This is a genomic window from Pseudolactococcus piscium, assembly GCF_002441695.1.
GTDB lineage: Bacteria > Bacillota > Bacilli > Lactobacillales > Streptococcaceae > Pseudolactococcus > Pseudolactococcus piscium.
The window spans coordinates 1-57671 of record NZ_JXJW01000020.1 but is presented as its reverse complement, the minus strand read 5'-3'; the positions used below and the strand labels follow the sequence as shown (position 1 = coordinate 57671).

General features: G+C 38.0%; 57 protein-coding genes, 1 pseudogene, 1 riboswitch and 1 other annotated feature (1 of these 60 running past the window's edge). Of the genes and pseudogenes, 44 read left to right on the top strand and 14 right to left on the bottom strand.

The features are described from left to right. From RU86_RS09890 to RU86_RS09880, 3 genes are all read left to right on the top strand, one after another. On the top strand, nt 1-389 hold the 3' portion of the coding sequence (locus RU86_RS09890) for a hypothetical protein (RefSeq protein ID WP_179296271.1). It extends 58 nt beyond the left edge of the window; only the last 389 of its 447 coding nucleotides appear in the window; its start codon lies beyond the left edge, outside the window; it ends in the stop codon at nt 387-389. A gap of 236 nt (nt 390-625) precedes the next feature. Beyond that, nucleotides 626-1657, top strand: coding sequence for a hypothetical protein (locus RU86_RS09885; RefSeq protein ID WP_245810515.1), 1032 nt, complete (start codon nt 626-628; stop codon nt 1655-1657). After that, nucleotides 1647-1832 carry a hypothetical protein gene (locus tag RU86_RS09880; RefSeq protein ID WP_096815155.1) on the top strand — a complete coding sequence of 62 codons (186 nt, stop codon included), beginning with the start codon at nt 1647-1649 and terminating at the stop codon, nt 1830-1832. Before RU86_RS09885 ends, RU86_RS09880 begins: the two co-directional genes overlap by 11 nt. A gap of 465 nt (nt 1833-2297) precedes the next feature. On the opposite strand, the gene RU86_RS09875 is transcribed toward RU86_RS09880, so the two are convergent. Further along, a complete protein-coding gene (locus RU86_RS09875) occupies nt 2298-2690 on the bottom strand; it encodes a nuclear transport factor 2 family protein (RefSeq protein ID WP_096815154.1) in 393 nt (130 codons plus the stop codon). A 243-nt stretch (nt 2691-2933) separates the two neighbouring features. Here RU86_RS09875 and RU86_RS09870 point away from each other — a divergent pair, with 243 nt between their 5' ends. From RU86_RS09870 to RU86_RS09835, 8 genes and pseudogenes are all read left to right on the top strand, one after another. Then, nucleotides 2934-3338 carry an organic hydroperoxide resistance protein gene (locus tag RU86_RS09870; protein ID WP_096815153.1) on the top strand — a complete coding sequence of 135 codons (405 nt, stop codon included), beginning with the start codon at nt 2934-2936 and terminating at the stop codon, nt 3336-3338. A gap of 34 nt (nt 3339-3372) precedes the next feature. After that, nucleotides 3373-3846, top strand: a complete 474-nt coding sequence (locus RU86_RS09865) for a glutathione peroxidase (protein WP_079506101.1) — start codon at nt 3373-3375, stop codon at nt 3844-3846. A 376-nt stretch (nt 3847-4222) separates the two neighbouring features. Next, nucleotides 4223-4933 carry an acetolactate decarboxylase gene (gene budA, locus RU86_RS09860; RefSeq protein ID WP_096815152.1) on the top strand — a complete coding sequence of 237 codons (711 nt, stop codon included), beginning with the start codon at nt 4223-4225 and terminating at the stop codon, nt 4931-4933. Beyond that, entirely contained in the window at nt 4926-6134 is a 1209-nt protein-coding gene (locus RU86_RS09855) for a bifunctional folylpolyglutamate synthase/dihydrofolate synthase (protein WP_096815151.1), read from the top strand. Before budA ends, RU86_RS09855 begins: the two co-directional genes overlap by 8 nt. A gap of 81 nt (nt 6135-6215) precedes the next feature. Then, a pseudogene (locus RU86_RS09850) lies at nt 6216-6944 on the top strand (ATP-binding cassette domain-containing protein). Beyond that, complete coding sequence (locus tag RU86_RS09845) at nt 6937-8460, top strand: ABC transporter permease/substrate-binding protein (protein WP_096815150.1); 1524 nt, start codon at nt 6937-6939, stop codon at nt 8458-8460. Before RU86_RS09850 ends, RU86_RS09845 begins: the two are co-directional and overlap by 8 nt. 144 nt (nt 8461-8604) lie before the next feature. Continuing rightward, nucleotides 8605-10119: a metal ABC transporter solute-binding protein, Zn/Mn family gene (locus RU86_RS09840; protein WP_096815149.1), complete on the top strand. Its 1515-nt coding sequence runs from the start codon at nt 8605-8607 to the stop codon at nt 10117-10119. A 122-nt stretch (nt 10120-10241) separates the two neighbouring features. Next, nucleotides 10242-10850: a class I SAM-dependent methyltransferase gene (locus tag RU86_RS09835; RefSeq protein ID WP_096815148.1), complete on the top strand. Its 609-nt coding sequence runs from the start codon at nt 10242-10244 to the stop codon at nt 10848-10850. Between the two features lie 49 nt (nt 10851-10899). Here RU86_RS09835 and RU86_RS09830 read toward each other — a convergent pair whose 3' ends face one another. Then, nucleotides 10900-11910: a lactonase family protein gene (locus RU86_RS09830; protein ID WP_096815157.1), complete on the bottom strand. Its 1011-nt coding sequence runs from the start codon at nt 11908-11910 to the stop codon at nt 10900-10902. A gap of 273 nt (nt 11911-12183) precedes the next feature. Here RU86_RS09830 and RU86_RS09825 point away from each other — a divergent pair, with 273 nt between their 5' ends. The 5 genes from RU86_RS09825 to RU86_RS09805 all read left to right on the top strand — a co-directional run bounded on the left by RU86_RS09825 (nt 12184) and on the right by RU86_RS09805 (nt 19250). Then, nucleotides 12184-13344 carry an AI-2E family transporter gene (locus RU86_RS09825; RefSeq protein ID WP_096815147.1) on the top strand — a complete coding sequence of 387 codons (1161 nt, stop codon included), beginning with the start codon at nt 12184-12186 and terminating at the stop codon, nt 13342-13344. A gap of 146 nt (nt 13345-13490) precedes the next feature. Next, nucleotides 13491-14948: an AcpB/EbpR/MafR family transcriptional regulator gene (locus tag RU86_RS09820; protein ID WP_096815146.1), complete on the top strand. Its 1458-nt coding sequence runs from the start codon at nt 13491-13493 to the stop codon at nt 14946-14948. A gap of 232 nt (nt 14949-15180) precedes the next feature. Beyond that, complete coding sequence (gene glpK, locus RU86_RS09815) at nt 15181-16677, top strand: glycerol kinase GlpK (protein WP_096815145.1); 1497 nt, start codon at nt 15181-15183, stop codon at nt 16675-16677. Between the two features lie 15 nt (nt 16678-16692). After that, a complete protein-coding gene (gene glpO, locus RU86_RS09810; RefSeq protein ID WP_096815144.1) occupies nt 16693-18531 on the top strand; it encodes a type 1 glycerol-3-phosphate oxidase in 1839 nt (612 codons plus the stop codon). After that, a complete protein-coding gene (locus RU86_RS09805; protein ID WP_096815143.1) occupies nt 18531-19250 on the top strand; it encodes an MIP/aquaporin family protein in 720 nt (239 codons plus the stop codon). The genes glpO and RU86_RS09805 overlap by 1 nt, the downstream gene beginning before the upstream one ends. A gap of 57 nt (nt 19251-19307) precedes the next feature. On the opposite strand, the gene RU86_RS09800 is transcribed toward RU86_RS09805, so the two are convergent. From RU86_RS09800 to RU86_RS09785, 4 genes are all read right to left on the bottom strand, one after another. Then, on the bottom strand, nt 19308-20942 hold the full coding sequence (locus RU86_RS09800; RefSeq protein ID WP_143468112.1) for a sensor histidine kinase: 1635 nt from the start codon (nt 20940-20942) through the stop codon (nt 19308-19310). After that, the gene (locus tag RU86_RS09795; protein WP_179296270.1) at nt 20875-21570 is read right to left on the bottom strand and encodes a response regulator transcription factor; all 696 of its coding nucleotides are present in this window, start codon (nt 21568-21570) and stop codon (nt 20875-20877) included. The genes RU86_RS09800 and RU86_RS09795 overlap by 68 nt, the downstream gene beginning before the upstream one ends. 176 nt (nt 21571-21746) lie before the next feature. Further along, nucleotides 21747-22451 carry a response regulator gene (locus tag RU86_RS09790; RefSeq protein ID WP_096815140.1) on the bottom strand — a complete coding sequence of 235 codons (705 nt, stop codon included), beginning with the start codon at nt 22449-22451 and terminating at the stop codon, nt 21747-21749. Next, the gene (locus RU86_RS09785; protein WP_096815139.1) at nt 22451-23980 is read right to left on the bottom strand and encodes a Spo0B domain-containing protein; all 1530 of its coding nucleotides are present in this window, start codon (nt 23978-23980) and stop codon (nt 22451-22453) included. The genes RU86_RS09790 and RU86_RS09785 overlap by 1 nt, the downstream gene beginning before the upstream one ends. A gap of 213 nt (nt 23981-24193) precedes the next feature. Between RU86_RS09785 and RU86_RS09780 the strand changes: the two genes are divergently transcribed. The 6 genes from RU86_RS09780 to pheA all read left to right on the top strand — a co-directional run bounded on the left by RU86_RS09780 (nt 24194) and on the right by pheA (nt 30150). Further along, on the top strand, nt 24194-25483 hold the full coding sequence (locus RU86_RS09780) for a 2-hydroxycarboxylate transporter family protein (RefSeq protein ID WP_096815156.1): 1290 nt from the start codon (nt 24194-24196) through the stop codon (nt 25481-25483). A gap of 14 nt (nt 25484-25497) precedes the next feature. Next, the gene (locus RU86_RS09775) at nt 25498-26661 is read left to right on the top strand and encodes an NAD(P)-dependent malic enzyme (protein WP_047915515.1); all 1164 of its coding nucleotides are present in this window, start codon (nt 25498-25500) and stop codon (nt 26659-26661) included. Between the two features lie 191 nt (nt 26662-26852). After that, nucleotides 26853-27182, top strand: a complete 330-nt coding sequence (locus RU86_RS09770; RefSeq protein WP_096815138.1) for a putative DNA-binding protein — start codon at nt 26853-26855, stop codon at nt 27180-27182. Between the two features lie 67 nt (nt 27183-27249). Further along, nucleotides 27250-28773: a signal recognition particle protein gene (ffh, locus tag RU86_RS09765; protein ID WP_096815137.1), complete on the top strand. Its 1524-nt coding sequence runs from the start codon at nt 27250-27252 to the stop codon at nt 28771-28773. 70 nt (nt 28774-28843) lie between these two features. Beyond that, nucleotides 28844-29326, top strand: a complete 483-nt coding sequence (locus tag RU86_RS09760; RefSeq protein WP_096815136.1) for a shikimate kinase — start codon at nt 28844-28846, stop codon at nt 29324-29326. Continuing rightward, nucleotides 29323-30150 carry a prephenate dehydratase gene (pheA, locus tag RU86_RS09755; RefSeq protein WP_096815135.1) on the top strand — a complete coding sequence of 276 codons (828 nt, stop codon included), beginning with the start codon at nt 29323-29325 and terminating at the stop codon, nt 30148-30150. Before RU86_RS09760 ends, pheA begins: the two co-directional genes overlap by 4 nt. Nucleotides 30151-30177: 27 nt before the next feature. On the opposite strand, the gene RU86_RS09750 is transcribed toward pheA, so the two are convergent. After that, on the bottom strand, nt 30178-31383 hold the full coding sequence (locus tag RU86_RS09750; protein ID WP_096815134.1) for an ABC transporter: 1206 nt from the start codon (nt 31381-31383) through the stop codon (nt 30178-30180). 198 nt (nt 31384-31581) lie between these two features. Between RU86_RS09750 and RU86_RS09745 the strand changes: the two genes are divergently transcribed. The 22 genes from RU86_RS09745 to xerS all read left to right on the top strand — a co-directional run bounded on the left by RU86_RS09745 (nt 31582) and on the right by xerS (nt 51629). Next, nucleotides 31582-32334, top strand: coding sequence for an ABC transporter ATP-binding protein (locus tag RU86_RS09745; protein WP_096815133.1), 753 nt, complete (start codon nt 31582-31584; stop codon nt 32332-32334). After that, a complete protein-coding gene (locus tag RU86_RS09740) occupies nt 32334-34298 on the top strand; it encodes an ABC transporter permease (protein ID WP_179296268.1) in 1965 nt (654 codons plus the stop codon). The genes RU86_RS09745 and RU86_RS09740 overlap by 1 nt, the downstream gene beginning before the upstream one ends. A 108-nt stretch (nt 34299-34406) precedes the next feature. Beyond that, nucleotides 34407-35063, top strand: a complete 657-nt coding sequence (locus RU86_RS09735) for a response regulator transcription factor (protein WP_096815131.1) — start codon at nt 34407-34409, stop codon at nt 35061-35063. Next, a complete protein-coding gene (locus RU86_RS09730) occupies nt 35060-36028 on the top strand; it encodes a sensor histidine kinase (RefSeq protein WP_096815130.1) in 969 nt (322 codons plus the stop codon). Before RU86_RS09735 ends, RU86_RS09730 begins: the two co-directional genes overlap by 4 nt. A gap of 179 nt (nt 36029-36207) precedes the next feature. Beyond that, nucleotides 36208-36729 (top strand): RNA polymerase sigma factor, encoded by a 522-nt coding sequence (locus RU86_RS09725; RefSeq protein ID WP_096815129.1) that lies wholly within the window; start codon nt 36208-36210, stop codon nt 36727-36729. Further along, on the top strand, nt 36722-37786 hold the full coding sequence (locus RU86_RS09720) for a hypothetical protein (RefSeq protein ID WP_096815128.1): 1065 nt from the start codon (nt 36722-36724) through the stop codon (nt 37784-37786). Before RU86_RS09725 ends, RU86_RS09720 begins: the two co-directional genes overlap by 8 nt. 168 nt (nt 37787-37954) lie before the next feature. Beyond that, on the top strand, nt 37955-39301 hold the full coding sequence (gene trmFO / locus RU86_RS09715; protein ID WP_096815127.1) for a methylenetetrahydrofolate--tRNA-(uracil(54)-C(5))-methyltransferase (FADH(2)-oxidizing) TrmFO: 1347 nt from the start codon (nt 37955-37957) through the stop codon (nt 39299-39301). Between the two features lie 85 nt (nt 39302-39386). After that, a complete protein-coding gene (locus tag RU86_RS09710) occupies nt 39387-40634 on the top strand; it encodes a diaminopimelate decarboxylase (RefSeq protein WP_096815126.1) in 1248 nt (415 codons plus the stop codon). Between the two features lie 69 nt (nt 40635-40703). After that, complete coding sequence (locus RU86_RS09705; protein ID WP_096815125.1) at nt 40704-40940, top strand: YneF family protein; 237 nt, start codon at nt 40704-40706, stop codon at nt 40938-40940. Nucleotides 40941-41120: 180 nt separating this feature from the next. Further along, a complete protein-coding gene (gene racE, locus RU86_RS09700) occupies nt 41121-41915 on the top strand; it encodes a glutamate racemase (RefSeq protein WP_096815124.1) in 795 nt (264 codons plus the stop codon). Next, nucleotides 41912-42838: a nucleoside-triphosphate diphosphatase gene (locus tag RU86_RS09695; protein ID WP_096815123.1), complete on the top strand. Its 927-nt coding sequence runs from the start codon at nt 41912-41914 to the stop codon at nt 42836-42838. Before racE ends, RU86_RS09695 begins: the two co-directional genes overlap by 4 nt. Nucleotides 42839-42845: 7 nt before the next feature. Then, nucleotides 42846-43364: a metallophosphoesterase gene (locus tag RU86_RS09690; RefSeq protein WP_096815122.1), complete on the top strand. Its 519-nt coding sequence runs from the start codon at nt 42846-42848 to the stop codon at nt 43362-43364. Further along, complete coding sequence (gene cbpB, locus RU86_RS09685) at nt 43361-43828, top strand: cyclic-di-AMP-binding protein CbpB (protein ID WP_096815121.1); 468 nt, start codon at nt 43361-43363, stop codon at nt 43826-43828. Before RU86_RS09690 ends, cbpB begins: the two co-directional genes overlap by 4 nt. Then, a complete protein-coding gene (gene xerD, locus RU86_RS09680) occupies nt 43809-44531 on the top strand; it encodes a site-specific tyrosine recombinase XerD (RefSeq protein ID WP_179296267.1) in 723 nt (240 codons plus the stop codon). The genes cbpB and xerD overlap by 20 nt, the downstream gene beginning before the upstream one ends. Before the next feature lie 15 nt (nt 44532-44546). Continuing rightward, on the top strand, nt 44547-45293 hold the full coding sequence (locus RU86_RS09675) for a segregation/condensation protein A (RefSeq protein ID WP_096815119.1): 747 nt from the start codon (nt 44547-44549) through the stop codon (nt 45291-45293). After that, a complete protein-coding gene (scpB, locus tag RU86_RS09670) occupies nt 45286-45858 on the top strand; it encodes an SMC-Scp complex subunit ScpB (RefSeq protein WP_096815118.1) in 573 nt (190 codons plus the stop codon). Before RU86_RS09675 ends, scpB begins: the two co-directional genes overlap by 8 nt. Continuing rightward, entirely contained in the window at nt 45848-46564 is a 717-nt protein-coding gene (locus RU86_RS09665; protein WP_047915535.1) for a pseudouridine synthase, read from the top strand. The genes scpB and RU86_RS09665 overlap by 11 nt, the downstream gene beginning before the upstream one ends. A gap of 100 nt (nt 46565-46664) precedes the next feature. Continuing rightward, nucleotides 46665-46793: riboswitch (FMN riboswitch) on the top strand. 214 nt (nt 46794-47007) lie between these two features. After that, the gene (locus RU86_RS09660) at nt 47008-47589 is read left to right on the top strand and encodes an ECF transporter S component (protein WP_096815117.1); all 582 of its coding nucleotides are present in this window, start codon (nt 47008-47010) and stop codon (nt 47587-47589) included. Nucleotides 47590-47642: 53 nt separating this feature from the next. Next, nucleotides 47643-47777 (top strand) — a sequence feature (ribosomal protein L10 leader region). Nucleotides 47778-47803: 26 nt separating this feature from the next. Further along, nucleotides 47804-48304 carry a 50S ribosomal protein L10 gene (gene rplJ, locus RU86_RS09655; protein WP_047915537.1) on the top strand — a complete coding sequence of 167 codons (501 nt, stop codon included), beginning with the start codon at nt 47804-47806 and terminating at the stop codon, nt 48302-48304. A gap of 86 nt (nt 48305-48390) precedes the next feature. Further along, complete coding sequence (gene rplL / locus RU86_RS09650; RefSeq protein WP_047915538.1) at nt 48391-48753, top strand: 50S ribosomal protein L7/L12; 363 nt, start codon at nt 48391-48393, stop codon at nt 48751-48753. A 149-nt stretch (nt 48754-48902) separates the two neighbouring features. Beyond that, nucleotides 48903-50270, top strand: a complete 1368-nt coding sequence (gene brnQ / locus RU86_RS09645; protein WP_096815116.1) for a branched-chain amino acid transport system II carrier protein — start codon at nt 48903-48905, stop codon at nt 50268-50270. 288 nt (nt 50271-50558) lie between these two features. After that, entirely contained in the window at nt 50559-51629 is a 1071-nt protein-coding gene (gene xerS / locus RU86_RS09640) for a tyrosine recombinase XerS (RefSeq protein ID WP_096815115.1), read from the top strand. 68 nt (nt 51630-51697) lie between these two features. Here xerS and RU86_RS09635 read toward each other — a convergent pair whose 3' ends face one another. The 7 genes from RU86_RS09635 to RU86_RS09610 form a co-directional block, all read right to left on the bottom strand. Further along, complete coding sequence (locus tag RU86_RS09635) at nt 51698-54046, bottom strand: HAD-IC family P-type ATPase (RefSeq protein WP_096815114.1); 2349 nt, start codon at nt 54044-54046, stop codon at nt 51698-51700. A 143-nt stretch (nt 54047-54189) separates the two neighbouring features. Beyond that, on the bottom strand, nt 54190-54474 hold the full coding sequence (locus RU86_RS09630; RefSeq protein ID WP_143468111.1) for a hypothetical protein: 285 nt from the start codon (nt 54472-54474) through the stop codon (nt 54190-54192). Nucleotides 54475-54747: 273 nt separating this feature from the next. Further along, nucleotides 54748-54897, bottom strand: a complete 150-nt coding sequence (locus RU86_RS12120) for a hypothetical protein (protein WP_179296266.1) — start codon at nt 54895-54897, stop codon at nt 54748-54750. A gap of 3 nt (nt 54898-54900) precedes the next feature. Further along, the gene (locus tag RU86_RS09625) at nt 54901-55098 is read right to left on the bottom strand and encodes a hypothetical protein (protein ID WP_096815112.1); all 198 of its coding nucleotides are present in this window, start codon (nt 55096-55098) and stop codon (nt 54901-54903) included. Nucleotides 55099-55545: 447 nt separating this feature from the next. After that, on the bottom strand, nt 55546-56010 hold the full coding sequence (locus RU86_RS09620; protein ID WP_096815111.1) for a hypothetical protein: 465 nt from the start codon (nt 56008-56010) through the stop codon (nt 55546-55548). A gap of 2 nt (nt 56011-56012) precedes the next feature. After that, on the bottom strand, nt 56013-57176 hold the full coding sequence (locus RU86_RS09615) for a hypothetical protein (protein ID WP_096815110.1): 1164 nt from the start codon (nt 57174-57176) through the stop codon (nt 56013-56015). Then, nucleotides 57170-57671, bottom strand: a 502-nt coding sequence (locus RU86_RS09610; protein ID WP_218839041.1) for a hypothetical protein, incomplete at its 5' end; no start/stop codon positions are given. The genes RU86_RS09610 and RU86_RS09615, both read right to left, overlap by 7 nt.

Here is a 57671-nt window from a genome sequence, read left to right as displayed (position 1 = left end):
ATATGGTCGATAATGATACTACTCATAATTATATTCGTCCCTTTGTTCAACATAATTTGAGTAATGGGTTAAGGATTAGATATTCTGAAATTCAGTATGAAGGAATCGGACTAACGTTAATTGATCTGGAAAACAGTACTTATAAGATTACAGAAGGATTTAATTTGAATAAGTTTTTGACTGGAATAGATAAGCTTCAAAAAGTTCAACTTTACAGAGTCCCAGTCTTGACACCAACGGTATTGTCACAACACGAAAGAGCAATAGGAATACCTGTTGAAGGTGTGGGAGCAGATTTATTGCTAAGACAACAGCGAATTGTAGATTTTATCAAATCAATGAACAAAAAGCAGCGAGATGAATTTATGAGAAAATATCACTACGATTGACATCTCAAAATCAGCCTTACTATATTATGCTCTTAACCATTCTCTTATACAAAAAGTAACGAGAGATTGTAAGATAAAAATAGAAATAAAATTACCTTAAGGTGATCGTAATAATACTGAAATTTGATGATTCCTGGTAGAAATTATAGTGACCGCGTAGTTCATAATAAATTTCTATTAATAAAGGATATCCAGTGGTATAATAGGGTTAGTAAGAAATAAGAAAAGGTAATCTTATGAAAAATCACTCAAATAATAAATCTGTGCAAAAAGAAATAGGTATTAGTAATCAAGATGGTTCTGTTTTATCAAAAAGGACTTTCAATAGATATGAGGAGAAAAAACAAATAAGACTGATTAGGGATCTAACTTTTCAAATTGCAAATCTACCTCAGTTAATTGAACAATTATCTAAAGGGAAAGAAATAGCTTTAAATGTATCTAAAGAATTTGCCACTAAAATAGCGAACGGAGAATTAGAATTCATTCGAAAGGGGAATACAGGCGAGGCAGTTGGCATCTTACGGGATGCAACTTCGAAGAAAATGTTTGCTCAACTACCGATTAAAGAATTGCCTCTTGAGCTTGGTTCATCAATAGCAACAGCAGGATTAAGTATGCAATTACAAGAAATTTCTCATAAACTTGAGGAGTTAGGAGATAAGATTAATCGAGTTAATCGAAATTTTGATTTGAATCGATATGCTGAAGTTCAATCTGCTCAAGATAAGTATAAACTGGCATTACTAAGTAAAGACCTAGAAGTAAAAAAAACACTTTTGATAGAATCATTATCACAGGGGACATATGCTTATAATCTTCTTTTAAACCAACTTTATGAGACAAAAATGAATTTAAGGAATTCAAATAATAATGAAAATGTTTTATCTAACTTATTTAAGTCAAAAGCTGATGAGCAGGCAAAACTGGCTGAAACAGCATTGGATAATTTGGAGTATTTGAAAGACGCATTCAGTTTTCAGATTGCAACGTTAGCCGAACTTAGGGAGTACGATGCATTAAATTATGCTTTGCAAAAGTTTAACGAAGTTGTTTCAGAAGATTTTTCAGGTGACGATGCATTATTTCTGGATGGTCATTTGCCACCTAAATATAAAAATCCTTTTAAATATCTATCTGGAAATGTAATCGATGCTACTACATCAATTATAGAATTTATTGATGACAATGAAGATTTGTTGGAGTTACATTTTTTACCAAGCGAACTAAAAATTCAAAAAAAGGAGCAAAAAGAAAATGTCGAATAACATCTGTAAAATAAAACAATGCGAGAGAGAAATCCAAGCTGGAGAAGAGTACTGTCATCATCATAAAAAGAAACACAGCGAGAAAAATGGTAATATTATTAAAGGTATTCTCGGACTTATAGGAATAGTTGTCATGGGCATAATTACCAGAGAGAAAATTGATAACAATAAGTAATAACCAATGAAATAATTAATAACTCTATCCAGAAGTTGATGCGCACGCCAAAATATAAACTTTTGAAATCAAGTATTGTGATGTGACCCCCAAAATATAAACTTTTGAAATCAAGCATTTACTGCTTGATTTTTTGTTAGTTTGATAACGACATGCTATCTTAAAATGGTATTTATCAGCTATTAATTGATAGCTACCAAAGCATTTTTCATAATATAATACGGTATTTAGTTTTATATTAAATGAATATTTTATCATTATAAAAGACTGGAGAGGATATATTGTGGGTGCATATCAAGTGGTTAAGTGTCTTTATACTAGGAAATGTTAAGAGTTTTATTATATCATCCCCAACATACTAATAGATATGAAAAGCGAACTTCTTAAAAAAATAAAAAAGTGTACATTTTTATTGACAATCTACCGCATGAGGCGCACTTAGCTAAAAATAAATAGTAGATCGAACTACTTAAAAGGCCGATAGGTATCTTTCTTTGCTTCATATTCTCTCATATAGACAATTTTGTTGTGTTTTACCCTAAGCACTGTTGTACCAGAAAAAGAGCGATGTTCCCTTTTATATCGGTAAGTAAAATCCCACTCAAAAATAGACGTCATTGAGTGTGCATCAAAATAATGCTGATTGATACACCAATCAAATACCTGATTATTTTTGTTTTGGTGCCAATGCGAAAACCATTGTTTAGCTTCATTTTTTCCATAATAACTGGCGCCAAAGCATTCAATGATTGTCACTTTCTCATCTAAACTGAATAGAAAAGCATCAATATCCTGACTTACCCAACTATTCGTATATACTTGAAATAATGCCAAATGATTTTCCACTTGTTGTATCATTTATTTGTCCTCTTTTTATATATGTTAATAGGTTAAGTGTACCACGACTAATAAGAGAATGCAGTAAATCAGACATACACCCTATTAACGCTATAAAATATAAAAGGCAATGTTTACCTAGTCAGCAAAATTTCTGGACATCCGTGACATAAACGTCCAAAATTGCGAGTCATATTAGTTGTATTTACCTTCTGAAGTGAGTATGATTTAGTTGTACAAAACAAAATATAAGGAGATATAACCATGCAAAAAATATATACAACAAAAATGATCAACACAGGTGGTCGCTCAGGAGAAGTGCATAGCCCAGATAATAGCTTTGAACTTAAAATTGCTGCACCAGGCTCACATGTTGCAGACACAACGAATCCTGAACAACTCTTTGCAGCAGGCTACAGTGCTTGTTTCAACAGTGCGCTTGATCTGGTAAAAGAAGGCAAAGGCGTTAAAGCTGCTTCAACGATTAGTGCGCAAGTTTCTCTTTACGCAGAAACACCGACAAGCTATGTAATCGGTGTTGTACTAGAGGGGCATATTGAAGGCCTATCGCTTGAGGAAACACAAGAACTCCTTGATATTGCGCATACCGTTTGCCCATATTCTAAGGCAACTGCTGGCAATATAGATGTTGTCATTAAGGCTGTCTAAGCTAAAAAGATCAGGTATCACGAAGGAGGCACGGATGAGCTTTTATGACTTTACTGCTGTAAAAATGAGTGGTCAAGAAGTTGATATGCAGGACTACAAAGGCAAGGTTGTCATTGTCGTCAATACTGCCAGTAAATGTGGATTGACCCCTCAGTTTGCAGGACTGGAAGCACTATATACAACCTACAAAGAGCAAGGCCTTGAAATATTAGGTTTTCCAACCAATCAATTTGGCCATGGTGATGCTGAGGAAAATGAGTCGATTGAATCATTTTGCCAGTTAAACTATGGGGTTACCTTTACCATGTTTCAAAAGATTAAAGTAAATGGTGGTGATACCCATCCTCTCTTTAAGTTTCTTAAGCATGAAGCCAAAGGGACGATGGGCAGTGGTATCAAATGGAATTTCACCAAATTCTTGATTGACCGCGATGGCCAGGTAATCGATCGGTTTGCACCTACGACTGATCCAAAAGAGATGACTGAAGCCATTAAAAACCTGCTATAACAGGTTACGATGCTATCTTGAATCAAACATAAGATAAAAAGATCGATGATTAAGTTTATCGATCTTTTTTTATACCTACATAAATAGATTATCACGATTCATGACCATCTTTAAGCGATGTCACCAGAAAAACTGAATGTCGGGTTAAATGCCCAAAATAGGAAACTTCCGCTATGAATTTTGTGGCTGAATGTGTTAGAATATGATTAAAAGTTATGAAAAGTCATATGCTTTTCACACCTTTTTCATGAATAGATGACTAAAGGATAGGCTGGCTTAATAATCTAAGAGTTAGGACATGGGTCAACTTGATTTATCTTTTGCCTTGAGGTCATATCCTAGCCAACTAAAATACGAAAATAAGGAAGTTTAAAAAATGTCTGAACCAATAAAATTATTTCAATATAATACCCTATCAGCACTCATGAGCGGTCTTTTTGAAGGCAGTATGACGATTGGTGAGTTACTCGAACAAGGTGACTTAGGGATTGGGACACTAGATGCGATCGATGGGGAATTGATTGTGCTTGATGGCAAAGCCTATCAGGCGCGTGGTGATAAGACGATTACAGAAGTAGGACTTGATGTTAAAGTACCTTATGCAGCTGTTGTTTTTCATCAGGCTGAAGTCATCTTTAAACAACGCTTTAAAGCGTCTAAAGATGAACTGCATACACGGATAGAAACTTATTATGATGGTGCCAACCTTTTTCGGTCGATCAAGATTCATGGTACCTTTGCTAAAATGCATGTCCGAATGATTCCTAAAGCCAAAGCAGGGGCAAGATTTGCTGATATCGCCAATAACCAACCTGAATATACAGAAGAAAATGTCACAGGTACCATCGTAGGTATCTGGACACCTGAGATGTTTCATGGTGTGAGTGTCGCGGGTTACCATCTGCATTTTATTACAGATGATCATACCTTTGGTGGGCACGTTCTTGACTATGTGATTACAGAAGGTGTGGTTGAAGTGGGTGCTGTTGATCAACTAGACCAACGCTTCCCCGTACAAGACCGGAAATACCTATTTGCTAAATTAAACCTAGATGAATTAAAAGAGGATATTAAGAAAAGTGAATAATGCAAGTATAGATTGGATTCATTCGCGCCTAAAATTTGGCATTAAACCTGGTTTATCACGCATCATATACCTGCTTGATCAACTAGATAATCCTCAGAATAAGCTAAAGACAGTGCATATTGCTGGAACAAATGGCAAGGGCTCTACGGTCACTTTTTTAGCTAATATCTTACAACAATATGGTCTTAAAGTCGGAACCTTCACCTCACCGTATATCGAGATCTTCAATGAACGGATTGCCATCAATGGACGTTTTATTTCAGATCAAGAACTAGATGATGTTGTCGCACGTATCAAACCCATCGTCCTGAAAATGGATGAGGATGCGGCACTCGTTAATATCACTGAGTTTGAGATTTTGACCGCAATCGGTTTCTACTATTTTCATATACAGGCTGTTGACATCGCCCTGATAGAGGTTGGCTTAGGCGGCTTATACGACTCAACCAATGTCATCACGCCGTTAGTATCAGCTATTACAACGATTGGCTTAGATCATCAAGAGATTTTAGGGGATACAGTGGCTAAGATTGCCAAAGAAAAAGCAGGGATTATCAAACCTGCTGTTCCAGTTGTTGTAGGTGCTAGCGTTGGGATTCCTGAGACTGCTTTTGAGGTTATCTCTGCCGTTGCAAAAAGTCAGGATGCACCACTTTATCGGCCTGATTTAGACACTCAGTTTGATCTGACACTGCATGGTAAGTATCAACAAGAAAATGCGGCACTAGCAGTTAAACTGTTTGATGTACTCGCTTCGAAAATCGGGCTAACACCAAGTGCTGATAAGATCGCCACAGGTTTAAAACAAGCCTTCTGGCCAGCAAGAATGGAAGATCTAGGTGGCTTTATTTTAGATGGCGCCCATAACATCCCTGCCATTAAGCGCTTAGTAGCTGAATTTTCTGGCAAGCAAAACGTCAATATTTTATTCTCGGCCCTGCAACGCAAGGATTTTCATGAGATGATTGGCCTATTAAAAACGATCCCAAATGTAAGCATCACCTTGACCACTTTTGACTATCCCAATACCATCGTAGCTAGTGATGTTGCCGATATTTCAGATGTTGCCTGGTTGGACATTTGGCAAGACTTTGTTGATGGCCCTCATCAATCAGGAGACTTGTATCTGATTACGGGCTCTCTATATTTTATGAGTCAGGTCAGAAGTTATTTAAATGACAATAAAAAAATAACTAAATAAGCAGGCTGTTGCTATGCTGTATGATTTAGTGGGCACAAGTTTTTGTGCTATTTTTTTTTAGAAAATGAAAGGTAGAGCATCATGATTAGATTCAAGGCAGTTAAAAAACGCTATCAGGAAAAATTGATTTTAAAACGGATTGACCTAGATATCCTATCTGGAGAGTTTTTAGTGCTAGTCGGGCCTAGTGGGTCAGGTAAAACAACCATACTGAAAATGATTAATCGCTTGATTGAGCCGTCTGATGGGGAAATTTTCATTAATAATCAGCCCATCAAGTTGATTGATAAGCGATCGCTAAGATTAGATATGGGATATGTCCTACAGCAGATTGCCTTATTTCCCAACATGACGGTTTCTGAAAATATCGAATTGATTCCAGAAATGAAAAAGATGCCCAAAGCAGATCGACTAGTCTTGGTAACTGAATTGCTAGATAAGGTTGGGCTAGCGGCTTCTGAATATGCGACGAGATACCCTAGAGAGCTATCAGGTGGGGAGCAGTAGCGTGTTGGTATTCTACGTGCCATTATCGGTAAACCTAAAGTGTTATTGATGGATGAGCCATTTAGCGCACTTGATCCTATCTCACGAAAGCAACTCCAAGAATTGATTCTGAGCTTACAGCGTGAGTTTGAGATGACGACTGTTTTTGTGACACATGATACGGATGAAGCCATCGCCTTAGCTGATCGGATTGCCGTCTTACATGACGGGGAACTTGTCCAATTAGCTAGTCCAGATGAGATCATGAAAAATCCGGCTAGTCCATTTGTTGCAACACTTTTTGGAGGAACAAAACATGACTAAATTAGTCGATACCTTTGTCGATCGCTTCCAGGAATGGGTCGTCGCACTCGGTCAACATATCCAACTATCACTTGTAACCCTCTTAGTCGCGATTATTATCTCCATACCGGCAGCTATTTTATTGAGTCAGCATAAAAAAGGGGCAGCGCTCATGCTCCAACTGACTGGTATTTTACAAACGATTCCTTCTTTAGCACTCCTAGGTCTGTTTATTCCTTTTATGGGGATTGGTACCCTACCAGCCTTGAGCGCATTAGTTATCTATGCGATTTTTCCTATCTTTCAAAGTACCTTAACTGGTTTATCAGGTATCGACCCTAGTCTTATTGAAGCAGGTGAAGCCTTTGGGATGACCAAGTTAGAGCGCCTAAAAAAGTTTGAAATTGCCTTAGCCATGCCGGTTATTATGTCGGGTATTCGAACCTCTGCTGTTATCACCATAGGGACAGCAACTCTGGCAGCCTTGATTGGTGCAGGAGGATTAGGCTCATTTATTTTATTAGGGATTGACCGAAATAATAGTAGTTTGATTTTGATCGGTGCCATATCCTCAGCGATTTTGGCTATCTTTTTCAATCTGTTATTAAAATTTTTCGAAAAGGCTAAGCTTAAGACGATTGGCATATCTTTTATTGTATTAGTTATCGCAGTAGTTGGGTCTTTTACACCAGCAATTATGGCACAACATACTGAGCAAAAAACGATCGTCATTGCTGGAAAAATGGGACCAGAACCTGAAATCCTAATCAACATGTATAAGCTATTGATCGAGTCTGATTCAAAGCTAACTGTGACGGTCAAACCAAATTTCGGTAAAACAAGCTTTTTATACGATGCCTTGAAGTCAGGTGATATCGACATCTATCCGGAATTCACTGGGACAATCACATCTAGTCTACTCAAGCCAACCCTTTCAGGATTATCAAATGATGCGGTGCAAGTCTATCAGGCAGCACGTGACGGGATTTTAAAACAAGATAAGCTAGTTTTATTACCACCGATGGCCTATCAAAATACCTATGCAGTTGCTGTACCAAAACAACTTGCAAGCACTTATCATCTCACGACCATATCTGATTTAAAGCAAGTCCAGGATAAAATTAAGGCAGGCTTTACAATCGAGTTTAATGACCGAGAAGATGGCAATAAGGGGCTAAAATCAGTTTACGGGTTAAACTTAGCTACCGCGACGATGGAACCAGCACTGCGCTATCAAGCCATTAAATCAGGTAGCGTACAAGTGGTAGATGCCTATGCGACTGATCCAGAAATAACCAAGTATGATTTAGTTGTCCTCAAAGATGACAAGCATCTCTTCCCACCTTACCAAGGTGCACCACTTATGAAGGCAGCATTGCTAAAAAAACATCCAGAGATAAAGCAAATATTAACACAGTTAAGCGGGAAAATATCTGAGGAAGAGATGAGTAAGATGAACTATGAAGTGGGGATCGAAGGCAAATCAGCAGCAAGTGTGGCAAAAGCCTATCTAGAAAAACATCAGCTGATCAAATAACCAAACATGACTTACCAATACGACGACTTACTGTTTAAAAACTTAGGCCTAAAAAAATAAATGAAAAAAAATAATGTTTACTGGTTTACATTATTTTTTTTTGTGATATAATTAACTGGTAAACTAAATAAAGGAAGCGGAAAAATGAAGAAAAAAATACTTTTAGGCTTATTGGCGACGACAGCTATTATGGCACTAGGTGCATGTGGAACGAGTGGTCAAACGGCTAAAAAAGATGGTAAATTACAGATCGTCACCACTTTTTATCCGATGAAAGAATTTACAGACCAAATCGTTGGTGACCAAGCAAACGTATCAGTATTGGTCAAACCTGGTATTGAGCCACATGATTTTGAACCGTCAGCTAAAGATGTGGCTGCCATTCAAGATTCGGATGCTTTCGTTTATAATAACGAAAACATGGAGACCTGGGTTAAGAAGACGACTAAAGATATGAAAAAAGTCGATGTGATTAAGGCATCTGAAGGGATCTTACTGCTACCAGGTGTGAGTGAAGAAGAATCTGGGCATGATCATAGCGATGGCCACACGCACGTACTCGACCCGCATGTCTGGTTAGCACCTAGTCTTGCCATTAAGGAAGTGGAAACGATTCGGGATCAGCTGATTAAAAAGTTCCCAAATAAGAAAACGATTTTCACTAAAAATGCGGCAGCTTATTTGACCAAACTAAAAGGATTAGATCAGGCTTATAAAGATGGGCTAGCAAACGCTAAACAAAAGAATTTTGTGACACAACACGCTGCATTTGCCTACTTATCACTTGAATATGGGTTAAATCAAATTTCTGTTTCCGGTATTAATCCTGAAACGGAACCCTCTGCTAGTCGACTTAAGGATTTGAAAGCTTATGTAGAAAAAAATGATATTCAATATATCTACTTTGAAGGTAACGCCTCTGACAAAGTCGCAAAAACATTAGCAGATGAGGCTGGCGTTAAAACTTTAGCCCTTAATCCTTTAGAATCCTTGACCCAGGATCAAGAAAAAGCTGGCGAAGATTATATTTCTGTCATGACTGAAAACTTGAAAAATTTGCAGAAAACAACAAATGCTGAGTCCAAGGTAACGGCAATAGAACCTGAAAAACCTGCTGAAAAAACAACTGCCCAAGGTTATTTTAAAGATAACCAGGTTAAGGATCGTAAGCTGTCCGACTGGACAGGTAATTGGCAGTCAGTCTATCCTTTACTTCAAAAAGGTGAGCTAGATCAAGTCATGCGCTATAAATCTCTGATGAACAAAGATATGACCGAAGCAGCCTATAAAGCCTACTATATGACAGGTTACAAGTCAGATGTTGAGAAAATTGACATCAAAAATGACAAAGTGAGGTTTACGATCAACGGGAAAGTAAATCAAGCAACGTACAAGTATGCTGGCAAGGAAACACTGACCTATAAAAAAGGGAATAGAGGCGTTCGCTATCTATTTGAAGCTGTTGGAGAAACAAATGGCGCCTACAAATATATTCAATTTAGTGACCATGGTATTTCCCCTGCAAAAGCGGACCATTTTCACATCTACTATGGTAATGATAGCCAAAAAATGCTAACAGAAGAGCTTACAAACTGGCCAACTTATTATCCATCAGATATGAGCGCGACAGCTATTGCACAAGAGATGATTGCCCATTAAAATATAAGCAATCTATTAAACGGAGATGAGGCCAACGGTACTAGCTGTTGGCTTTTTTTGTGCTTAGATTTGAGACGTGCTATAATAAACTAAGTAAAATAGACAAGCGGGAGTGTCACCATATGAAAAACTATGAAAAATTGTCAGAAAGCTATTATGATAAGCATGCCAAAAAATTTGATCACTCATTTGATGGGTTTTTATCAGGTTTTTTTAAACGGTATATTGTCAAACAGCTCGAGATAAAGGATGATATGACAGTTTTAGATGTTGGTGCAGCAACAGGCAAGTTGTTAAAGATGTTATCAACCGATCATAAGTTCGAAGGAACTGGCCTCGATATCTCGTCTGAGATGACACGACTAGCCAGGCAAACCTATCCAGAGTTTCAGTTTGTCACTGGTTCTGCCATGGTCCTCCCTTTTTCAGATGCATCATTTGATGTCGTCATCTGTTCAGCCTCTTTTCATCACTTTCCAGATCCCGTCTTATTTTTGCAAGCAGTACAAGGCATCTTAAAACCAGGTGGTAAGCTTGTCATTGCTGAAATACGTATCCCTGTCTTTCACGGTCTCTATAATTGGTACATAGATATCTTTTCAAAAGAAGGTGATGTCAAAGTCTATGCCGTTGATGAGTTATCTGACTTGCTCGAAACGGCAGGGTTTGTCCTTATCAAAGGCCGTAAACGACTACAAATTCAATACTTTGAAGCACATAAGAAGCAATAGAGACAAGTAAAAATCCTGACATATCATCATGATACGTCAGGACTTTTATTTATTTTACAACGACACAAACAGCCTCTGGTACAGTAAAGTCATGTTGCACTTCACTCAAGTGTCCCGTTTCTTGATCACGTAAGAAAGTGGTCACATTATCAGAATCTTGATGTGGCACAACAAGAATTTTTTCGTTAGTCGATAAAATGAAATCACGAGGAATTTTACCATTTGTTGTGATTAATTGGATGCGTCCGAGTGTCCCATCAGCAAGTACCTCATAGACAGCGATAGAATCATGTCCACGATTTGAAGCGTAAAGGAATTTGCCATCAGAGGAGATGCGAATGGCCGCAGTGCCGTTAAATGTATCCCAATTTTCAGGTAGGGTAGAGATGACTTGAAGTAAACTGAATCGACCAACACCATCATAAATGAGGACTTCAATCGTACTGTTTAATTCACAGATGAGATAAGCGATTTTTTGAGAAGGATGGAAGACGATATGTCTAGGTCCTGCGCCTGGTGTTGCTTGATAAGTTGCAAGTTTGCTTAATTTACCACTAACAGACACATCATAAGTCACGACCTCGTCAGTGCCTAAATCACACGTAACTAGAAAGTGATCAGGTGTTAAGTCTGAGTAATGAACGTGTGGGCTTGCTTGATTCTCATGTGGACCAGAGCCAACATGGACGTCTGTATCTGTAAGTGTGAGAGACCCATCACTAGCACGTTGATAAACACTGACTTCACCTTTATGGTAGTTAGCGCCATAAACGAGTTGACGTGCTTCATCAACTGCGACATAACAAAGTGGCGCACCAGGTGCAACAACATGATTTAATAAGTCACCATCTGCAGTAAAAGCAGCAATACCACCTTCACCATTTTCAGATCCGACACTGTAAATATGTCCAGACTTGTCAAATGCGAGATAGGTTGGGTTAGCTTCTTTTATTTTTAACTGAAGATTACTAAGTAAACCAGTTGCTGTATCAAGGTCTGCGGCGTAAATTCCCTCAGATGTTTTCTTCGTGTAAGTCCCAAAATAAAGTGTTTCTGTCATAAATGTAATCCCTTTCAATTCTATATTGACATTATACCATAACTTTTTAAATAAGGTAGATGGGCTAGTAGCAAACAAATCGTGTTCCCCTTACTAAGCTAATCATCTTAACTTTATTTATCACTAATTCTATATTAATTGGGCTATGAATAGCATGAGGTATGATATAATAAAATAGAAAGTTAATTAAAATAATATGGGGTTTAGTATTTCTTTTTTTTTCTATAATTAATTGCTTTTTTGTTATCAATATATCTTGAATAGGTGGAATATATGAACGAGAAAAATAATTTTAAATCCTCTTGGTTTTTTAAATGGTTCTTAGATAATAAAGTTGCGACCGCGCTTGCCATTATCCTAATGTTTTTAGTCAACTTGTTACTTTTGACAAAACTGAGTTTTATGTTCCAACCGATTGGTGACTTTTTAGGTGTTATCATGTTACCAATCATCTTAGCAGCAGTTTTTTATTATCTATTGAATCCTATCGTTGACTATTTTGAGGTCAAAAAAGTCAAGCGTGTAGTTACAATCGGTGTCTTATTTGCCTTTATCTTAGCCCTGGTTATCTGGGGTCTAGCTGTTGCAATTCCAAGTATTGGCGCACAAACTGAAAAATTTATTGCTAATTTTCCAGCTTATGTAGAGTCTGGTAAAACGCATATCAATAGTCTAGTCGATGATGACCGATTTAAGCAAGTCCAACCGCAAATCGAAAAAGCATTGACAAGTCTATCTAATAACTTAATCGATATTTCCAAAAATATATCGTCAAGTCTTGTTAATGGGACAAGCAACTTTTTATCAGTCGCAACAAGCGTCATCATCTCGCTAATGATCTTCCCATTTATCTTATTTTACCTACTACGTGATGGTAAAAAACTGAATAAATATGTCACAAATATGCTCCCTAATGCCTTACGCAACGATACCTCAACCGTTTTGACGCAAGTCAATTTGCAGTTATCAAGTTATGTTCGTGGTCAGTTGATTGTTGCAGGAACAGTTGCCATCATGTTTTCTATCATGTTCTCGATTATTGGGCTTAAATATGCTGTTGTGATCGGTATTGTAGCTGGTTTCTTAAATTTGATCCCTTATTTAGGCTCATTTTTAGCCATGATCCCTGCTTTCATCATTGCACTAGTAGTTGGCCCGGTCATGATCGTAAAGGTTGCCATTGTTTTTGTGATCGAGCAGACCATAGAAGGGCGATTTATTAGCCCACTTGTTTTGGGTAGTAAGCTAAACATTCATCCCATTACCATCCTATTTGTCCTCTTAACTTCTGGCAAGGTCTTTGGTGTATGGGGCGTCTTTGTCGGGATCCCAGCCTATGCTTCAGTCAAAGTGATCGTCGTTTACTTCTATAAGTGGTATCGTAAAATTTCTAGTCTTTATAAAGATGAAGAAGAAACAGTTGAAAAATCGTAATGGCTTACGATTTTTTTCATGTCTTAGAGCCTAATGATTGGACAATGTGTTATATTTAAATTAGAATGAAGGTGCTAAAGCGGACAAATTATGCGATGGGAAATCCCATTTAGGCCATTTAAAACAGAAAGTAACGACTGAATGCTATGAACATCGAATTATTATTAGACAAAAAAGAAGCTTTACAGGTTGATATCATCAGGCAACTATTATTTCAGAATGATAAGTTGACCAAACAAACACTAGCTAAAAAGATGAACTTGACACAAAATGTCTTAAAAGAGTATCTATCAGATATCCTTTTGGATTGTCAAACCTTAGGGGATTATTTTGTCATTACAGCTGAAGAAAAAGCGCTACAACTTGATTTTTCATCAGACATTAATTTTGATAAGATTGTGCTCTACTATCTCAATCAGAGTCTGACCTATCAGATTTTGAAGTTTGTTTTTGAGCATAAAAAGGTATCTATTTTCCAATTAAGTCAAGAATTTAACAGTAGTGAAGCAACTATTTTTAGGAAGTTAAGGGAGCTTAACAAGGCCTTAGTCCCTTTTAGTATCGAGATAAAAAATGGTCAATTAGTTGGTGACGAACTTCAGATTCGCTATTTTTATTACACTTTATTTTTCTTGATTGATCGTGATTTTTCAAGTGACGATTTGGCAGTAAAAGAGCTGATGGCAAAAATGCAACCAGAATTTCGGAACACTTTTTCAAAGACAGCCTTAAAACGCCTCAGTTGCTGGCTATTTGTCACGAGACACCGCTTGATGGTTGCCAATCATCTCAATCACCGACTTACTGACATCCAAGATAAGTTTATCAGTGATGCCCTCTATCAAAAACTCTCCCAAATTATGGGGGCATACTTCAAAGAGACGACGCCTTATGTTGGCAAAAATGAAGGGGCGATGTTTTATTGTTTTCTGATCAGCTTTGATATCCTGGGGGAGGATAACTTTGCCCATTATGATTTAACAAGACGTAAAAAAATCTCAACAGCTATGTTGGATACCTATAGTAGAGAGATGATTGTCTCCTATTATGGCTATCAACGCTTAAGTATTTCAGATGAGAAACGACTGACCTATAAATTATCACAGATCCATGCTAAAGTTCTCTGTTTTCATGGGCAACTTAATCGCTATGATAGGCATAGAATGCATGCCTATTATCAGCAACATATGACGCCTGAACTGGTAACATTAATCACTAATTTGATTGAAACAGCACAAGAAAGATTAGGTTTAGGGGATTCTGAGCGTGATTTCCTCTGGTTAAACTATGCTAATATCCTTGTTGCACTGAATTTATCCTTGTACAAAAATTTATCTGTTGGGATCGACTTAGCTAATGATACGAGTGTTGGGGAATCCTTATATTATTTTTTACTGACTGAATTATCTAGCATACCACAAGTACGATTTGAAAACTATCAGGAACATCACTATTATGATTTGATATTGACAACAACAGAACATCCTATATCTGTCAATCCTAATTATTATTACCTGTCAGAGTTTATTTCACCTTATGATATTGAGAAAATCAAGGAAAACATCACGCAAATCAAGCTTCAAAAAAATAACTATCAAAAATAAACAAAAAATAGCCTATTCTTGATAGTCTATTTTTAAATTGGCATGGTAAGATAAGAATATAGAAAACGCTTACATCAAATGCGTTATAAAACTTGACATTTTGTGACCGGCATAAAGCTAGCAGGAGTGGGTGACCACTAGACTATGGCTTACGCTTCTCAGGAGATGTTACACTGGCAAGATAAATTAAACAGGTGTTTGATTTATTGATTTAGATTAATGGAGGACGATTTTGGCAGAAGAACAGTATATTATGGCGATTGACCAAGGAACGACAAGTTCACGCGCAATTATCTTTGACAAAATGGGGATGAAAATAGGGAGTTCGCAAAAAGAATTCACTCAATATTTCCCTCAAGAAGGCTGGGTTGAGCATGATGCCAATGAAATTTGGAATTCAGTTCAATCAGTAGTCGCAGGCTCATTCATTGAATCAGGTATCAAGCCAACACAAATTGCTGGTATCGGGATTACAAATCAACGTGAAACAACCGTTATCTGGGAAAAAGACACAGGTAGACCTATCTATCATGCCATCGTCTGGCAATCTCGACAAAGTTCAGGGATTGCTGACAAGTTGAATGAAGATGGTAAAAGTGAATGGTTCCATAAGAAAACCGGTTTGGTCATCGATGCCTATTTCTCAGCAACTAAAATCAGATGGATTCTTGACCACGTAGAGGGTGCACAAGAACGTGCTGAAAAAGGCGAGTTACTATTTGGCACAATCGATACCTGGTTGGTTTGGAAATTAACAGATGGTCAATCTCATGTGACTGACTTATCAAATGCAAGTCGGACCATGCTCTTCAACTTGACAACGCTTGAATGGGATCAAGAAATTTTAGATTTGCTAAACATCCCACGTATCATGTTACCAAAACTTGTTTCAAATTCAGAAATATATGGCATGACTCAGAGCTTTCATTTCTACGGCAGTGAAGTGCCTATCTCAGGTATGGCGGGTGACCAACAAGCTGCTTTATTTGGTCAAATGGCCTTTGAAGCGGGTATGGTTAAAAATACCTATGGGACAGGCTCATTTATCGTGATGAATACAGGAGAAACACCAAGTTTTTCTAAGAATAACTTACTGACTACTGTAGGCTATAGTATCAATGGTAAAGTCAACTATGCACTTGAAGGTAGTATCTTCGTTGCAGGATCAGCAATCCAGTGGATTCGTGATGGCTTACAATTAATCGAAAAAGCAAGTGATTCTGAAGATGCAGCACAAGCCTCAACTAATGATGATGAAGTCTATCTTGTTCCAGCCTTTGTTGGTTTGGGAGCACCTTATTGGGATCAGGATGCACGTGGTGCCATGTTTGGTTTGACACGTGGGACAACTAAAAATGACGTGATCAAAGCAACCTTACAGTCTATTGCTTATCAAGTACGTGATATTGTGGATACCATGCAAGACGACACTGGAATCGCTATTCCAGTCCTTAAAGTTGACGGTGGTGGTACTGCGAATAACTATTTGATGCAGTTCCAATCAGACCTACTAGATATTCCGATTCAACGTTCTAAGAATGCTGAAACAACAGCACTTGGGGCAGCATTCTTAGCAGGGTTAGCTGTTGGTTTCTGGCAAGATACGGACGAAATTCGTGAGTTTTATGAAGCAGGTAAAGTCTTTGAAGCAAATATGGCAGAGGAACGCCGTGAAAAATTATATGCTGGATGGAAAAAAGCCGTTACTGCAACAAGAACTTTTAGATAAGGAAAGAGAGCTAAGATGATAGAATTTTCAAAATCAACACGTCAAGATAATCTAGACAAGATGGCGAAAGACACCCTCGATTTACTGATTATCGGTGGCGGTATTACTGGGGCAGGTGTTGCCTTACAAGCAGCAGCATCAGGTATTAAAACGGGTTTGATAGAGATGCAAGACTTTTCAGAAGGGACATCTTCACGCTCAACTAAGTTAGTTCATGGTGGGATTCGCTATTTGAAAACATTTGACGTAGAAGTCGTGTCAGATACAGTAAAAGAACGAGCAATCGTCCAACAAATCGCACCACATATTCCAAAGCCTGATCCGATGTTGCTACCAATTTATGATGATGAGGGCCCTACAACCTTCGATATGTTTTCAGTTAAAATTGCCATGGACCTCTATGATCAATTAGCAGGTGTTAAGGGCACAAAATATGAAAATTATACGCTGAATGCCAAAGAAGTACTAGAGCGCGAACCTTACATCAAAAAAGAAGGCCTGCAAGGCGCGGGTGTTTATCTCGACTTCCGAAATAATGATGCACGTTTGGTCATTGAGAATATTAAGCAAGCAGCAGCAGATGGCGCTTATTTGGCAAGTAAAGTCAAGGCGACTGGCTTCTTATACAAAGATAATAAAATTGTCGGTGTGAAAGCACGTGACTTACTCACTGGTAAAACGCTTGAAATCTATGCGAAAGTGGTTATCAATACCAGCGGACCTTGGGTAGATAAAATTCGTAATTTGAACTTTACCCGTGCTGTGATTCCTCAAATGAGACCAACTAAAGGGGTTCATTTGGTAGTAGATGCTAAAAAATTACCAGTACCACAACCCACTTATTTTGATACACAAAAACATGATGGCCGGATGGTCTTTGCCATTCCAAGGGAAAACAAAACCTACTTTGGGACAACAGATACTGATTATGATGGGAATTATACAGATCCTAAGGTTACCCAGGATGATGTTGACTATCTACTGGATGTCATTAATAAACGCTATCCCGATGCCAATCTGACAATCCATGACATTGAAAGTTCATGGGCTGGCTTGCGCCCATTATTAATGGGCAATGCTGGCTCTGACTACAATGGTGGAGACAATGGTAGTTTGTCAGACCATAGCTTTGATAAGGTTCTGAATATTATTGGTGCCTTTAAACAAAATCAAGCCAGTCGGACTGATGTAGAAGATGTTTTAAATCATTTAGAAAATTCACGTGGCGAAAAAGAGCTGTCTCCTTCACAAATTTCTCGTGGCAGTTCATTAGAACGTGAAGCAGATGATTTGATCAGTTTGTCAGGTGGCAAAATTACAGATTATCGTAAAATGGCTGAGGGCGCAATTGAGCTAATCAAGAAAATTCTGTCTGATGACTTTAGCCAAACCTATACGGATATCAACTCAAAAGAGTATGCTGTATCTGGTGGTGATTTTGATCCTAGCAAAGTGGAAGAAACTGTTGCTGAAAACGCAGCAGTCGGTATTGCAGCTGGTTTATCCAGTGAAGATGCACACTATATAGCAGATTTCTATGGAACGAATGCACTGACAATCTTTTCATTTGCTAAAGAGTTTCCAGCGTATGATCAGTTAAGCGTCGCTGAATCAGCTATGTTGCGTTATGCTATGGTTGCTGAAATGACACTCACACCAAGTGATTACCTCATGAGACGGACCAATCATATTCTCTTCCAACGTGATCGTTTGGATGCGATTAAGCATCCTGTATTAGCTGCAATGGCTGACTATTACGCCTGGACAGAAGATGAAAAAGCTGAGTACCTAGTTGAGTTGAATCGTGTGATTAATACGTCAGACTTGAAAGAATTGAAAGCGGGGGCAAACTAATGTCAGCAGATATGACACAAATTTTTAGTGAATTCATTGGTACAGCCATCCTTATTTTATTAGGGGATGGGGTCTGTGCCGCAGTCAATCTAAATAAAAGTAAAGCACAAAACTCAGGGTGGATCGTGATTGCCTTTGGTTGGGCACTCGCTGTAACGATTGCCGTTTATGTCGCAGGGATTAATGGCCCTGCCCATCTCAATCCAGCAGTAACGATCGCCATGGCTGTAAATGGTAGCCTCAAAGCGAGTTTAGTCTTACCTTTCATCGTTGCACAAGTATTAGGTGGTATTGTTGGTGCAGTCCTTGTTTGGTTAGCATATCTACCCCATTGGAATGAAACAACTGACAAAGGGGCAATTCTTGGTACCTTTTCTACCGGACCTGCCATTCGTAACTATCCAGCAAATTTCATCTCAGAAGTTATTGGGACGATGGTCCTTGTCGTAGGTTTACTCGCTTTTGGTGCTAATAAATTTGCTGATGGGACAAACGTTTTCGCAGTTGGTGGCTTAATTTTAGCGATTGGTCTATCACTTGGTGGGGCAACAGGCTATGCAATCAATCCTGCACGAGATTTAGGTCCTAGGATCGCACACTTTATCCTTCCAATGAAAAATAAAGGGGATTCTGACTGGGCTTATAGCTGGGTACCAGTTGTTGCACCTATTGTTGGTGGGCTCTTAGCAGTTGGTTTATTCACATTTATCAAAAAATAGTCATCGTATCGATAAGAAAAAAGCATCTAGAGCGTCTAGGTGCTTTTCTTGTTGCGATTAAAAAGTGACCGTGAAAGTCGTTCCCTTACCGAGGACACTGACAACATCAATATGACCACCAAGTTCAGCTAAGTTCTTCTTAACAATCGCGAGGCCTAAGCCCGTCCCTTCAGAGTCTCGGGTATGGTCCGCACGATAAAACCGCTCGAAAATTCTGGATTCCTCGATTGCAGTTAACCCAGGACCATTATCTGAGATAGAGAAGAGTAACATATCCGACTGTTTACTGGCAGAAATAAATATTTTACCACCATCAGGTGTATAATTGATGGCATTCTCTATCAGATTTTTTAAGATCGCATAGAGGTGCTTTTCATTAGATTTAAAATAGAGCTTAGGCTCATATTGTCGCGTGACCAGCAGTCTTTTTTCGCTAATTGGCAACTCAAAGTTAGTCAGCACATCATCGATTTGACCAGCTAAATCAAGCTTGATTTTTTTAAGATGTTTGGGCTGACGTGTCATCTCAAGTGTATCAGCAACTAATTTAGATAGGCGTCTTGTCTCTTTAACGATGTGCTTGGCGAATTTTTTAGCAGCATCTGGTGCTAATTTTTCTTGGTCATTGGCTAAAATATCAGCAAAGCCAGCAATAGCAGCTAAAGGCGTTTTCAGATCATGAGAAACATTAGCAATAAAGTCGTTATGCGCAAGTGTTGTCGCTTTATAAGTCGTCACATCAATCATGGTGACCATGAGGCGATGATCAAGTGCTTGGATTGGTCGGACGTTAACCGTATAGTAGGCATTGATATGCTCAAAATAGAAGGTGCGTTCCTGTTGCCCAGGTTTTAGCATTTTATTCACTAGAAATTGTAGGACATCACTATAGGGACTAAAAATATCTAAGTTTTTGGTGTCTGCAAATTCATTTTTAAAACTAGCATTACTCCTTCGAATGGTGCCTTTTATGTCATAAATAAAAATAGGAAACTCAAAGAGCTCAATAAATTCATATAGGTTTTTTTTAGCAGGTGTAGAGCTCTCGGCCTGATGCTGGATGGTCTCACCTAGGTGATTCAATGCGGTCGTTACTTTATCATCGTTTTCAGATATCAAGTAACTTTGTGTGAGCGGACTACGACGAATATTTTTAATTTTGGCAATGGTATCTGTTTCAAACTGATGTAGTTTCTTAGCACTTGTATAGAGCTGGAAAATCCAGATGAGATAGATCGATGCCGCAAAAATAATGATGATGGTATTCACCGCATTATCAGAAGACCGTTGCCGCGTGATTTGCACATAATTTTTGAGGACGGCTTCTTGATAATTAGGCACCGTAATTGTTAGGTTTGTTTTGGTTAATGTCCGCGTAAATTTTGCGCCATTCTTGATATTGTCAACTGCTTTTGAATCAGTATTGGTTGGTAGCACAATGACTGACTCATCAAATTTTGTATCAGGGTTTTTCTTTAGAATATCTGAGACGGCATAGGCACGCACCATCAAATTATCTGTATCGATCGCAGTGGTGTGTTGGTTAAGAAAAATAATGACCACGGCAGTTGTTAAGATATAGACACCTGAAAAAATCAGGAGTTTTGATATCTTAAATTTACGTTTAAGTTGTTTCGTCTTCAATGAACTGATACCCAAATCCTCTTTTTGTTTTGATAAATCTGTTGTCAAGTTTTTTTCTCAGGTTACTAATCGTGACATCAACTACACGCGTTTCGTACTCTTGTGTTTCACCCCAAAATTCAGTCAAGATGGCTTCTCGACTGACGATAATATCTTGATGCTGAACAAGAAAGACAAGTAGATTAAATTCTCGTTTAGACAAGGCGATTTTTTCGTTAAACAAGCTAGCTGTTTTCGTTTTCAAGTCGATCGTCAATGTTTTAAACTGGTAAGACTCAATCTGTTTTTCTGCTCTACCTGTTTTTTGATAGATTTGATTGCGCCGAATTAAGGCATTAGCTCGTGCAATAATTTCTCTTTGTGGCGTTGTTTTATCCAGATAATCATCAACACCCGAGTTAATGCCTGTTATCTTGAGGTCATCATCTTCACGTGCAGTCAAGATAATAATCGGTGTATAATTTGCGTGTTGTCTTAAAGACTCCGTCACAGCAAGACCAGACAAACCAGGCATCATCATATCTAGTAAAATAATGTCAAATGTCTGTTTTGAGGCAAGTGCTAGTGCCTGCACCCCATCTTCAACGAGTGAGACTTTAAACCCATCAGACTCGAATGTATAAGATAGCAGTGCTAATATGGCACTGTCATCATCAGCAATCATAATTGTTTTCATACCTAAATTATAACAAAAAAAACCGCTGAATTTCTCAATTCCCTACGGTTTTTTTAGCTATTTATTAACTTTCTAATTTTTGCTTATAATTTATCTTTCATCTCTTGACTAATAAGGCTGATACTTGCTAAATAGTCTTGAGATGCTATCAGGATAAAGTATTTAGAACACGTGACTTATGTCCTGTGCTCGCCTGGCTGAATTAAGGCCGTGTAGATTTTATAGGGACGCCCAATCTTTGTGTAAATGACCTGACTGGTTAAGGCATGCTGTTCCTCTAAGTAGACGATGTACTTTCTAACTGACACATGTGAAAACCCACTTTTTTCAGCTAGCTCTTGAATGGTAAAGGGTTGAGGTAGACGATTGATTGTCTCTTTTATCCTGCTTAAAGTATCTATCACTAGGCCTTTATCAAGGCTTTCTGTTTTAGCTGGTTGCATTTTTGAGCTTTTACTGTCCCCCTTGACGAGTTGGTCAATAGCTGCTTGCATCAGACTTGTTTGGGCTAAGGTTTGTTTGCGCTGAAAGAAGAGGGACAGACTCTCTTGAAAGCGTTCATTTGTAAAGGGTTTAATCAAATAATCAACTACACCAAAATGTAGGCCTTTTTCAACCGTTTTTGCCTCGCTTGCAGCAGTAATGACGATGACTTCAAGAGACTGTGTCAGTTTGCGAATATGGCTGAGTAGGTCTAGGCCATTGCCATCTTTTAAATGAATATCTAATAGCAGCAAGTCAACAGATTTACTGTCTAGAATTTCTTGTGCTGCCTGAAGTGAATTTGCAGAATAAATGACAGAAAATTTGTTACTTTTCTCTAAATAGTTACGATGGATGAATTCCACCATTGGATCGTCTTCCACGATTAATACATGCATTAGCTTACCTCATGATAAGGTGCACCTAGTTGGAGCACCACAGTCTGATTGTTGCTGTCGATAGTAAAAGTTGCCTTAGCTTCTTTTCGTAATTGTTGAAAAAATGGATGCTCACAGCCAGTTTTTAAAATGGCCTGCTGTTGTGTGTCTAACCCTAACGTATAGGTCGTAGTTAAGGTATCATTGGCATATTGAATTAGGATTTGTAGCTCTTCTGGTAAGGCTATTTTGAGTAGTAGATGGTGAATATAGCGGTAGCAATTCATGATAGCAAGTGTTTCATCATCGTCACTCGTCTCCGGTATTTCTGGTGATATATCAAATAGTAGGGTAACTTTTCGTTCAGAAAATTTTTGCCGCTCTCCGATTAGAAACCCTGCAATCTGAGGATTGCGAACGAGGAAGGAAAGGCGGTGAGAAAATTCCTTTTCAGGTGATAAAATATCATGTAAATAGATGCTCAGCTCATCATAGGCTTTTAAATCAACTAAGCCGTAAATCACGTGTAACTTGTTCATAAACTCATGAGATTGTGCTTGTAAGGCACTCGCATAGGCTGTTGTATTGGCTAACTGGTCCATCACAAACAAAGATTCAGTGGCATTACGTAAAAAGATAATCCAACCAATCGGCTTTTGCTGGATGATAATCGGTGCACTTGAAAACAAATATTCTTGGCCGTTTTGCCGATAGAGCTGTTCTCGCTTGCTATCTAGTGACACAGCATCAAGTTCAACAATCAGGGCTTCAAGTTGCAGTCCAGTAAGCGTATGACCTGGTCCACTTGTTTTCTCATATAGCTCATTTGCTGCGATATTACTTAACTGAATGACTTTATCTGAATTCACGACAATGATGGCATCATTGGTATGGCTCAGCATGGCATTTCTTTCTTCAAGCAGTTGAGAAATTTCTTTAGGCTCTAAGTTGAGCAGCTGCCGTTTGAGGTAGTAGGCGATGCCCAAAGCGGCAATAAAGCCAATCGCAATACTAGTAAAGAGAACGATGGTATAGCCTTGTCTAAATTTATTAATTAGCATGCCTAAAGTTTGTACTTTGACACCTAGAGCGACGACACCAATCTGTTGTTTATTATCACCATAGATAGGGACAAATCCTCTTAAGGATTGACCTAGACTTCCTTTACTAAATGAGACATAGGTCTGTCCTTTTAAGGCTTCTTTTTCATCGTTACCTTGAAAGGGTTTACCGATTAGGCTAGCATCGGGATGTGTCAGACGTTTTGCCTGCATATCCATGATGACGACAAAATCTAAGTCATAGATATGGTAGATATCTGTGGCATAAGCTTCCAATGCCTTTTCATTAGTATGCGTGGTTAGGACCTGTTTAACCAATGGATCTATTGACAGTTGTTTACCAATTGAGAGTAAGAGTTTCGACTCAGTTTTTCTAACAGACTGAGCTGTTTGATAAACCATTAGGCCATAAAAAAGGGAGGTAATCAGAAAAAGAGTTGAAATAAAGGCGATGGTTAATAAACTCCAAAGACGTAACCCTTTTTTCATATTCTCTTCCTCACTTATTCTAACTTTTCTTTCATTATAGCACATTTGCAAGAACCGATTTCTTTTAAATAAGTTGAATTACTTAAAAAACTTAAATAAACTAGGAAAAAGAAAACGCTTACTTTATACTGAGGATAGAAACAAACAAGGAGGAAAAAAGAGATGCAACAAGAGGGAAAAACAAAATTGGAAAAGGGGCCGCCATTAAAAGATATGGCCAACCACTGGATGACGATCAAAGTTGGGTCAGTGCCATTGCCTGTCTATATCGCCCTATCCACTGTAATCGTGATTACTGGTTTACTACAACAGTTACCAGTGAATATGCTAGGTGGATTTGCCGTCATTTTGGTGATGGGATGGTTACTTGGCACGATTGGTGCCAACATTCCATTTTTAAAAAACTTTGGTGGTCCTGCAATTTTATCTTTACTGGTCCCATCAATTCTAGTATTTTTTAATCTGATTAACAAAAATATTATGGGTTCAGCACATATCTTAATGAAGGATGCAAACTTTCTGTATTTCTACATCGCCTGCTTGGTATGTGGTAGTATCCTTGGGATGAATCGTAAAATTTTGGTTCAGGGCTTGTTTCGCATGATTATTCCAATGTTATTGGGGATGACCTTCGCCATGGGCGTCGGTACTCTTGTCGGCGTTCTATTAGGATTAGAGTGGCAACATACACTCTTCTATATCGTGACACCTGTCTTGGCTGGTGGTATCGGTGAAGGTATTTTACCACTATCCTTAGGTTACAGTGCAATTACAGGACTCGGAAGTGAGCAATTAGTTGCCCAATTAATTCCAGCAACAATCATCGGTAACTTCTTTGCCATCATGTGTACCGCTTTACTATCAAGTTGGGGAGAAAAACGACCAGATCTATCAGGTAATGGCCAATTAGTGAAAGTCGGTCAGACTGATGATATGAAAGATGCCTTAAAAGAAGGCTCTGGAGAACTAGACTTGAAAAAAATGGGCGCTGGTGTCCTGACTGCCTGTACCTTATTCATAGCTGGTGGGTTATTACAGCACTTTACAGGCTTTCCAGGTCCAGTATTAATGATCGTGTTAGCAGCAATACTGAAATACTTGAATGTTGTGCCACTAGAAACACAACAAGGCTCTAAACAACTCTACCTGTTTATCTCTGGTAACTTTACGTTCCCAGTCATGGCAGGCTTAGGCTTACTCTACATTCCTTTAAAAGATGTTGTTGGGACCTTAAGCATTCAATATTTCTTAGTCGTCATCAGTGTTGTGTTTACAGTTATTGCGACAGGCTTCGTGGTATCAAGATTTATGAACATGTATCCAATCGAAGCTGCCATTATTTCAGCCTGTCAAAGTGGTATGGGAGGTACAGGAGATGTTGCCATTTTAAGTACTGCAAATCGTATGAATTTAATGCCGTTTGCACAAGTCGCAACACGCTTAGGTGGTGCAATTACGGTCATTGTGATGACAGGTATTTTTAGACTTATTTTTAAAGGATAGAGGAGGACATGAACATGTCAGAAGATGTAAAAGAATTAGCCTTGCAACAAGCAAGAGATAACGGTGGTAAACTATCAGTTATTTCTAAAGTAACAATTGACAACAAAAGAGATTTAAGTATCGCCTATACACCAGGTGTAGCAGCTGTTTCTTTAGCAGTTGCAGAAGATAAGGCCTTGGCTTATCAATTAACGACGAAAAAAAATACGGTAGCGGTTGTCAGTGATGGCTCAGCTGTGTTAGGTCTGGGGAATATTGGACCAGAAGCAGCGATGCCAGTTATGGAAGGAAAAGCTGCCTTATTCAAACGCTTCGCTGATGTTGATGCTGTCCCAATCGTTTTAGATACACAAGATACAGAAGAAATCATTGCCATCGTTAAAGCCATTGCCCCAACTTTTGGTGGGATTAATCTAGAAGACATCAGTGCGCCACGTTGCTTTGAAATTGAACAACGGTTGATTGAAGCATGTGATATCCCAGTCTTTCATGATGACCAACATGGGACAGCGATTGTCGTCTTGTCTGCCTTATTTAACAGCTTAAAATTAATCAACAAAACCTTGGCTGACGTTAAAATCGTTGTCAATGGGGGTGGATCAGCAGGGCTGTCTATCACACGTAAATTCTTAGCAGCAGGTGCTAAACATATCACAGTTGTCGATCGCTTTGGTATCATTAATGAGGAGGATGGGGCAGAATTGGCGCCACATCACCTTGATATTGCCAAAGTAACAAATCGTGAGCATCTGTCAGGCACGCTTGAAACAGCGCTTGTAGGTGCAGATGTGTTTGTTGGTGTTTCTGCACCAGGTGCCCTCAAAAAAGAATGGATTAAAGCAATGGCAGACAAACCCGTTATTTTTGCCATGGCCAATCCAATTCCAGAAATCATGCCTGATGAAGCACTTGAAGGTGGCGCATATATTGTTGGGACAGGTAGAAGTGACTTCCCTAATCAAATTAATAATGTCTTAGCCTTTCCAGGTATCTTTAGAGGGGCACTCGATGCTAGAGCTAGAAAAATTACCATCGAGATGCAGATTGCTGCGGCTAAAGGAATCGCAAGTTTAATTCCAGAGAGTGAGCTCAGCACGACGAATATCATTCCAGATGCCTTCCAAGATGGTGTCGCAACTGTGGTAGCCAAAGCAGTAAGTGGCAGTGTGGATGACTAAGTATAGATAAATAAAGCACATTGTCATTAACATAAAAACGGATAGGTCGTAGCTGTTACGATCTATCCTTTTTTTATATGCACAAAACAGTCATTTTTCTCAACCGATGATGTTTGGTTGAGCCCTTATAAAAGAAGTCGATAGCGTAGATAAGGAGAGCATAGACCGGGGTTGTATGATATAATATAAGAATGGAAATTGAAAAAACAAATCGCATGAATGCCCTATTTGAGTTTTATGCGACTTTGCTGACAGAAAAGCAGATGAATTATATCGAACTCTACTACGCTGATGACTTTTCTCTTGCAGAGATAGCAGAAGAATATAACGTCACACGACAAGCTGTTTATGATAATATTAAGCGGACAGAAAAAGTACTAGAAACGTATGAAATAAAGCTGCACATGTATTCTGATTATATTGTTCGAGATCAGATTTTTTCAGAACTCTTGACGAAATATGAAGCAGATACCTATCTGACGCAACAAATTGACCTACTACAAAGCTTAGAAAACGAATAGAAATATTAAAAGGAGGATATGAGTTTTAAGTAACGAGTCATTTAGGTTACTTGCTCATACGACAATTATGGCATTTGAAAATTTAACCCAACGCTTGCAAGGTGTCTTTAAGAATTTCCGTGGCAAGAAAAAAATTACCGAAAATGATGTTTTAGAAATCACTAAAGAAATCCGCGTCGCTTTATTAGAAGCCGATGTTGCTTTACCTGTTGTCAAAAAATTCATCAGAAACATCCGTGAGCGTGCCATCGGTGTTGAAGTATCCGAAGCCTTACAACCTGCCCAACAAGTGATTAAAATCGTCGATGAAGAATTGACAGCGATTTTAGGTGGTGGGGAAGTTACATTAGGTAAATCTCCTAAAATCCCGACCATCATCATGATGGCAGGTCTTCAAGGGGCTGGTAAAACAACCTTTGCTGGAAAACTAGCTAAACGCCTCAAAGACACTGAAAATGCACGGCCTTTGATGATTGCGGCCGATGTTTATCGACCAGCAGCTATCGAGCAGTTAAAAACAGTCGGAAAACAAGTAGATGTCCCTGTCTATGATGAAGGAACAGATGTTAACCCTGTTGAGATCGTCCGTCATGGCTTAGCCTTAGCTGCTGAGAAACGTCATGATTATGTCTTGATCGATACGGCAGGTCGTCTTGAAATTGATGAAAAACTCATGGATGAGTTGATTCAAATCAAAGCAGTAGCTCAACCAACTGAAATTCTATTAGTTGTGGATGCCATGACTGGTCAAGTCGCCGCTGATGTTGCTAAAAAGTTCAATGAAACGCTTGATATCTCAGGTGTCATCATTACCAAACTTGATGGGGATACACGTGGTGGGGCTGCACTTTCTATTCGTGAGATTACTGGTAAGCCGATTAAGTTTGTCGGGACTGGTGAGAAGCTAACTGATTTGGAAGTCTTCTATCCGGATCGTATGAGTTCACGTATTCTTGGCATGGGTGACATGCTGACCTTGATCGAAAAAGCACAAGGGCAGTTTGATGAAGCACAATCAGCTAAAATGGCTGAAAAAATGCGTGAAAATAGCTTTGATTTTAATGACTTTATTGAGCAATTAGATCAAGTCCAATCGATGGGGCCTTTGGATGAAATCATGAAGATGATTCCGGGGATGTCTGAGATTCCAGGTGCTGCAAACATTAAAGTTGATGAAAAAGACATCGCACGAAAACGTGCCATGGTCTTATCAATGACACCAGCAGAACGGGAAAATCCTGAGATATTATCACCGTCTCGGCGCAGACGGATTGCAGCAGGATCAGGCAATACCTTTATTGAAGTCAATAAACTGATCAAACAGTTTAATGAATCTAAGAAAATGATGAGTGGTATCATGAATGGTGATATGAGTGCCATGCTAGGTGGTATGGGCGGCGGTAAAATGCCAAATATGCCAGCTGGTATGCCTGATATGAGCGCACTTGGCGATATGGGTGGCGCTGGTATGCCTGACATGAGTGCCATGTTTGGTGGTGGTCTTAAAGGTAAAGTTGGTAAGATGGCCATGAATGCTGCCATGAAACGTGCTCAGAAAAAACTCAAAAAAGGTAAGAAAAAGAAAAAATAAGGACTAAATGTGTTGCGCTTAAGATGAGTAGTAGCGCGTTCGATGCCTTAGACAGGATATAACTAGACGAATGACAATTTTTTTAATCGGGTTTATGGGATCGGGCAAGTCAACAGTTGCGAACTTATTGGCAACTGACTTTATTGATATGGATGCAGTCATCGTTGCTAACATAGGGATGCCTATTTCAGCGTATTTTGAGAAGTATGGTGAGCCTGCCTTTCGTCAGGTTGAATCAAAGCTCTTAAAAACATTGGCATTGTCTGGTAAGGTTGTCTCGACTGGAGGCGGAATTGTTTCTGCTAAAGAAAATAGGCGAATCCTGAGTGAGTCAACAAGTCAGGTCATCTACCTTAAGTCAAATTTTTCTGATCTATATGCACGCATTATGGCAGATAAAGAAAACGTCAGACCCTTATTTTTAGAGCATACAAAAGAAGCCCTAGAGGTCATCTACGAGAGTCGAGAAGCATTATATGAAATGGTTGCGACAAAGACTGTGCTTGTGACTGATAAGTGCCCAGAAGCTATTGTAAAGGAAATTCAATTATGAAGATTGGTTATCTCGGTCCGAAAGCATCTTTTACCTATGCAGCAGCCTATGCAGCATTTCCTGAAAGCCATCATACCTTGATCCCCTTTGAGACCATTACTGAGGTTATCAAAAATTATGAGACTGGTTTAGTTGATTTTGCCATTGTCCCAGTTGAAAATTCGATCGAAGGTAGTGTCCACCAAACGGTTGATTATCTCTACTTACAAGCTGATAATATCAGGGCACAGGCCGAGATTGTACAACCCATCAAACAACAGTTGATGGCGACAGATAGCACCAAGCGGATCGATAAAATATTTTCTCATCCACAAGCCATTGCCCAATCGCTTAAATACCTACAAACGCATTTTCCAGAAGCTAAAATCGAGAGTACAGATAGTACGGCCTATGCCGCACAGTTTGTCGCTGGACATCCTGATAAACCCTTTGCTGCTATCGCACCTGTGGCCAGTAGCCTTGAATACGACTTAACCATCATTGCGCATGATATACAAGAAATTGATGAGAATTATACGCGATTCTGGATATTAGGTAAGACAAGACCACAAATTAAGTTGCCCGTTTCTGACCAAAAAATTACCCTAGCACTAACCTTAACAGATAATCAACCAGGTGCCCTATATAAGGCCTTAAAAGTATTTTCAGATTTTGGGATTAACTTATCAAAGATAGAATCTCGTCCGCTTAAAACCTTCTTAGGTGAATATTTTTTCTTAGTTGATGCGGTCTATTCTGGTGACTATATATACTTGATTAACGCCCTTGAAAAACTTGGTATTACGGTCAAACAGCTTGGTAAATACAAGGTTTACAAGATGTAATGACGCAAAAAAACTAACGGATGTTGTCTATTCCGTTAGTTTTTTTTCAGATACGATTAATTTATTATCAGGTGTTAAGTTCAGTTGATAGGTTGGCGTGGTTGAAAAAGCGATTTTTAGATTTTGTAAACAGAGAACAAGCCACGTAAAGCCAAAACCATAGCCCAGAATCTCAAAGGCAGTGAGTGAGATATAATGTACACCCATAAATAAAACGATAAGGGCAATCATAAATCCTGCGAAGGCATAGGATAGGATCAGAAACTCTTTTGAGATTTTAGGCACTAACCATTTTTGTAAGAGAATGATAACAAGCATGAGTGCAACCATCGATTTTGCTGCGAAATTATGAGCTGTATGAAGCCATGAACCAGCCACGTTTTCAAATGTCCCAATTAAGGCTAAAGACGTGCAGATAAGACTAAATAGCACACGCAAAATCGTTAATTTGATATAGCGGTCACGAGCCAGCTTATTTTTATCAATGATGTCACCAAAAATATAATCGGTTAATGTTAACATTAATAGAGATGAGAAAACAAGCGTGAGATTAAACTGCCACTTGTTACCAGCATTTTGGGTCCCAAGAAAACTAAAATTGATCTGCCACCAGTTAGGATTGGCATTGGTGATCATGGATAAAAAGAGCCCACCGATAGTTGTTAGGGAAAAAATCGTCGTGATCCGAGCAAAGGTGATAGTCAATGCAGCATAGATCATACTGAAATTACCGATGGCCACAAAAATTAAAATCAACCAACTTGCTGTAAATGGATCAAATTTTGCACCAATAAAGGCGAAATCAATGACATAAAAAAAGAGTGAATAAAAGGCGTATAGTAGGATCGTGTGCGCGATGGTTAAGGTAAAGAAATTCCTAATCCTCGTCATACGTCCCGTGGACAATTCTGTTATATGTGGTCTGACAAGCATTGAAATCATAAAACTGATCAGACCGGATATGACACCTAAAAAGGCCGCAACTTCACTAACTGAAAAGCCATCTGATACGAGTGACACAAGCCGAACCTGATTTGTTTGAAAAATAATAAAGGCAATGATGGCACTGATAAGTGCTGGTACCAAGGTCCATCTTAGGGAGATATTTTGAGACAGATTGGTTGCATTTGGTGGTTTAATGACTAAACTATTTGATTCAAAAACAGCCTCAAATTGGCTTGTTTTGTCTATTTTGTCATATAACTCATCCGGTATTTGTAAGTTAAGCTTCATAAATTGATTATAACACAATTCATTTATGACATATCGGGTTAAGTCATAGACCTTACAATGCTGTAAGCAAATACTGGTTGATTGTAAGCATAAAGCGTATTGGCTGTGAGATAATAATAAAGTATAAGTGGCCTAGACACCCGCTGTTAATTAAATAGGTCTACTAGCTATCATTGTCAAATTAAAAGGAGAGTCATCATGTTTTTACAAGTTAATCATTTAGAAAAAGTATTTCAAACACGTTTTTCAAAAGAAAAGACACATGCCTTATCAGATGTTAGTTTTACAGCTGAGCAGGGAGAGTTCATCGCCATTATGGGAGAGAGTGGAAGTGGTAAAACGACCTTACTTAATATTTTAGCCACCCTAGAAAAACCGAGTAATGGGGATGTCGTGCTTGAAGGAAGGCAGATCAGTACGATTAAAGAAGCAGGACTGGCAGAATTTAGACGAGATCATCTAGGCTTTGTCTTCCAGGACTTCAACCTGCTGGATACACTCAGTGTACGTGATAATATTTTTCTACCTTTGGTGCTAGCAAGGCACCCCTATAAAGAAATGGCTGCGCGTCTTGCAGTCTTGGCACCGAAACTTAGTATTCTAGATCTACTAGATAAGCAACCATTTGAACTCTCTGGTGGGCAAAAACAACGGGTTGCGATTGCACGCGCTTTAATCACCAATCCTAAGCTCATTTTAGCTGATGAACCAACAGCGGCGCTAGACTCAAAAAACTCAGATGTCCTATTAGACTTGTTTGAGCAGATAAATGCTGATGGTCAAACTGTGCTCATGGTAACGCATTCTAGTTTAGCTGCCAGCCATGCCAGTCGCGTCTTATTTATAAAAGACGGTAAAATCTTCCATCAGTTATATCGTGGTTCAAAAACACCCAGAGACTTTAATCTTGATATCATGTCCACCATGACGGCTATATTAGGAGGAGAATGATGTTTTATATCAAACTTGCTGCTCGTAACTTCAAAAAGTCATTAGCAAATTTTGCCCCCTTCTTACTAGCGACAACCGTCATGTTTGCCATGACCTTTATCATCGCAAATATCGCCTTTTCTCCTGGACTAGATAAACTGACTGGTGCTGAATATGCTAAGTTCATGATGATAGCTGGGCTCGTCATCGTTGTTTTCTTTTCGATTATCATCGTTAGCTATAGTTATCGATTTTTACTGAAACAACGGACAAGAGAGTTTGGCTTATATAATATTTTAGGCTTAAATAAAAGACAGATTTCAACCATTTCCTTTTGGGAACTTGTCATTGCCTTCTTTTTAACAGTCATCACTGGGACGATTGTTGGTTTAATTTTATCCCAATTTTTATTTTTAATCTTCACCAAAATTATTGGTGCAAGCTATTTTAACTTAGGCATTTCTGTAGTCGCAATTGGACTTTCCATGCTGACTTTCTTTATCATTTTCTGCTTGCTTATGATGTTTGCATTTACTACAATCAGAAAACATTCAGCAATCAGTCTCTTAAAAGATAATAGTCGAAGTGAACGAGAACCACGTGGCCGCATGATTGTCTCAATTCTCAGTATCGTATGTCTAGGCACTGCCTATTATATGGCGATTACGATCAAGAATCCTTTAGTCGCCTTGATGTCATTTTTTATTGCAGCCTTTCTTGTGATCATCGGCACTTATTGCCTTTATATGGGGGTGACAATCTTTGTACTGAAACGACAAAAGGCTAATAAAGCCTATTACTATAAACCTGAGCATTTTATTACAACCAGTAGCATGTTGTATCGCATGAAAACAAATGCTGTCGGCCTTGCCAATATTACGATTTTAGTCACGATGACCTTTGTTACCATTGCGACATCTGTCGCGCTTTATGTCGGTGTACAAGATGTTATTACGGATCTCTTTCCTAAGAATACTGTTGTGAAAGTATTTGGTAATGATATCACTGAAAATAAAAGTAAATTGGATAGATTTATTAATGATAACCAGCTTGACAAGAAAACAAGATCGACTTATTCCAGTTTTACCACATCTACTGACTTTAAACCTGATCAGGCCAAGCACGTTAAAATTACAACAGAGAACTCAGTCACTAAAGATTATGCCGCCTTATTATTCGTTACACGCAAGGATATGATCGCACTGGGTAACAGCTTACCAGAGGTTAACAATGATCAAGTATTGATGTATAACGTCCAAGGTAGTCGGGATATTAAAACAATGGATTGGTACGGACAACAGCTTTCTGTCATCAAAGTATCCGGTAAGTTAAAGCATGTGACTAATCCCTATACTGTAGCCAACGCTTATATCATGGTCGTAAAAGATGATCAAGAACTGCTTAAACTAACTGATTTATTCAATAAAAGTAACGTGATCAAGTCTAAGGATGGTAGCACGACAAGTCAGACCATTACGATTAATACAGATACCCTGTTTGATCTATCCGAGAAAAACCAGGTGGCCATACAAGCCAAAGATAGTGAGACGATAAGAATCTCAACTGAAACCGAAATTAGGCAAATGATGAATAGCTTGACGGGTGGTTTTCTATTTATTGGTTTTATGCTTGGGATAACATTTATCTTAGGTGCAGCTTTAATTATCTATTATAAGCAACTATCCGAAGGTGCAGAGGATAAAAGAAGTTACCGTATCTTACAAGAAATTGGCTTGACTAAAAAAGAGGTAAAAAGAGCGATCGATTCACAGGTGCTGATTGTCTTCTTCATGCCAATTGTTGTGAGTATCATTCACTTTTCAGCCGCCTTTTTGATGATTGAAAAGTTAATCAAACTCTTTGGTGTATCTAATACATCAAGTATTGCGACTGTTAGTCTGATCACGATCGCAATCATATCAGTCATTTATTACCTGATCTATCGAAAAACGTCTAAAATTTATTATCATATTGTGGAAAGATAACGGCTTACCTAAAACACCGACAAGGTGTTTTTTGTTGGCAATCATCTTAACCCCTTGTCTTTACTGTTTATTCACCGTTTTGGGCTAATTTTTTGCTAAAATAGAGCTATGAAAGATAAAATTTTTATCGTAGAAGATGACACCACGATCGTCAAGTTGTTGCATGATCGGTTAGCAACAGAATTCAGAGTGCAGACGACAGATAATTTTCGTGCCGTTATATCTGAAATTAATGACCATCAACCAGATTTGGTTTTGATGGATATTACGCTACCCTATTTTAACGGGTTTTATTGGACGACAGAAATTCGAAAAGTAAGCCAAGTACCGATTATCTTTATATCAAGCGCAACAGATGAAATGAACGCGGTCATGGCTATGAATATGGGGGCTGATGATTTTGTCAGTAAGCCTTTTTCAGTCGATGTACTCATTGCTAAAATGAATGCCCTTTTGAGGAGAACTAAAGTGCAAGTGAGTAATTTGGTATTTGGTCGTTATACACTTGACTTAACAGGACATTTTTCAGATGGTCAAACGATAATCACCTTGACAAGAACTGAGACAGTCATTCTGAAAAGTCTATTTGAAAAAGTGGGTATCGTCGTTGATAAACAAACTATTTTAAAGCAACTCTGGGAAAGTGATGCTTACATCGATGCCAATACCTTAAATGTCAATATGAGTCGACTTCGAAAAAAATTATTAGGGCTAAATTTTCAAGCGATCCATACGGTTAGAGGTGTGGGGTATGTTGTGAAATGAAAGCACATGGTCATCTTTTAGGCAGGTTTATCCAGGAAAAAACAGGTGAATTAACGACATTTTTTGTAACAGAAGGATTGATTGCCTTAATTTTGGTTCTAGAGGGGATCAATCTAGCCTTATTTTGGGTTGCCTTCTCTACCCCTTTTCTGATCTTTCTAGTTTTTCAAGTGCTAGCTTATATCAAATTTATGCGCTTGCATCAGTTTTTGACAGCAGTTGATGTGACAACCTTACCTGACTTTCCAGATTCAAGTAGGATTGGAGAGGACTATCAGGCACTAATTTTTGAGCTAAATGATAGCAGTCAAAAAAAATATCAAGTATTAGCCGACTTTGATAAAGACTTACTTGATTTGACAAAATTATGGACACATCAAATGAAGGTTCCCCTTTCTGCGCTTGATTTAATGGTGCAAACAGATAGGCTAACCAATCTCGACGTGGAAAACCAAGTAGTTGAGTTGGATAATTATATCACGATTTTATTAAGTTATTTACGCCTGCAGCATACAGCGACTGATTTTCGTTTTGAGGCGTTTGATGTAGCAGATTTGGTGCATGTCATCATCAAAAAATATGCCAATCAATTTATTTTGAAAGATTTATCCGTCTCTGTCATCGGTTCTTGGCAGATAACGAGTGATAAGAAATGGCTATCTGTTGCCTTAGAACAGCTGATTAATAACGCTGTAAAGTATACTAAAACAGGTAGTGTTGCGATTACACTAGACCACTCGATCGATATTTCTGATACAGGAATCGGCATCCTAGCAGAAGATCTACCTAGAATTTTCGAACATGGCTTTACAGGCTTTAATGGTAGAAAACATCAGAAATCAACAGGACTAGGCTTGTATTTGACTCAGGATATCTTGAAAAAACTTTCCTTTGATATTCACATTAGCAGTCAGATTGAAAAGGGGACGATTGTACACGTTAGTAAACATATACCCGTTTTATGAACATACAACGACCCTGTAAGGATGAGGATAAAAATTATCCTTTTTTTATTGTCTCTAGGTTCTGTAGTTACTAGCCGTCCGTGTAAGAAGTTGAAAATAAAGTAAAAAAATGACAACTAATGAAACCTTTTGAGCAATGAGTGTGTCTAATAAGTGAACAAAAAAAGAAAAGGGATGATATGGAAAAAAGCAGACAGATTCAACTGGTCAAAAAAGCTAAGAAAGGAGATGACCAAGCCTTTATTACACTTTGTGAGGACTATCAGCAAGTCATCTATAATGCGGCCTATAAACTACTGTTAAATCATGCAGATGTAAGTGATTGTCTCCAAGAAGCAGAATTAAAAGCTTGGCAAAATATACGTAGTTTAAAGAATGAAGCCGCATTTAATTCTTGGCTATTTAGAATTATGACTAATATTGCTAAAAGTATGTTGATCAAAAAACAGACCTATGTTGAGTTAAAGGACTATCATCTAGTCAGCCAACAGCAAGATATGACAGCGAGTGATACGATGCAAGATATGTTAGCTAAATTACCAGATGTTTACAGGATAATATTGGTTTTATATTATTATGCTGGCTTTAGCATCAAGCAGATTTCTGAACAGGAAAGAAAACCAATTAATACCGTAAAAACGAGACTGGCACGCGGGAGAAAAATGTTGAAAGAACTACTGGAGGATAAAAAATATGGATAAAAAAATAGAAGGGTTATTCAGCTCTCAAGTATCTATACCTGAAGAAGTCTTGACAGAATTGACCCTAAACCGCAGCCAGTTTGCGGGAATAGCACAAGAAGCAGCCCCTCATTCAAATCGTAGCATTAGCAAAAAAATGGGTATCATTATCGGATTAGCCGCGATATTAGGCTTAAGTATTTTATTAACCCAGACACCTGTTATTGCCGTTATAGAGACAGCACTTGGGATCAATCAAGATGCAGCAGTTAAAGTAGTTGAGGAGCAGGGTATCCCAACTAAACTGAACTTAAGTAGTGTCCAAAATGGTCGGGAGATAACCGTCACAAAATTTGTTTCAACAAAGAAAAAAATGGCCTTTGATTATCAGTTTAAGATTGATGATCCGACGCTAAAAACAATACTAGAAAAAACAGGGGAAAATAAAGCAAGACCAGGTTCAGTGATGCTAGGCTTATTTGTAGATGGTAATCCTAAAAATTTGTTTGGCGGTGTTTTCAGTAGGGATACATACTACATAAAGGATGGGATTTATTATGGGTCAGTAGATGCAACTTTTGTGTCACAAACAATCCCTAAGCATGCGAAATTAACCCTGCATATCTATAGTTTAGATTGGATAGATCGCGAGAGAGCAAGACCAATCATAGAAAAAGCAGAAGCAGAAGGGAGTACTGGTTTTACTTTAGGGCCATCAGATGTAAAATATGAAGGGGACTGGCAGTTTAAGATTAACTATCAGCCTATATTAACGACAAGAAAACCCAAAATAAGTAAAACGGTCAATGTTAGTGAGGTTAGCGCAGTAAGTGATGCACTACAAACATCAATCAAGTTTAAGGGACCAAGTTTAACACCAGGTACGTCGCCAGATGTTGTTATCTATCGAAATGATGTGAAGTTAGTACCGAATGCACTTGGATTTGGAGAAGATGGGTATAACACTTGGTTTGACTTAAGCGCCTTGGATAAGTCAAACGCTACCTATAAGATTCAGCTGACTGAAAATGATGACAAGCATAATGGGAAAGTAATTGCTTCATTTGAGTTAAAGTAAGCTAGCAATACTTGCATAATGGCTAGTAATAGAGAGATGATCAAAACGATAGGGTCATCTCTTTTTTATGTCAAACTTAGCTATCATATCAGACCAAACGATAGTATCAGATTAAGAGATATGCTATAATAATGAGAAGTAATAAAGTAATTATAAAGGAAACTATTTATGTCAAACCATATTAATGTTATCGGTGCCGGTCTTGCTGGTTCTGAAGCTGCCTACCAAATTGCCAAGCGTGGCATCTCTGTCAAGCTTTACGAAATGCGTGGTGTCAAGCCAACACCCCAACATAAAACAACGGATTTTGCAGAGCTCGTTTGTTCAAATTCTTTGCGTGGTGATGCAATAACTAACGCTGTTGGCCTTTTGAAAGAAGAGATGCGCCAACTGGATAGTATCATTATCAAGTCAGCAGATGACACACGTGTCCCTGCTGGTGGTGCCTTAGCCGTAGACCGTGAAGGCTTTGCAGCACATGTAACAGCACAAATTTCTAACCATCCCCTAATCGAAGTTATCCGAGCTGAAATGACTGAGATCCCAAATGATGAAATTACTGTCATTGCCTCAGGACCCTTAACATCTGATACCTTAGCAAATAAAATACATGCGTTAAATGATGGTAGTGGCTTTTATTTCTATGATGCAGCAGCCCCTATCGTAGATGTCAGTACCATCGATATGAGTAAAGTCTACCTGAAATCCCGTTATGACAAAGGTGAGGCTGCTTATCTCAATGCCCCGATGTCAAAAGAGGAGTTTACCGCCTTTCAAGAAGCCTTGGTATCAGCTGAGGTTGCTGAGTTAAACGCCTTTGAAAAGGAAAAATACTTTGAAGCTTGCATGCCGATTGAAGTGATGGCAGCGCGTGGTTTCAAAACGATGTTATTTGGACCGATGAAACCAGTTGGTCTTGAAAATCCAAATGAAATCTATACCGTGACAAAACGCGATGGTACGACGTATGAAACAAATGTGCCTTATGCTGTTGTTCAGCTTCGTCAAGATGATGCTGCTGCCAGTCTTTACAATATCGTTGGCTTCCAAACTCACCTTAAGTGGGGAGAACAAAAACGTATTTTCCGAATGATTCCAGGACTAGAAAATGCTGAATTTGTCAGATATGGCGTCATGCATCGTAACTCTTACATGGATTCACCGAATCTATTAACGCAAACACTTAGATCTAAAAAACAAGAGAATCTCTTTTTCGCGGGTCAAATGACTGGTGTAGAGGGCTATGTAGAATCAGCAGCATCTGGCTTAGTCGCAGGCATCAATGCAGCGAAATTATTTAAAGAAGAAGCGTCAGTGATCTTCCCAGAAACAACAGCTATTGGCTCACTACCTTATTATGTCACACATGCTAATAGCAAAAACTTCCAACCGATGAATGTTAACTTTGGTATTATCAAAGAACTTGAAGGGGAGCGTATTCGGGATAAAAAAGAACGTTATACTGCAGTTGCAGAGCGTGCACTTACAGCATTGAAACCCTATCTAGAAGTCTAATCACTTTACAATTAATTACATAAAAATAATTATGTAAAGTACGTGTTGTCTAATTCAGTTTAACCCAGATAAATAAGGAGACCCTATGAAAGTACCTTTTGTAAATCAGTCACAACTTGAAGAGATAGTCGCAACATATCCAACCCCTTTTCATCTATACGATGAGACAGGTATTCGTGAAAAAGCACGTGCACTTAACAAGGCTTTTAGTTGGAATCCAGGGTTTAAAGAATTTTTTGCTGTTAAAGCAACACCAACACCAGCTATTTTAAAAATCTTGCAAGAAGAAAATTGCGGTGTCGATTGTGCCTCTGAAATTGAATTGTTAATGTCACATAAACTTGGCTTTAAAGGTCAAGATATTATGTTTTCGTCAAATAATACACCAGTCCAAGAATTTCAGTATGCCAGAGAAATTGGTGCGACCATTAATCTAGATGCTTATGAACATGTTGCGTTTTTAAATGAGGTGACGAGCATTCCTGAGACAATCTCTTGTCGGTACAATCCTGGGGGCGTTTTCTCACTTGGAACTGATATCATGGACAATCCTGAGGAATCTAAATTTGGTATGACCAAATCCCAGTTAATTCAGGCGTTTAAAGACTTGAAAGCCTTGGGCGTTAAAAAATTTGGTATCCACGCTTTTCTTGCATCTAACACCGTAACAAACGCGTACTATCCTGCTCTAGCAAAAGAATTATTTGAGTTAGCAGTTGAAGTCGTTGCAGCAACAGATGTTGAACTTGACTTTATTAATCTATCGGGCGGTATTGGTGTCAATTACCTACCTGATCAGGTGGCAAACGATATCGCGATCATTGGTGAGGGTGTCAGACAGGCCTATGAAGCTGTTCTTACCCCTAATGGACTTGGACAAGTTAAGATTTTTACAGAGCTTGGCCGGTTTATGTTAGCACCACACGGTCATTTGATTACGACTGTCTTACATATGAAAAAAACCTATCGTGATTATGTTGGTGTTGATGCGAGTGCAGTTAATCTCTTACGTCCTGCCATGTATGGGTCATATCATCATATTAGTGTTTCTGGCAAGGAAACTGCTCCAGAAACGCAAGTTTATGATGTGGTCGGCTCATTATGTGAAAACAACGATAAATTTGCCAAACAAAGAGCACTACCCAAAGTTACTGTAGGTGATACCTTAGTCATCCACGATACAGGTGCCCATGGCTTTTCGATGGGCTATCAGTATAATGCTAAACTACGCTCTGCTGAATTACTGCTTCAAACAGACGGCACAACACGCCTCATTCGTCGAGCAGAAAAAGCAGCAGATTACTTTGCGACTTTAGATGGCTTTGATTTTTAAATGGAAATAGACAGATTATGTAAAATTTGATATAATTAAGTGACTAATCAAAAAGAAGAGAGATAAAAAATGTCAATCGTACTAGCTATTTTATTAATTGTTATTGCTGCCCTAGGTGGCTTTGCTGGCGGCTTGTTCCTTAGCCGTCGTCAAGTTAAGCAAATGTTGATGGAAAACCCACCATTAAACGAAGATGCTGTTAGAACGATGATGAGTTCTATGGGCCGTAAGCCTAGCGAAACACAAGTACAACAAGTACTACGTCAAATTCGTGCAGCTGCAAAACAAGCTGACACTAAAAAATAAGGTTTAAGATAAGGTATCTCTACAAACGATGGTTTGGGATGTCTAGGCAGTATCAGTCATATTGGTTAATGTCTGATACTGATTTTGATCCAGTCCCAAAAGGTCGTATAGCTTTAATTATAGAGAGATATCTAAAAAAGCTGAGCGTGTCTCAGCTTTTGTTTTTGTGAGGTAATCTAGATGGATAATCGCCCGATAGGGTTTTTAGACTCAGGTGTCGGCGGACTGACAGTCGTAAAAGAATTAATACGCCAATTACCAGATGAAGAAGTCATCTATGTAGGTGATTCAAGACGTGCACCATACGGGCCAAGGCCTGCTAGTCAAATACGGCAGTTTACTTGGGAATTAGTTAACTTCCTCTTATCAAAAGATGTTAAGATGATTGTCTTTGCTTGTAATACAGCGACTGCTGTTGCTTGGGAAGAAGTGAAACAGCAACTTGATATCCCAGTTTTAGGGGTCATTTTACCAGGAGCTAGTGCTGCCATAAAAGCCACGACTACTGGTAGAATTGGTATTATCGGTACTGAAATGACGATTGCATCTGATATCTACCAGAAAAAGATTCATCTATTATCTCCAGAATTGGTCATCCATTCATTAGCTTGCCCTAAATTTGCACCTATAGTGGAATCAAATGAGACCACATCTAGTGTCGCTAAAAAAATCGTCTATGAAACATTAAAGCCATTGGTTAACCGTGTAGATACATTAGTACTAGGGTGTACACATTATCCTTTACTAAGACCAATCATTCAAAATGTCATGGGAAATTCAGTCAAACTGATTGATAGTGGCGCTGAATGTGTCAGAGATATCTCAGTATTGCTTAACTATTTTGAGATAAACCGTGAGCGGACATCACTTAAAAAAGTACATCATTTTTATACAACAGCGAGTGCACAATCATTTGACGACATAGCCGAAAATTGGCTTGCTATACCAGTAAAATCGAGGACACTTAGATTATGAGAACACTATATAAGCACGAAAGCAAACAGATATTTGCCTATGTACTTGCCGATGAGCGAACGTTAACCATCGAAAGTATCTTTGGAGATGAACTTGAGATACCACTATACAGTCTCTTTTTTAAGTACTTCCCCAAACTGCAAGGTCTGAAAATAATCGCCGTTGATGAAAGGCCTTCTGATATTATTGACTTGTTTTTCCAAGTCTTAAGAGACGTAACAGCTGAAGAGTATCAATATCAGTTAAGCGATACCTTAACAGTTAGCTTAGCTGGCAATCAAATACATTCTGAAACGGTCACTTTAGCAACAACACAAGATAAATCACTCTTAATTGCAACGCGTAATGAAGGTAAAACACGAGAGTTTAAGGCCTTTTTTAGCAAATTAGGCTATACTGTAAAAAACCTGAATGATTTTCCTGATTTACCAGAAGTTGCTGAAACAGGGATGACATTTGAAGAAAATGCCCGTTTAAAAGCCGAAACGATTTCTGAACTAACAGGTGAGGTGGTGCTTGCAGATGATAGTGGGTTGATGGTGGATGTACTAGGTGGCCTTCCAGGTGTTTGGTCTGCAAGGTTTGCTGGCCCTCATGCGACAGATGCAGCCAATAATGCAAAACTCCTACATGAGCTAGCAAGTACAGCTGTAACACCAGAAAAACGGACTGCAAAATTCCATACGACCTTGGTTGTTGCAGCACCGGACAAGCCATCTCTTGTTGTTGAAGGAGAGTGGTTAGGTGCCATAGCAACCATTCCAAAAGGGGATGACGGGTTTGGCTATGATCCCTTATTCGTTGATGAGGCAACTGGCAGAACTGCAGCACAACTGACATTAGCGCAGAAAAACAAGGTATCCCATCGTGCGCTTGCGCTAGAGAAATTACTTACAAAATGGCCAGATTGGCAGAAATCGTGAGGGATTTATGATAATTGTTATGAGTGATTCACATGGTGAATCTAAAGTAATTCAAGATATAAAAGCTACCTATCAAGATGAGGCAAGTGCAATCATCCACTGTGGCGATTCAGAGCTTGATGCGACGGATCCTATTTGGGAAGGCATTCGCGTTGTTAGGGGAAATTGTGACTTTGATACGCTATTTCCTGAAAGCCTTGTCTTATCTGCGGATCAAGCACAAGTATTTGTCACGCATGGTCATTTATATGGTGTTAATTTTGGCCTATCACAGTTGACTGATGCTGCGAAAAAAGCGGGCTGTAAACTTGCATTGTTTGGTCATCTGCATACACCAATCGCTACGATTGAGCAAGATATCTTGTGCTTAAATCCCGGTAGTGTTGCCCAACCACGAGGCCAATATAAGACTAAGATGTACGCCAAGATTGACATCACAGCGGATGCCTATGTGATTAGCTATATGGATCTAGCACATCAGCCGATTGCTAATTTACAATTTAGACTAGCGAGGTCTAGTCAATGATTGATAAGCATATTGAATCTTTCCTGATGCAACAAAGTGATACTTTTTTAAAGCCAGCAAGTGAAGTAGCTGTTTTATTAAGTGAACATAATATTTCACATGCTAAAATTTTGTTAAGTCAATACAAGTATTCTAAAGTACCAGTGATTAACCAAGACCATGAATTTGTCGGTATCTTAGGCTGGACAGATATTATTAATTTTGAAATACAGCATGATTTTTTCTACGAAAAATCTGATAGAACGCCTATTTCAGAAATTGTTGATAAGGATGTCTGTACCGTACAAAAACATTATGAACTAGAAGATATCTTACATTTATTAGTCAGAGAACCTTTTCTACCCGTTTTAAATGGTCAAGCATTTTATGGTATTATCCCTCGCCAGGAGATATTAAAGGCCTTTAATGCTTTTGCGCATACTTTTACTAAGGATTATGATATTATTGAACGAAAAAAAGATTAAAGCCTTCATCAACACGCGACAACAATTATCTGAAAACACTAAGCTTGCATACTTTTATGATTTACGTGCTTTTATCAAGTTTGTTGATGGCAAACCGCTAACACAAACTATTTTAAACCTGTTTCAGCTAGAACTCAGAGCACTAGCTCCTGCGTCACAGCATCGTAAAGTATCGACGATCAATTTATTTTTGAAGTACCTTTATCAAAGTGGTGATATCACGCAATATTATGAGCTAGAATCAATTTCACCTCTAGCACATAGGCAAACAAGCCAGACTGAACATAGAGGCAGACTGATTGATGTCACGCCATATTATCAACAGATTCAAAAACCAGGTGATTTACTAGTCTTACTCATATTAGAATTTGGTCTGAAACCATCTGAAATTCAAACGCTTAAATGGGTAGATTTCAACTGGGACTTTAAAATTTTAACAGTAGCTGGTAACGGTATCAAGCGGATATTGCCTATTAGAGAGCGGTTCTCAAGATTGGCACGACCTATAAAAAATGGGGATGAATTATTTACAAAATCTCGCCAATTTTTGCATTATGAATTAAAAAAGACAACCTCTCTATCATCTGCTTCATTGAGAGAGCAGTATATCTTACAGCGCGTTGCAGAAAAAATGTCCATTTACAAGTTGGCTGAGAGTTTAGGATTAAAGTCAATTCAAACCCTTGATAAATATTACAGATAAGAGAGTTTACATAAAATGAGTTATGTAAAAAAAGAAATCAACATAAAGATTCAAGACTTTGAAGGCCCACTAGATTTGCTACTACATCTAGTGAATCAATACAAGGTGGATATTTATGAAGTCCCCTTAGTTGAGGTGATTACACAATACCTCAGCTATCTAGATATGATGAAGGACAGAGCATTAGACCTTGCTTCAGAATATTTAGTGATTGCTAGTCAATTAGTCTTAATCAAGTCAAGACGCTTACTGCCAACTGTTTCAGAAGCATTTGAAGAAGAAACGCTTGATCTAGAACAAGAAATCTTAAGCCAAATTGATGAATATCGTAAGTATAAAGCCTTGAGCCTAAGTCTTGAGGCAAAACATAGTGATCGCAGTCTATTTTATTCAAAAGCTAAAACAGAGATTTTAGCTGATGATGTTGCCTTACTGGCTGATAAGAATGCCTTAGATTTATATTTTGCTTTTTCAGCACTTATGCAACGCAAAAAGGCTGAATTTCAAGATCACCATAATACGATAAACTCGGATGAGTTTTCAGTTGAGGACAAGATTAAGGACATTCTAGCAATTTTTGAAATAGGTAGGCACCATGTCTTTTCAGATTTTTTTAACCTTACACATTCTTTAGATGAAGTGGTCACTGTATTTTTGGCCATGTTGGAGTTAATCAAAAATCAGACACTGACTTTTGAGCAGACCGATTCATTTGGTGATATTATGTTGTCAAGAACAGAAGTGGAGATGATAAGTGAATAAAACTGCTGAACTTGAAGTATTACTATTTGTTACAGGTGAAGAAGGCGTGACATTAAGAGATCTATCAGGCCTCTTAAACATTACCCCTAGTGCAGTAACCCAACAGATTGAGAAACTGACTAAAAAGTACACGCTGGATAACACGTCTGCTCTGACGATTATCGAAACCGCTGGAAAGTATCGACTGGCAACTAAGGCTGTATTTAAGCCGTTATTACAGCACTACGCCAAAACACCCATGAACCAGTCTTTGTCAAAAGCAGCTTTAGAGGTTCTCGCAATTATTGCTTATAAACAGCCTTTAACACGATTGGAAGTCGATAAAATTCGAGGTGTTAATTCCTCAGGCACCATGGCAACACTTCAAGCTTTTGATCTAATCGAAGTGGTTGGTAAAAAGGAAGTCATAGGGAATCCTAATCTTTATGCAACAACTCACCATTTCTTAGATTATATCGGTATAAACAGTCTTGAAGCACTACCGGAAGTAAACGAAGCATCACTCATAGATATTGACGATGTTGATATCTTTAACGAAAAGGAATTAAAGACAGATGAGAATTAATAAATATTTAGCCCAAGCGGGCGTTGCAAGTCGTCGAAAAGCAGAAGACTTAATCAAAGCTGGTGATGTAACAGTTAATGGTAAGATCATGACTGACTTGGCTTACCAAGTTAAGTCAGGTGACGCAGTTGAAGTTAAACAAACACAGATCTATAAAGAAGAACCTGTTTATTATATCCTTAATAAACCACGTGGGGTTATTTCGTCAGTTTCTGATGAAAAAGATCGTAAAACTGTTTTAGATTTTTTCCGTCATATTCCTGAGAGAATTTATCCAGTCGGTCGACTAGATTGGGATACAAGTGGCCTATTACTCCTAACAAATGATGGTGACTTTTCAAATTTGATGACACACCCAAGTCACCAAATCGAAAAAGTCTATATAGCCAAAGTTGAAGGACAAGCCAACAAAGAAAATCTTCGTCCATTAACGCAAGGTGTCAAAATAGATGGTAGAAAAACAAAACCTGCGATCTACCATATTATTAAGCAAGATGTCTCAACTAAAAAATCAGTTGTACAACTGACGATCCATGAAGGCCGGAATCATCAGGTTAAGAAAATGTTTGAAGCTGTTGGCTTACCTGTGCTAAAACTTTCTCGTGTTCAGTATGGTACCTTAGATTTGACTGGCCTACAACCTGGTGAATTCCGTAGACTATCTAAAAAAGAAGTCAGCCAGCTTGTCAATAGTGCGAAATCGTAATAAGTTTACATACTTTATATGATGTAAACAGCACCAAATTAACTTCTTGAATTTAAGCCGTCAAAAGACTTGCAAAAATGCAAGTCTTTTGATATAGTTAAGAAGTCTTCAGGGCGGGGATCGTGTCCCCACTGGTGGTAAAGTCCATGAAGCTTGAGGTTAGATCTCGAGCCCGAATCGGTGAAATTCCGATACCAACTGTTAAAGTCAGGATAAAGAGGAGACAAGAAAATCAGGCACCATCATATAGGTAGGGTAAAACCACGAGTTTTAAGCTTGGGTTCATTTTTTAGTCGTGACTTGTTTAGCCTAACAAACCTGTCTTTACGGGTATAGATAGGCTATTTCAACAGGTTAAACTAAGTAAATCAGATAGCCAAATTCTTTTTTAGCAATACCTATACATTTTCAAGTCTTCTAAATAAAATTTAGGAGGTGCCCAAATGACAAACTCACTTCGCACACGTAAGCTAGTATTGATTGCTATGCTCGCGGCTATTTCATTCATCTTGATGATCTTCCCACAATTTCCATTATTACCGGGGGCTGATTTTTTAAAGATTGAATTCTCAATTTTACCCATTCTAGTAGGTTTATATCTATTTGATTTACCTGCTGCATTGACGATTCTTGTCATCCGTTCTCTTTTAAAGTTATTACTGAATAACGAGGGCGTTAATACATGGGTTGGCTTGCCACTTAATATAGTGGCTGTCGGTTCGTTTGTTATGGTTTTTGCACTTTTTTTCAAAAGAAACGCATCTACTAAGACCTATGTTGCTGGCAGTATTCTTGCAACAGTTACGATGACAGTCGCGATGATGTTAGTAAATTTTGTCTACGCTGTTCCCTTATATGCTAAATTTGCCCATTTTGATATTAATCAAATATTTGGCACTTGGCATTATCTGCTCGCGATTGTCTTGCCCTTTAACTTGATTCAAGGTGTGATATTTGCGATCAGCTTTGCCATTATCTTTGTGGCACTCAAATCGATTTTAGACAGATTAACCAAAAAAAAATAAAAATGACTTAAACCTCTTGCTATACTAAAAAAACTCTGCTATAATTAAATAGTTGTTGTAAAACAACGTGACCGAAGACAGTTGGTGACGCAAGTCATAATTCCAACCGAGGACATTTATTTATTAGTTAATAATGAATTTTTGTACTCTCTATGTCTATGGTTGGCGTGGAGTTTTTTTACGCCATCAAATAATAGAGGAGGAAAAACAAACAATGAGTGAAGCTACAATCGCTAAAAAAGCTGAGTTAGTTGACGTTGTTGCCCAAAAATTTGCAGATGCTTCTGGTATCGTCGTTGCAGATTCTCGTGGACTTACAGTTGGACAAGACACTGAATTACGTAAACAATTACGTGAAGCAGGTGTTGAATTCAAAGTCATCAAAAACTCAATCTTGCGTCGTGCTGCTGAAAAAGCTGGTTATGCAGACCTTACGGATCAATTCGTAGGACCATCTGCAATCGCCTTTTCAAATGAAGATGCAATTGCACCAGCAAAAATCTTATCAGATTTTGCTAAAACTGCTGACAAACTCGAAGTTAAGGCTGGCGTTATCGAAGGCAAAGTATCTTCTAAAGAAGAAATTGCTGCTATCGCATCACTTCCAAGCCGCGAAGGATTGCTTTCTATGCTCCTTTCAGTACTTCAAGCACCAGTTCGCAATGTCGCATACGCTGTCAAAGCAGTTGCCGACAAAGCAGAAGAAGCAGCTTAAGGTTTACCTGGCTATTTCTATACCAAAGGCGAGCAAGTCGCTTAACACTTGCACACTAAATTAAAAATTCTAAGGAGATTCCAACAATGGCATTGAACATTGAAAACATCGTTGCTGAACTTGAAACAGCAACTATTCTTGAACTTTCTGAGCTTGTAAAAGCAATCGAAGAAAAATTTGACGTATCTGCAGCAGCTCCAGTAGCAGCAGCAGGCCCTGCAGCAGCAGCTGAAGAGCAAACTGAATTTGACGTTGAGTTGACTGCAGCTGGCGACAAAAAAGTTGCAACTATCAAAGCAGTTCGCGAAGCTACTGGTCTTGGACTTAAAGAAGCTAAAGATCTTGTTGACAGCGCTCCAGTTGTTATCAAAGAAGGTCTTTCAAAAGCTGATGCTGAAGCTATCGTTGAAGCTATCGGCGCTGCTGGTGGTTCTGCTGGTCTTAAATAATCTTTCGATTATATTAATAAGCATCTTAAAGACAGGGTACGAGCAAACTTCGTGCCTTGTTTTTTTATAGAAAAGATTATGACGCTTTCTGAGTAAAAGCTATTGTTGATCCTATAAAGGTCGTCATAATTAAATACAGAAGAGGATTTATGGAAAAAAAGCTAAAGATTAGTGATTATTTACTGATTGCATCGATGTTATTTGGGCTGTTTTTTGGTGCTGGAAATTTGATTTTTCCACTTCATATGGGGCAAGAAGCGGGTTCGGCCATTTTTCAAGCCAATATTGGCTTCTTAATTACTGGTATTGGCTTACCTTTCTTAGGAATCATTGCAGTTGGTCTATCTAGAACATCGGGTGTCTTTGAGATGGCATCCCGAATTCATCGCGTTTATGCCTATGTCTTCACTATCTTATTATATTTAGTCATCGGCCCATTGTTTGCTTTGCCTCGTCTGGCAACAACTTCTTTTGAAATTGGTTTTTCATCAGTGCTATCATCAGATGTACAGAAACCCGCCTTGGCAGTATTCTGCGTGCTATTTTTCTTTAGTGCCTGGTGGTTTGCCAGAAAACCTTCAAAAATACTAGACTATATCGGAAAATTTTTAAATCCAATATTCTTAATCCTACTTGGCTTTTTATTAGTTATTGCCTTTATTCGACCAATGGGATCTAGTACAGATGCAGCAGTTGGACAAGCTTTTCAAGCTTCACCATTTGTTACAGGATTTACACAGGGCTATAATACCTTAGATGCACTTGCAGCATTAGCATTCGGCATTATTATTGTAACAACAATTAAACAACGTGGTGTAACCAACCCTAAAACGATTGCCATTGATACGATCAAGTCAGGCGTGATCAGCGTCTTGTTAATGGGGATCATCTATACCTGTCTATCTTATCTCGGTGCCATGAGTGTTGCCAAATTCAAAGTTAGTGAAAATGGTGGTATTGCCTTAGCGCAAATTGCCCAATACTATCTAGGGACGTTTGGTATGATCATTCTTGCCTTAATCATCGTGATTGCTTGTTTGAAAACAGCAGTAGGGCTGATAACAGCTTTCTCAGAAACCTTCGTTGAATTATTTCCTAAACGCTCTTATGGTTTTTTTGCTATCATAGTCAGTGTCCTACCTTGTTTATTTGCAAATGTTGGTCTAACAAACTTAATCAGTCTTTCCGTACCAGTCTTAATGTTTATCTATCCTTTAGCGATCACATTAATCTTGTTATCTCTATTTAGTCCATTATTTAAGCATGCAAGTCGGGTTTATCGCGTTACGACTGTATTTACGGCTATTGCAGCCTTATTTGACGGGTTGAATGCCATACCATTCCCTGAACATGCGCAGAATATCATCATTTCTATGGTTGATTTTGCTAAAGCCTTTATCCCATTATTCTCTATCGGAATGGGCTGGTTAGTGCCAGCTTTAATTGGCTTTATCATTGGCCTCATTTGGGAATTCATGGCCAATAAAGTCAAACCCTCAGCAGCATTAAAATCATAACAATAAGAAAAAAACTAACCGTCTGCATAAATAAAGGCGATTAGTTTTTTTTCTTATGATCAATGTGCGTATGTTGCGTAAAATCAAAGATAAAAAATGATAGAATAAAAAAAGTTTTCCTGAAAGTAGTCTTTAGCATCTGTAACTAAACTGTCTAATCACTTAGTTAAGCAAGGCAGAAAACACGTGATATGAGTGTATCTTGATACCTTATTAATTACATCTCTTATCTTTCCGAAAAACTATAATTTTCTTGACAAAAATAAACATATAGCGTATACTATTACTATGAAGAGAGAACGTTTAATTGATAATATTGAAGACTTGAAAGCTATGATGCCAAGCTTTGTTTTAGAATACTATAGATCTAAGTCTGCTGTCCCCTATGCTCTGACAACCTTATATGAGTATCTTAAAGAGTATCATCGTTTTTTTACTTGGATGATGGCTGCAGATATCACGCAAGTAAGCCATATGCAAGCTATCTCACTTAAAACATTAGAAAACTTGACTAAATCAGATTTAGAAAGCTATATCTTATACTTACGTGAGCGACCAAGGCTAAATGCTGCGACGACAAAGTATGGTGTGTCACAAAGTACGATTAATCGTACCTTATCCGCCCTCTCAAGTCTCTATAAATATTTAACAGAAGAGGTTGAAGATGAAAATGGTGAGCCCTACTTCTATCGGAATGTCATGAAAAAAGTTAGCACACAAAAGAAAAAAGAAACGTTAGCATCAAGAGCTGAACATATCAAAAATAAATTATTTTTAGGGAATGAAACGCAAGGCTTTCTAGATTTTATCGAAACAGAATACGAAAAAACCTTATCTAACAGAGCAAAATCATCATTTTTTAAAAATAAAGACCGAGATTTAGCCATTATTGCTCTTATTTTAGCCTCAGGTATTCGCTTGTCTGAGACGGTCAATATTGACCTCGATGATTTAAATATGAATACCTTTGTTGTTGAGGTGATGCGCAAAGGCGGCAAACAAGACTCAGTGAATATTGCTCGATTTGCAAAACCGTATTTAGTGAATTATTTGGCTATTCGAGATAGTCGCTATTGCCCTATACAGCAAGAAAAGGCATTATTTTTGACTATTTATAAGGCTAAAGCCAATCGAATTGATAACTCAAGTATTGAGAAAATAGTTGGCAAATATTCTAAGGTTTTTAAAGTTCGTGTAACACCGCATAAACTGAGGCATACGCTAGCAACACGTCTCTATGCGGAGACAAACTCGCAAGTTTTGGTCAGCCATCAACTTGGTCATGCCTCTACTCAGGTAACCGATCTTTATACCCATATCGTAAACGATGAACATAAAAATGCCTTAGATAAGCTATAAAGGTAACCAATATAAAAATAGCCACCTGTCAATCACGTTCGATTGGCAGGTGGCTATTTTTAAAGCACTTATTGATTTGTATCTTGTCTTAGCGCTAACTTCATTTTGAATCTGTTGTAAAGTTTAGCAAATAATGAAGCAAATATTTTTTGAAAGAATATAGAATAACCGAGTAGCGCAACTAACAAAATCAAGTTAATATAGGTCACATTACCCAGATTTAAAAAGTCTTGCCCGATAATCAAGGTAATAAAATACAGCGTTTGTGTCGTTAAGAAAATAAATAGTCGATATTTGGTATTCGGTGGATAGATGTTTCTTTGCACAAGCAGATAATTCCAGGCGGTAAATAAAATCGCCATGATGGACAAAGCCTTTGTACTACTGCCGAAAAAGTGACCGACATTAATAATTAGTAAGGTACCGATGGCAATTGTTAAACCAGGGGGAAAGGCTTTCTTGAAAATAGTCGGTAGAAATTCGCCTTTGACACGTTTAAAATCCAGTTCAAAGTTAAGTAGAAAACTTGGTATACCAACGAAGCAAGCATTAATGATCGTCAGCTGAATGGGTTCAAATGGATAGCTGAAGCCTGCAATCAAGGTTCCGGTTGTCAGTAAGATAGAGTAAATCACTTGAACTAAGACTAATGCCCCTGCTCTCGTCATATTATTGATGACTCTTCTACCCTCATTCATAATATCAGGAATCGCGTTGAATTGATTATCTAAGAGGACGATATCTGATGTCTGCCGAGCAGCATCGACACCCGATGCCATAGCAATCGAACAGTTTGCTTCTTTTAATGCTAACACATCATTTACACCATCACCAGTCATGGCAACAGTATGGCCTAACGATTTTAAAGCCACAACCATTTCCTTCTTACGCTGTGGTGTAACGCGACCAAATATTTGATAGTTGATAACAGCGTCTTTTAATTCTGTCTCATTAAGCTTAGACACATCGATATATTTTTCAGCACCTGGTAGTTGTACCTTTTTAGCAATCTGAGAAACAGTCGCTGGATCATCTCCAGAGATAATCTTACAGGTGACACCCTGTCCTTTGAAAAATTGTAAGGTTTCTATCACATTTTCTCTTACGGTATCAGATATGAGAAACATGGCGATAGGGGTTATGTTATTAACCGTTTTATGGTCAGCATGCTCATTACTATGACCTAAAGTTAGGACCCTGTAGCCTGCATGCGCATATTTTTTATCGAGTTTTAGGGCTTCTACTTCATTTTCAGATAACAAAAAAGAGGTAGCGCCTAGAAAATACATCCCTTTGTCGGCAAAGGTAACACAACTATATTTACGATCAGAAGAAAAGGGTGTGATGTCACTAGGAATTAGGGCATGATTCTCAGGAAAGGCCAGTCTTAGTGCCATCGCGGTCGGATTTTTATCAGGAAGCGCAGCCAGCATGCTTCCCATGATCGTCGCTACATCAACTGATGGGGCCAATGGAATTGTTTTTTCAACAACCATCTTGCCTTCCGTAATGGTCCCTGTTTTGTCTAAACAAAGGATATCAACCCTGGCTAATGCATCGATACAGTTTAGCTCCTGCACAAGCACTCTCTTATGTGCGAGATAAACAGCACTGAACGTTAAAGCAACACTGGTTAATAGATACAGTCCTTCTGGGAACATCCCAACTGCTGCTGCTACGGTATATAAAATCGCCTTATTAAAGGCAACACCGGAAAAGAAAAACTGTTTGACAAACAAAAGAGAACACAAAGGGACTAAAATGATGCTAATCCATTTGATAATTTTGCCAAGGCTATCCTTAATCATGTAAGTTTGCTTTTTGATTGCCTTAGCTTCTTTAGTAATTTTTTGAATATAATTATCTTCACCAACATGCGTCACTTGGCATACCGCTTGACCTGAGGTTACAAAACTACCAGAGTATAGCTCACTCTCAGGTAATTTATAGATACTATCTACCTCTCCAGTTAATAGAGATTCGTTAATCTCTAAACTACCTTCAACGACACGTGCATCTGAGGGCACCTGATCGCCGTTTTCAAGCAATAAGAAGTCATCTAGTACAATCTGATCTATTGGGATCGTGACCAATACCTTATCTCTGTAGACCTTAGCTTTAGAGACCTTTAACAGGGCCAGTTTATCTAGTGTACGTTTTGATCGTATTTCTTGAAATAGATTAATGATCACATTACTAAAAACAACCAGTACAAACAGACCATTGTAATATGATTTCGTTAATGAAACAAGATAAAATAAAATACAGTTAATGAGATTAAAAAAGGTAAAGATATTAAAAAAGAAAATTTGATAATAAGACCGACTTGTCGTTTTCTTTACTTTATTCGTTTGCTGCTGTTGTTGTCTAATTTTCACCTCATCAGAGGTGAGCCCATAACTACTACGCTTATTCATTTCGATTTCCTTTAATATAAATGTCCATATTTACATACTACTATAAAACCTGTCTTGATACATCAGTCTATAGGCTTAACCTACCTAAAAAAACCCTATTATGAATTAGTAGGTCATATCTGATGATAAGCAACCTAAGATAACTATAGATTATCTGGAAGATCAGTAACATATAAGGTTAAGATGTTTGAACTCGTCTCTAGTGCGGCCATTGTCAGTGGATTAGGCCTTACATCTATCATATCATAATCCCTTTCTCCAAGGGCCCTATCCGGATAAAAAGCTAACTTTTCAGTTGTGAAGCTGCAAGCTGCATGAATACCAGGCTTATTGCCACGTGCATCTAATCTAATCCATCTATTTTGTGACCATAAATAGACAGCATTCAAGGCATGGATACAATATTTTCCCTCTGCTTCACTAAACAAGAGTAGTTTTTGATAGCAAAATCCAGCTATGATAAAGAGAACTTGTTGTATCTGTCAAGTCCTGGCATTTTGTAATAGTTTACTAATCATAAAAAGACAAAGTCACGGGACTTCATCTTAAATTTGAGATTAGCAAAACACTAGCCTTTAGTTTCTATGTTTTCACTTCATCTCTTATCACCTATAGTAAAATCAAGTCTTTCAAACCAAGAATATATCTACTTTTTAGCAAAGTAGATTACTATGACTGAATTTAAAGATACTGAATATTTACTATTTATCTAAATATTCTTTTAAGATTTGGAGTGCTCTTTCTACTTCAAAAGCACTTTCTCCTGAAATCAATTTAAGAAAAGATGCATCTTCTTTATTAGATACCAAATAGTTTAAAGTTGTATCACTAAAAATAATTGTATTATTCATTAATCACTGATTAATGAATAATTTCTTACCTAAATATTCCTTTAAAATTTGAAATACTAAAATAATCAAATTTTTGTTAGAACCACAAACCCCAACTGTTCTCAAATAGTGAGTTTTTTCTCTCTCTTTATCACTCATAACATCCCATAAAGACAAAAATAATTCACTATCATCTAATTCATCTAAAAGATGAACTGTCATTTATCCACCTTCACCAGAATTAAATTGCTGATTTTTTTTAGTTATTCCAATAGATATTGAAATTTTTTCATTTTTTATTTCTGCAATAAATCCAAAATCTTCAAAATCAAATTTATTTATTTCTGTAGGAAAATATCCAAACACATGTTCAAATGCTTGTTTAACATTAATATAACCTACTGATTGTTTTACTGGTAGATATGCTTAATTCATTTTTTTACCACCTTCCAAAATCCCTTACCTAAATTTTCGCAAGTATAGCCTGAATCCTTCAATAGTTTCATTTCAATAGAATATGAAGGAGGTTACGCCCCTTTTTAAAAATTATTCTTATAAAGGCTCATTGATTCATCAGGATTGTTGCTTAAAATAAACTCTTTTCCTCTTTGATTTTTTTAACTTGTCCATTTAAATCCTAAGACAATTTAGTATTAACATATTTGTAATCTATAATAAGCTAGTTAAAAGAAACAACAGCCACATAGCAATTATTGAAACTCCAATGAATACCATTACCGAAATAAGTAGTGACCATACATTATAGCGACTCTCTGGTTCCGAATCTTTTCGTCGCCATTTCCCACCGTATCTTCCATTTCCTACCCATTCAAAATCAGGATCGTCATATTGCCAATTTCGTGCACCTCGGTAATCAACAGGTTCTCCGTATGCTTCCTGTATATCCTTAAATAATTTGTCTACATTTGGTGTTACATCATTTCGATGATATTTCTCTAAATCTCTTAAATCCAACGAAAGGGCATTGATTGCTTTTTTAAAACTCTCTATCCCATTAAAAGATATCATGGCACGATTTAGGATTTCACGTTCTTTAACAGAGGCGGAACTACTTAGACTTAGTAATTCTTTTACTCTAAAAATAAATTCTACTTGTCTATCTGTCATTGCCATTATCAACCCCCACGCCCATTATAAGACGACATGCGTTGTTGTGCTTCAATATGTCTTTGAATTTCCGATTTCTTCCTTGCATCTTCCGCTATTTTTTTATCCTTTAATTCTTGCTCTTTGTATTCCGAACCTTTCATCTTTTCAGTTTCTAACTTTTTAGTTTCTTGAATTTCAGAACATTGGGCTAAAGCATTAAAAAAACTCTGCCCTACAGATATTTTATCTATTCCAGGTTTAACCGGCTCCCCAAATGGTACCTCCTGAATCTCTTTGTTACCATTGAATTTTTCCATAAATTGATAAAAAACAGAAGAAGATCCCAGAATTTTTAATGTTTCACCCGTCGTGATATTCCTAACTTCAGAAAAAGATACTGTTATACCTTCTGTAGTAAAGCTAGACGTCTCAATAACAATGTCATCACTATCCTTAACTTTATTCTCTTTTGGTAAACTAACCTTATCTTCTTCATTTAATTTAGAGCTAAATTTCTCGCCCTCAAGCTTTTTTAGCCACTCCATATTAGTGTCACGTGGAAACATAATCGTGCCATCACTGCTTGATGTTGACTGATTAATCAAGTCAACACCTTGTAAAGCGTATTTAAAGGCTTGGAGGCTATCTGTAAAAAGGGAACTTGTTGTACTTGAAAACGTTTGGAGTGCCAGCAATTTTTTTTCGTAGTCATGCTTGAGTTGCTTTAAATTATCTAGCTGTCTGTCAAGTCCTGGCAATTCTGCAAGTCCACTTACCACACCTTCAAAGCCACCAGTCATAAATTTTTGTATGATTTGTCTATCTGCTGCTATTTTTTGTTCAACCAACTGAATGAGCCGATTTGTATTTGCTAGTTTTTCATTCAGTTGTGCTTCATTCAGATATGAGCTTAAATACCGAACTTCTTGTTCCGCTGTTTTATAACTTTCTAAATCACCTTGAATATCTGCAATGGCTGACGCTAATTTTTGAATCATTGGCAATATATAGGTTTGAAAAAGACTCTGGCCTGCCCGGTAAGCAGCACCTGATAATGCACCTGAATTGATAACCGAATTAAGATGTTGTGTCCCTTGATTGATGCTATCAAGTACCGCTTTGGCACTTTCTAAATTTTCAGTAAGTGACTGAATTAATAAATCTGAATCGCCACTATCGTAAATTACCATGCTAACTTATTCCTTTCTTGATAGAGTTTTTCTAAACAATCCTCTTTATTTATTTTGGCTATCCGCACCTTTTCGTTGAGCGTATCATTTTGCCGATTCACATAATAAGCAAGTGTTTGTTGCAGTTCATAAAAAGTGGCTTGTTCTTGATAAGCTTCTTTTTGATCATGATGAGCAGTCCGGTTTGTTAACTCGTCCGAAACATGTAAAAGTGATTGCGTCGATCTGATAAATTCTAAATTATTTTCTTCAAAATTTCGACTCAAACACGCGAGGTCGTCTAACTCATTGTCGATTTGTTGCATTTTTTGAGTCAAGTTTGATCGTTCAACTGCATGTTCATCTTTAGGCTTAGTTTGACTAAATAACGATTTGACTTTATTTTCAGAAGGGGAATCTGATTTTTTTATGATCTGCCTTGTCCAAACGTCATTCAGTGCTTCAGGAAAAGTACCTGCCACAAGACAGGTTTCCTTTGCTTCCTCAAAAAGTCTG

Excerpts from the sequence above, each read along its gene's own strand:
- RU86_RS09835 (WP_096815148.1), top strand. The coding sequence starts at position 10,242 with ATGAAAAACTATGAAAAATTGTCAGAAAGCTATTATGATAAGCATGCC.
- xerS (WP_096815115.1), top strand. The coding sequence starts at position 50,559 with ATGAAGAGAGAACGTTTAATTGATAATATTGAAGACTTGAAAGCTATG.
- RU86_RS09690 (WP_096815122.1), top strand. The coding sequence starts at position 42,846 with ATGATAATTGTTATGAGTGATTCACATGGTGAATCTAAAGTAATTCAA.
- RU86_RS09660 (WP_096815117.1), top strand. The coding sequence starts at position 47,008 with ATGACAAACTCACTTCGCACACGTAAGCTAGTATTGATTGCTATGCTC.
- rplJ (WP_047915537.1), top strand. The coding sequence starts at position 47,804 with ATGAGTGAAGCTACAATCGCTAAAAAAGCTGAGTTAGTTGACGTTGTT.
- RU86_RS09695 (WP_096815123.1), top strand. The coding sequence starts at position 41,912 with ATGAGAACACTATATAAGCACGAAAGCAAACAGATATTTGCCTATGTA.
- RU86_RS09870 (WP_096815153.1), top strand. The coding sequence starts at position 2,934 with ATGCAAAAAATATATACAACAAAAATGATCAACACAGGTGGTCGCTCA.
- RU86_RS09760 (WP_096815136.1), top strand. The coding sequence starts at position 28,844 with ATGACAATTTTTTTAATCGGGTTTATGGGATCGGGCAAGTCAACAGTT.
- RU86_RS09725 (WP_096815129.1), top strand. The coding sequence starts at position 36,208 with ATGGAAAAAAGCAGACAGATTCAACTGGTCAAAAAAGCTAAGAAAGGA.
- RU86_RS09805 (WP_096815143.1), top strand. The coding sequence starts at position 18,531 with ATGTCAGCAGATATGACACAAATTTTTAGTGAATTCATTGGTACAGCC.
- brnQ (WP_096815116.1), top strand. The coding sequence starts at position 48,903 with ATGGAAAAAAAGCTAAAGATTAGTGATTATTTACTGATTGCATCGATG.
- ffh (WP_096815137.1), top strand. The coding sequence starts at position 27,250 with ATGGCATTTGAAAATTTAACCCAACGCTTGCAAGGTGTCTTTAAGAAT.
- RU86_RS09625 (WP_096815112.1), bottom strand. The coding sequence starts at position 55,098 with ATGACAGTTCATCTTTTAGATGAATTAGATGATAGTGAATTATTTTTG.
- RU86_RS09735 (WP_096815131.1), top strand. The coding sequence starts at position 34,407 with ATGAAAGATAAAATTTTTATCGTAGAAGATGACACCACGATCGTCAAG.
- RU86_RS09720 (WP_096815128.1), top strand. The coding sequence starts at position 36,722 with ATGGATAAAAAAATAGAAGGGTTATTCAGCTCTCAAGTATCTATACCT.
- RU86_RS09740 (WP_179296268.1), top strand. The coding sequence starts at position 32,334 with ATGTTTTATATCAAACTTGCTGCTCGTAACTTCAAAAAGTCATTAGCA.
- RU86_RS09665 (WP_047915535.1), top strand. The coding sequence starts at position 45,848 with ATGAGAATTAATAAATATTTAGCCCAAGCGGGCGTTGCAAGTCGTCGA.
- cbpB (WP_096815121.1), top strand. The coding sequence starts at position 43,361 with ATGATTGATAAGCATATTGAATCTTTCCTGATGCAACAAAGTGATACT.
- RU86_RS09785 (WP_096815139.1), bottom strand. The coding sequence starts at position 23,980 with ATGAAAAAAGGGTTACGTCTTTGGAGTTTATTAACCATCGCCTTTATT.
- RU86_RS09790 (WP_096815140.1), bottom strand. The coding sequence starts at position 22,451 with ATGCATGTATTAATCGTGGAAGACGATCCAATGGTGGAATTCATCCAT.
- RU86_RS09620 (WP_096815111.1), bottom strand. The coding sequence starts at position 56,010 with ATGGCAATGACAGATAGACAAGTAGAATTTATTTTTAGAGTAAAAGAA.
- RU86_RS09710 (WP_096815126.1), top strand. The coding sequence starts at position 39,387 with ATGAAAGTACCTTTTGTAAATCAGTCACAACTTGAAGAGATAGTCGCA.
- rplL (WP_047915538.1), top strand. The coding sequence starts at position 48,391 with ATGGCATTGAACATTGAAAACATCGTTGCTGAACTTGAAACAGCAACT.
- RU86_RS09615 (WP_096815110.1), bottom strand. The coding sequence starts at position 57,176 with ATGGTAATTTACGATAGTGGCGATTCAGATTTATTAATTCAGTCACTT.
- RU86_RS09885 (WP_245810515.1), top strand. The coding sequence starts at position 626 with ATGAAAAATCACTCAAATAATAAATCTGTGCAAAAAGAAATAGGTATT.
- RU86_RS09825 (WP_096815147.1), top strand. The coding sequence starts at position 12,184 with ATGAACGAGAAAAATAATTTTAAATCCTCTTGGTTTTTTAAATGGTTC.
- RU86_RS09745 (WP_096815133.1), top strand. The coding sequence starts at position 31,582 with ATGTTTTTACAAGTTAATCATTTAGAAAAAGTATTTCAAACACGTTTT.
- RU86_RS12120 (WP_179296266.1), bottom strand. The coding sequence starts at position 54,897 with ATGAATAATACAATTATTTTTAGTGATACAACTTTAAACTATTTGGTA.
- RU86_RS09780 (WP_096815156.1), top strand. The coding sequence starts at position 24,194 with ATGGCCAACCACTGGATGACGATCAAAGTTGGGTCAGTGCCATTGCCT.
- RU86_RS09875 (WP_096815154.1), bottom strand. The coding sequence starts at position 2,690 with ATGATACAACAAGTGGAAAATCATTTGGCATTATTTCAAGTATATACG.
- RU86_RS09730 (WP_096815130.1), top strand. The coding sequence starts at position 35,060 with ATGAAAGCACATGGTCATCTTTTAGGCAGGTTTATCCAGGAAAAAACA.
- pheA (WP_096815135.1), top strand. The coding sequence starts at position 29,323 with ATGAAGATTGGTTATCTCGGTCCGAAAGCATCTTTTACCTATGCAGCA.
- RU86_RS09635 (WP_096815114.1), bottom strand. The coding sequence starts at position 54,046 with ATGAATAAGCGTAGTAGTTATGGGCTCACCTCTGATGAGGTGAAAATT.
- RU86_RS09820 (WP_096815146.1), top strand. The coding sequence starts at position 13,491 with ATGAACATCGAATTATTATTAGACAAAAAAGAAGCTTTACAGGTTGAT.
- RU86_RS09775 (WP_047915515.1), top strand. The coding sequence starts at position 25,498 with ATGTCAGAAGATGTAAAAGAATTAGCCTTGCAACAAGCAAGAGATAAC.
- racE (WP_096815124.1), top strand. The coding sequence starts at position 41,121 with ATGGATAATCGCCCGATAGGGTTTTTAGACTCAGGTGTCGGCGGACTG.
- RU86_RS09880 (WP_096815155.1), top strand. The coding sequence starts at position 1,647 with ATGTCGAATAACATCTGTAAAATAAAACAATGCGAGAGAGAAATCCAA.
- trmFO (WP_096815127.1), top strand. The coding sequence starts at position 37,955 with ATGTCAAACCATATTAATGTTATCGGTGCCGGTCTTGCTGGTTCTGAA.
- RU86_RS09750 (WP_096815134.1), bottom strand. The coding sequence starts at position 31,383 with ATGAAGCTTAACTTACAAATACCGGATGAGTTATATGACAAAATAGAC.
- RU86_RS09675 (WP_096815119.1), top strand. The coding sequence starts at position 44,547 with ATGAGTTATGTAAAAAAAGAAATCAACATAAAGATTCAAGACTTTGAA.
- RU86_RS09840 (WP_096815149.1), top strand. The coding sequence starts at position 8,605 with ATGAAGAAAAAAATACTTTTAGGCTTATTGGCGACGACAGCTATTATG.
- budA (WP_096815152.1), top strand. The coding sequence starts at position 4,223 with ATGTCTGAACCAATAAAATTATTTCAATATAATACCCTATCAGCACTC.
- RU86_RS09830 (WP_096815157.1), bottom strand. The coding sequence starts at position 11,910 with ATGACAGAAACACTTTATTTTGGGACTTACACGAAGAAAACATCTGAG.
- RU86_RS09865 (WP_079506101.1), top strand. The coding sequence starts at position 3,373 with ATGAGCTTTTATGACTTTACTGCTGTAAAAATGAGTGGTCAAGAAGTT.
- glpO (WP_096815144.1), top strand. The coding sequence starts at position 16,693 with ATGATAGAATTTTCAAAATCAACACGTCAAGATAATCTAGACAAGATG.
- RU86_RS09770 (WP_096815138.1), top strand. The coding sequence starts at position 26,853 with ATGGAAATTGAAAAAACAAATCGCATGAATGCCCTATTTGAGTTTTAT.
- RU86_RS09795 (WP_179296270.1), bottom strand. The coding sequence starts at position 21,570 with ATGAAAACAATTATGATTGCTGATGATGACAGTGCCATATTAGCACTG.
- RU86_RS09705 (WP_096815125.1), top strand. The coding sequence starts at position 40,704 with ATGTCAATCGTACTAGCTATTTTATTAATTGTTATTGCTGCCCTAGGT.
- RU86_RS09845 (WP_096815150.1), top strand. The coding sequence starts at position 6,937 with ATGACTAAATTAGTCGATACCTTTGTCGATCGCTTCCAGGAATGGGTC.